The sequence below is a fragment of the Streptococcus sp. 27098_8_66 genome, assembly GCF_041431945.1.
Lineage (GTDB): Bacteria > Bacillota > Bacilli > Lactobacillales > Streptococcaceae > Streptococcus > Streptococcus dentalis.
In genome coordinates this window covers 115,344-173,014 of the sequence record NZ_JAPVYS010000003.1, presented here as the reverse complement: position 1 = coordinate 173,014, position 57,671 = coordinate 115,344, and the positions used below count along the sequence as shown (strand labels likewise).

The window sequence follows — 57,671 nt, the reverse complement described above, 5'->3', positions numbered from 1 at the left end:
AGACCGCTCGTCATACATCCCCTTGCTTTTATTTGCATTTTTGGGTTTGTTAATGACCCAATTGACTTATTTAGAAGCGATTGATGCGACTAATGCAGGTACTGCAACTGTTTTGCAATATCTCTGTCCTATTGGAGTTTTGGCCTATTCTTGTGTTAAGGACCGAGTAGCTCCGACAGTATCTGAAATCTTTTCGATGATCTTAGCCATTGCAGGGACCTTTCTCATTGCAACCCATGGTCAACTCAATCAATTGGCAATCACTCCTAAGGGGCTAGCTTGGGGACTTATTTCTGCCTTTGCCTATGCCCTCTACATCATTTTGCCTATTCAGTTAATTCAAAAATGGGGGAGTATGTTGGTGATTGGTATCGGTATGCTCATTCCAGGGCTTGTGATGATTCCCTTCACGGGAAGAAGACTTTTTCATGGCCAATATAGCATGGATAATCTAATGGGCTTAGTTGGCTTAGTGGTGATTGGGACCATATTTGCCTATACGGTCTTTTTGAAAGGGACAACTCTGATTGGACCGGTCAAAGGTAGCCTTCTTGCAGCTATTGAGCCTATTTCAGCTGTATTTTTTGCCTTTGCCATTATGAATGAGCATTTCTTTGCCATTGATTTTATAGGAATGGCTATGATCCTCTTTGCGGTCCTCTTGATTTCCCTTAAGGATCTCATGATTCAAAAAGAAAAAGGAATCTTGTAAAACCAAGATCAATTATTTTTCAGTTAAAAGGTTGAGACGAAAGTCTTGGCCTTTTTGTAATCCTCGCCTTTTGAGGGAAGAGTTATCACTATATAGCGTATACATAGCTAGAAAAAGATGTTAAAATAGAACAAAACTTTTTTAAGGAGATGAGGATGAAAAAGATTTTTAAATGGACCCTGTTTGCTGTGGCGACCTTGAGTTTAGTGGCTTGTGGTACTGGTGCTTAACAGACCAATTCGCAGCAAGCAAAGACAGAAAAAGCAGCGAAAAGCTCGGCATCTGACGGTCAAGTCGAGGTGAGTTTAAAAGGAGGACAATACATCAAACCACCTGTCCTCAATGACTCAGAAGACGGAACCTATTTAGCCCTTCAATTAGAATTTAAAAATGTTGCCAAAGAATCTATCAACGTGTCAGATTCAGATATCACCATTTACGATGCAGATAATAACAAGGTCAAATTGCAGTCAGGAATTTATGACCAAACGGAAGCCTTCCAATTGCTCAAGAGTGATCAGTTGGCCCAGGATAAAAAATTAACCGGCTATATCGTTTTCCCAGTCGAAAAAGGCAAAAAATACGAAGTGCAGTATGAACGAAAAATCTATAGCTCTGATAAAAAATCCAAGCCTTTAAAATTTGTGGTGGATTCTTCTCAATATGAGGACAAGGTGGAAGCTTCTACCCTTTTTGCAGATGAATACATCAATCAAGTTTACTTCAGTGGCCAACGAAAGGTCAAAAAGGATGACGCTTTTGTTTTGGGAACTGATTTGAAAAAGGAAGCCAGTGATTTCCGTGCGAAATTTGCGGCTGATTTTACTCGTCAATTGCATGATTACCAATTCCCTGAAGAAGAAGTGACCCAGTTTATCGATGCTTATGAAAAGGAAAATGCTAAGCGCGCGAAATTAACCTATAAGGTCAAACAATACTTCCCAGACAAGGTAGTCATTAGCTTGAATCCTGAGACAGTCAGCATGGAAAAGACGATCTTAAACCACATGCAGACCTTCTATCAAGAACATCGAAAAGACTATCCAGGTATTATCGAAGCGAATCAGGCTCAAAACAAAGCCTATAGAAAGGAAATGATGGCTTCTCTTGCAGATCGTCCCTTGACGACGCCGGATCGGTACGACTACCAGTTGACCTTTGTTAAGAAAGATGGCAAATGGGAAGTAGAAAAAGCCGATAATAGTGATAGCTTTATGGAAAAATTCGAGGGAAATCTTTCTTAATGCGGAAGTTGGCACTCCTAGGACATGAATCTAGGAGTGTTTTTTATGTATAGTTTGAAACTATATCAAAACCCAAGAAACAAGAATTAGACGGATACACCTATTAGTGATAAAATAATTTTAAGTTTGAAAGGAGATGAAGGCTTGTGGCTTTTTCTTATGAAGAGTTAGCAGAGATTCGCCACTATATCCACCAACACCCAGAACTGTCTGGTCAAGAATACCAGACAACCGCCTTTCTAAAAGAGCGTTTAGAAGAGTTGGGGATTCGTATTTTAGAGAGTGGATTAAAAACTGGTCTGATTGCAGAAATTGGGTCTGGCCAACCAGTGGTGGCACTTCGAGCAGATATCGATGCCCTTCCAATTTTGGAACAAACAAATCTGCCCTACCAAAGTCAGAATCCAGGAGTCATGCATGCTTGTGGTCATGATTTTCATCAAACCAGTCTTCTGGGAGCGGCAGCTCTTCTCAAGGAAAAAGAAGACCAGCTTGAAGGAACCGTACGCTTGATCTTTCAGCCAGCAGAAGAAATCTCAGAAGGTGCCTCTGATGTTTTGGCAACAGGACTGTTGGAGGATGTTCAAGGAATTATTGGTTTTCACAACATTCCCCAGCTAAAAGCAGGGCAACTTGCCTTGAATGCTGGAGCTATGATGGCAGGGGTTGAGAAATTCAAGGTTACCGTCACAGGGGTCAGTAGCCATGCTGCAAGACCAGACTTGGGAGTTGACACTGTAACGGCCGTCACAACCATGGTTCAGAACTTACAATTATTAATTTCACGGACCGTTTCTCCCTTTGAAACAGCTGTTTTGTCCATTACGCACCTGGATGTGGGCTCAACCTGGAATGTCCTCCCTAAATCAGGCTATTTTGAAGGAACCATTCGCTCCTTTAATCCGAGTGTGAAAAGAGACTTGAAGGCACATTTTATTTCCATCATTCGACACATTGCAGAAAGTTTGGAAGTAGATGTAGCTTTTGAGTGGGGTGTGACCCCTCCCGTTACCTTTAATGATGAAGAATTGACGCAAGTAGTTTGGGAAGCTTCACAAGGATTGGCTGAAGTGATTCCAGCAAATCCTTCTACAGCTGGAGAAGACTTCGCCTTTTACCAAGAGCGAATTCCTGGAGTCTTTGCCTTTATCGGTTCGAATGGAGAGCCGGATGCGCCAGACCTCCATCATGATCACATGACCATCGATGATGCAGCCTTTGAGGTATCGGTTCCCTATTATGTTGAAAATGCGCAAGCTTTATTGCGGTATTTTAAAGCCAAAGAAGTGTGATAAAGAAAAACTATCACCTCCATAAAAAATATATATTAGGCAAGCAAATGCTTTTTTGATAAAATAAAAAAATACTTTTAAAATAGCGTTTTATGTGCCTGAAACGAATAAGGAGATCCTATGAATCTAAAAAAAGTGATTAAGTATTCTGCTTTAGGATTAGTTGCAGTCCTTGCAACCAGTGCTTTAGTAGCATGTTCATCTGGTAAATCAGCCAGTGGTAAGAAAACCATTGAAGTTGGGACTGTTGGAACAACCAAACCATTCTCTTACGAAGAAAAAGACGGCAAGCTAACCGGTTATGAAATCGAAGTTTTGCGTGAAATCTTCAAAGGCTCAGACAAATATGAAGTAAACTTTAACAAAACAGAGTGGTCTTCCGTCTTTGCTGGCTTAGATAGTGACCGTTTCCAAATCGGTGCCAACAACATTAGTTACTCAAAAGAGCGGGAAGAAAAATACCTCTATCCAAATCCATATGCTCGCAATCCATTAGTGTTGGTCGTACCAAAAGATTCTTCTATTAAATCGTTGGATGACATTGGTGGCAAGAAAACAGAAGTTGTTCAAGGAACATCTACTGCTAAACAATTAGAAGATTTCAATAAAAAACATTCAGATAATCCAACTGACTTGCAATACACAGATGGAACCATTCAAACCATCATGGCTAATTTAGCGGATGGTCGTACAGATTACAAGATCTTCGAACGGATCTCAGTAGATACTATCATTCGTGATCAAGGCTATGACAACTTGAAGGTTATCGAGCTTCCAAGCGACCAACAACCTTATGTGTATCCAATTATTGCAAAAGAAGATAAAGACCTTCAAAAATTTGTCAACAAACGTATCAAGGAACTCTATGACAATGGAACCCTTGAAAAACTGTCTAAAAAATACTTTGGTGGAGTTTATCTACCAGAAGCAAAAGATATTAAAGAATAATATATAATTAAAGGAGACTTCAAAATGAAATTGAAAAAAATTCTTGGTTTAACAGCTCTTGCAGCTATTGCAACATTTGCTCTTGCAGCATGTGGTTCTTCAAAATCATCTAGCAAAGATGGTGAAACAACTGTAAAAGTGGGTGTTATGACTTTGAGCGACACTGAAAAAGCTCGTTGGGATCAAGTTCAAAAGAACTTGGATGACGCGAAAACAGGAATCAAATTGGAATTCACTCAATTTACAGACTACTCACAACCAAACGTGGCTGTAAAAGATGGTAGCGTGGATATCAATGCTTTCCAACACTACAACTTCCTTGATAACTGGAACTCTAAAAACGACAAGGCCCTTGTTGCAGTAGCAGATACCTACATCGCTCCAATCCGTCTTTACTCTGGTACAGAAAACGGTAAAAACAAATACACTTCAATTAAAGAAATTCCTAAAGGTGGAACAATCGCTGTACCAAATGACCCAACAAATGAAAGCCGTGCCTTGTATGTCTTGCAATCAGCAGGTTTGATTAAATTGGATACCAAAGATGGTCAATTGGCAAACGTGTCAAATATCAAAGAAAATCCAAAAGATTTGAAGATTTCTGAATTGGATGCTTCACAAACACCATCTGCTCTTCCATCAGTAGATGCTGCAGTCATCAACAATACCTTCGTTCGTGAAGCAGGCGTTGATTTCAAAAAAGCTATCTATGTTGAAAAGAAAGACAACAACTCAAAACAATGGTACAACGTGATCGCTGCTAAGAAAGATTGGGAAAAATCTGATAAAGCAAAAGCAATCAAAGAAATCATCAAAGCCTATCATAAAGACAATGTGAAGAAAGTGATCGAAGAATCTTCAGAAGGAATGGACCAACCAGTCTTCTAAGATTCGATCTCAAGTGTATGAAGGAGGTGGAGAAGCAATTCTCTACCTCTTATCGTGTATTAGGAGGAATGCATGCCTTTTGCAACAGAAGCGGAACAAATCCGTAAATTTGAAAATGATGAGGTCGCACAACATTATTTTGAAGTGTTGCGAACCTTGATTTCAAAAAAATCCATCTTTGCCCAACAAGTTGGTCTCAAGGAAGTAGCCAACTATTTGGGGGAAATTTTTACAGCTGCAGGAGCCAAAGTCGAAGTTGATGATAGCTATACAGCACCTTTTGTGATTGCCAAATTTTTCTCGCCAAATCCTGAAGCTAAAACCATCATTTTTTATAACCACTATGATACGGTACCAGCTGATGGAGACCAACCTTGGACGGGAGACCCTTTTACCTTATCAGTTCATTATGGGACCATGTACGGTCGAGGGGTTGATGATGACAAGGGGCATATCACGGCTCGTCTCACAGCTCTTCGTAAATACATTCGTGAAAGTGGCGATTTGCCAGTCAATATCACTTTTATCATCGAAGGGGCAGAGGAGTCTGCATCGACTGACTTGGATAAATACTTGGCCAAACACAAGAAACACTTGCGTGGGGCAGACCTCTTAGTCTGGGAACAAGGTACCCGAAATAATCAGGGTCAGTTGGAAATTTCCGGTGGTAGCAAGGGGATCGTCACCTTTGATATGGTGGTGAAGAGTGCAGAAGTGGATATTCATTCCAGCTATGGCGGTGTGGTGGACTCTGCTTCTTGGTATTTGTTAAATGCCATCGCCAGTCTTCGTGACAAAGAAGGCCAAATCTTGGTGGATGGGATTTATGATCAGATCCAAGAACCCAATGAACGCGAGCTAGCTTTGATCGAGCAATATGCCAACAAAGGACCAGAAGATGTAGCGGAAACCTATGGTCTAACCCTCCCAATTTTGAAGGAAGACCGAAAAGAATTCCTGCGCCGTTTCTATTTTGAACCAGCCCTGAATATTGAAGGTTTTGGCTCTGGTTACCAAGGACAAGGTGTTAAAACGATTCTTCCGGCAGAGGCACGTGCCAAGATGGAGGTTCGTTTGGTTCCAGGTCTAGATCCCAAAGATGTCTTAGAAAAGATCCAGCAACAATTGAAGAAGAACGGTTATGATCAGGTCGAATTGGTCTATACTCTCGGTGAAAAAAGTTACCGAAGTGATATGAGTGCCCCATCTATTTTAAATGTCATTCGGTTGGCCAAAGATTTCTATAGAGAAGGAGTCTCGGTTCTTCCAACAACAGCGGGGACAGGGCCAATGAATACGGTCTTTGAGGCTTTGCAGGTACCGATGGCAGCCTTTGGAATTGGCAATGCCAATAGCCGTGATCATGGGGGCGACGAAAATGTGAAAATCGCCGATTATTACACCCATATTGAATTGATAAAGGAGTTAATAGCAAGTTATGAGTAAAGCAATGATTCAGCTGGACCACATTGATGTGACCTTCCAGCAAAAGAAACGTCAGATCCAAGCCGTCAAAGATGTGACCATTCATATTAATGAAGGTGATATCTATGGGATTGTAGGGTATTCTGGAGCCGGGAAATCGACCTTGGTTCGGGTGATCAATCTCTTGCAAGTGCCTAGCGCCGGAACCATTACTGTGGATGGAGATGTGATTTATCAAGATCAGGTGACCCTAAAACCGGCTGCCCTTCGGGAGAAACGTCGGGATATCGGAATGATTTTCCAACACTTTAATTTGATGGCTCAAATGACTGTCGCAGAAAATGTAGCCTTTGCTCTTAAACATTCTAAATTAAACAAAGAACAAAAGAATGAGAAAGTAGCGAAATTGTTGGAATTGGTTGGTCTATCTGACCGTGCAGAAAATTACCCTGCACAATTGTCTGGTGGTCAAAAGCAACGGGTAGCGATTGCGCGTGCCCTTGCCAACGATCCAAAAATTTTGATCTCAGATGAGTCAACTTCAGCCTTGGATCCAAAGACGACCAAACAAATTCTAGCTTTGTTGCAAGAATTGAACAAAAAACTTGGTTTAACCATTGTCTTGATCACGCATGAGATGCAAATTGTCAAAGATATTGCCAACCGGGTAGCTGTCATGCAAAATGGCGAACTGATTGAAGAAGGGTCTGTTTTAGATATCTTCTCGAATCCGAAAAATGCTTTGACGCAAGACTTTATTTCTGTTGCAACAGGAATCGATGAAGCCATGGTGAAAATCAACCAACAGGCTATTGTGAAGAATTTGCCAGATGATTCGATTTTAGCGCATCTCAAATATGCGGGTTCTGTGACAGATACAGCCATCATCAATGATATTTACAAACAGTACCAAGTTTCTGCCAACATTTTATTTGGGAACATCGAAATCCTTGATAACACGCCTGTTGGAGAATTGGTGGTCATCTTATCAGGTGAAAATCAAAATCTGGAAACGGCCAAAGCTGAGTTAGAAAATGCAGGAGTTTCCGTGACTATTGTAAAAGATGGGAGAAAAGCATGATCCAGTTAATTCAAACATATTTACCAAATGTCTATAAATTAGGGTGGTCTGGCCAGTATGGATGGGGAACCGCTATTTACTTGACTCTTTATATGACCGTTATTTCCTTCATTATTGGTGGATTTTTAGGTTTGGTGACAGGGCTTTTATTAGTCTTGACCCGTCCAGGTGGTGTCATCGAAAATAGAATTGTCTTCCATATTTTGGATAAGATTACTTCCTTGTTCCGCGCCATTCCTTTCATTATCTTGTTGGCCTTTATTAATCCTTTGACCTACTTGCTCTTGAAAAATACCATCGGTCCTACAGCAGCCCTTGTTCCGCTATCTTTGGCTGTCTTTCCATTCTTTGCCCGCCAAGTCCAAGTAGTCTTGTCCGAGTTGGATGGAGGCGTGATTGAAGCAGCACAAGCCAGTGGGGCAACCTTCTGGGATATTGTTGGAGTCTACCTACGTGAAGGGCTTCCTGATTTGATCCGTGTGACAACAGTGACCATCATTTCCTTGATTGGAGAAACCGCCATGGCGGGTGCCGTTGGAGCTGGAGGATTAGGAACCTTGGCCATCAACTACGGGAAAAACATGTTTAACAATGATGTCATCTTTGTGGCGACCCTATTGATCCTGATTCTGATCGTTCTGGTCCAATTTATCGGGGACTTCCTTTCGAAGAAAATTAGCCATCGTTAGGATCAGTATCCAATGAATAGAATAAATGTGAATCAAATAAAACAAGTTGGGGCCTTCGTCTTCCTCTATTTTCTTGCGATTGGACTGGGGGTCTTAGTTGGAAATCTGGTCGATCATCAAGGAAATATGTTTTATGCTCCTGCCTTTTCAGCCTTGTTTGGCGGGACTATCTACCGCTATTATCTAGAAAAAATAAAAGGAGTTGGATCTATCTTTATAGTTGGCTGCGTGATCGGATCCTTCTTCCTCTTTTCGCGTCACGGGGCAGGAGCCTTTTTTCCATCCTTGATCGCCGGAAGTTTTGCGGAAATGGTCGCCTCAAGTGGTCGTTTTCGCTCGAATTTACGAAATGCTTTGTCTTTTGTCATTTTTGCCTTTGCGACGACAGGGCCCATTCTTATGATGTGGTTCTATCCAGCCAGTTACCGCATGTCTTTACTGGATCGTGGCAAATCGATAGACTATGTCAATCGGGTGATGGTATCACCAGATCTAGCGACCATCACTTGGTTTATCTTCACGGTCTTACTAGGTGCTGGTATAGGATGGGGATTATCTAACATCCTACAGCCATTACTAATAAAAAGAAGAGGAAACTAAGAAAACCTGGGAAACCAGGCTTTTTTTGTTTTGTAAAAAATATTTTTTACAAAATGAAAGATATATATTGCAAAATAGAAAATATAGTGTATAATAGAGCTATAAAAACAAGAAAGGAAAATCATGTGGCGAAAAATCTCAAATTAAAAATGGCCCGGGTCGAGCATGATATGACCCAGGGGGATCTTGCAGATGCCATTGGAGTGACGCGCCAGACCATCGGTCTGATTGAGGCGGGAAAGTATAACCCAACCCTCAGTCTCTGCCTTGCCATCTGTAAGACCTTGGATAAGACGCTAGATCAACTGTTCTGGGAGTAACAGTTTTAATAATAGAAAGAGGAAACATATGAAACAAAAGAAAGAACCAATTGTAAAAGATGAACGGACCATGCTACTTGATGGAAAAATTGCAGGAGAACTTGTCCTTGGGACGACCTTTTTTATAGCCGTATCCGCCTTTGTGAAAGCAAGTATCCTGGACTTAGACCTAGTAGCCTATCTACCTGAGATGTTCCTTCTGGTTGCCATGGGGACTTATGCTCTGCTAAGAAGAATCAGTTCAGGGATTGATATCCGAGATATGTTAGAGAAAGATAGCTGGTTGAGTCGCCTTGGGTCAGGCCTATTCTTTGCTGTGCTTGTGACAGCTATGGATGTGATTGGAAAGCGAGAAGCAACGAGCTTTATACTCAGTCCCAAGTATCTGGTCAAAATTTTATTAGAAATTCTCGTCTTTGCGATCCTGACAGACCTGCTTGAAAAACCACTTGCTTTTATCAATCGGAAAAAACAAGAGAAGATAGAGGCAGAGTTAGAGGATGAAGAATAAGGAGAAAGCAATGAGATTACAATTGCTGAACAAACAAATCATAGATGAACGAGAAGAAGGCTTAGCTCATAAGGCTGGTGCTGAAACAGCTGGTTTTCTTTTCCTTGCCTTAACTGTTTTTAGTGTAGGATCCATTTTTACATCTAAGGTAGGGCTCAGTCCAATCATGGTGGTAGCCTTACTCATCGTCTCAGGATTGTATTATTCGGTTCGTTGTCAACGATTGGGTGTGAAATTTATCAGTTATAGTTATCTAAATGTGACGGGAATTGTAGCAGTAACCTCTATTCTCTCCTTGTTCATCTGGGCTCAAAATTTTCAATTAAACCAAGCTGTTTATCAGTCCAATCCTTTTCATTCAAAATTCTTACTAGTACTTCCTATTACCTTCTTACTGAATCTTCCAATTGTATGGGGAGTGAATACCCTTGTGATGCTTCTTGCAAAAGTTGAGAAAAAACGCTATGAAGCCTATCTAGATCAGTTGGGAAAGGAAGAGTAGGAAGTTGGAATCCTGGTTTCGTCGTATAAAAGTCTGGGAAACCAGGCTTTTATTTTTCAGTCAAATAAATTGCATTCGTTTTCTTGGGAGAGTATACTGGTATAGTTGAATGAAAAATTCTGATAATTTAATCTTAGAAAAGAGAATGACATGGCAAAACCTATTCGTGTATTACTTTACTATAAATATGTTCCAATCGAAAACGCAGAACAATTTGCGGCAGATCACTTGGCTTTCTGTAAATCAATCGGTCTTAAAGGTCGTATCCTAGTCGCTGACGAAGGGATCAACGGAACTGTTTCTGGTGACTACGAAACAACGCAAAAATACATGGACTACGTTCACAGCCTTCCAGGTATGGAAGACCTCTGGTTCAAGATTGATGAAGAAAGTGAGCAAGCCTTCAAGAAGATGTTTGTTCGCTACAAAAAGGAAATTGTTCACCTTGGTTTAGAGGATGATAACTTTGATAACGACATCAATCCTCTTGAAACAACAGGTGCTTACTTGTCACCAAAAGAATTCAAAGAAGCTCTTCTAGACGAAGATACAGTTGTCCTTGATACTCGTAACGACTACGAGTATGACCTAGGTCATTTCCGTGGTGCTATCCGCCCAGACATCCGCAATTTCCGCGAGTTGCCACAATGGGTTCGTGATAACAAGGAAAAATTCATGGATAAACGTGTCGTTGTTTACTGTACAGGTGGAGTCCGTTGTGAGAAATTCTCTGGTTGGATGGTTCGTGAAGGCTACAAAGATGTTGGCCAATTGCATGGAGGAATCGCCACTTACGGAAAAGACCCAGAAGTTCAAGGCGAGCTGTGGGATGGGAAAATGTACGTCTTTGATGAGCGTATTGCAGTCGATGTCAATCATGTCAATCCAACCATCGTCGGAAAAGATTGGTTTGATGGCACACCGTGCGAACGCTATGTAAACTGTGGAAATCCTTTCTGTAACCGTCGTATCTTGACATCAGAAGAGAACGAAGACAAGTATCTTCGCGGATGTTCGCATGAGTGCCGGGTTCATCCTCGCAATCGTTATGTCGAAGAACACAACTTGTCACAAGCAGAAGTTCGTGAGCGTTTAGCGGTTATCGGTGAGACGCTTGATGGAGCACCTGCATAATGGAAACAAACAGTCTGAAAGCTCAGACTGTTTTTATATGGAAATTGATTGAAAATTGTGCTATACTTTAGGTAAGCGATTTCACAAAGGAGAAAACAAATGAGTATCGTGTTTTCAATCAAAAATAAAAAGAGCTTATTTGGCTATCAGAAAGTACTCGCAGCACAGGAAGTTCTTAAATTAGTGGAAGGGTTGACAACCTACAACTATGATTCTGCCACCCTTCATCGTCCCTTAAATGATTTTGAAGGCTTGAACTGTATCGTATTTGGTAAGAGCGGTCTTCCTCTGCAGTTACGCTATTTTGATGAGGAAGAGTCTTATCAGATTCAGGTGCCCTCTTTTGCGATAGAAGAAGATTGGCAGTTGGCCCTGCGATGGCTTAGTCGCCTCGCAGAAGTACTAGGAACGGAGATTGTGGCCAGCGACGGCGTGAGCTATACTCCAGATTCTATTTTCCATTTTGATTATGAAGTCGTTATCCTAGAAACGCTGGGTAATGTGACGAAAGAAAAAGATCTAAAAGAGTTTGAAGTACAAGGCTTCGCTCATCCAGTCTATTTGGATCGGGATACAGTGCAGGAAGTCTTGAACCATGTCCATCCACTAGAAGCTTACTCTGCCTTTATCAAGAAGATTCAATATAGTGCAGCTTATTTCAGTCAAGTCCGTTTTTATCAACAGGAGGAGACAGGAGCCTTTTTAGCCAGCTATAGCTTGACAGAAGATACGGATACGGTCTTGCCAAGCGTGCCACATGTTCCTGCAGAATATGTAGAAATTGTGGGCTTAGCGGGTATCAGTGATTGGCGAGTTCTATTGGTTGAGATCGATGGAGATCCGGATAAGCCAGAAAACTACCATCCAATTGGTTCTCTTGCACTGAAGAATCTACTGGCAGCGCTAGAGCCAGATGAATTCCAGTTGCTAGATGCTAGTCAAATTGAAATTAAAAAATTGTCCAAAGAACGGTTGCTAGAATTAGCGCAATTGGAAAACAAGTAACAATATCGAAGTGAACTGTCCCTCAGACATTTGATCCGAAAAATCTAACGTCTGGGAGCAGTTCTTTTTTTATGCTTCTTCCTTTGATCAAAAACCAATGACTAGGCTAATTGTGGTATAATAGGGGCCTAGAAGTAGAATGAAAGAGGTGCACGAAATGCTGTTAGAAGAATTTGATGCCAATCGACAGGCGATTATCAATCCACAAGACTTACACCAACCAATTGAAGGATTTCCTAAAGTAGTCATCTCTTGCTTTTCAAGAGTAACGTTTGCGCGCCTCCTTGAGAATTATGACCATGAGGTCATTGCAAGAACCTCCATGGCTAATTTTGAAGTCTTGGTCTATGGGATCACTATCGGAGATCAACAGATTGGTGCCTTTAATGCACCAGTTGGGGCTGCTTCTTGTGTGGGGATTATAGAGGACCTGATTCAATTTGGGATGGAAAAACTCGTTCTTTTTGGGACTTGTGGGGTTTTAGATCGAGATATCGAAGCAACATCCATCATCATTCCAACAGCTGCTCTTCGCGACGAGGGGACCAGTTACCACTATCTTCCAGCTAGTGATGAAGTGGAAGTAAACAAGAAAACCCTTCCTCTCTTCCAAGCCTTTCTGGAAAGCCACAAGGTTTCCTATCAGTCAGGAAAAGTGTGGACGACAGATGCACCCTACCGGGAAACCATCGACAAGATGAAGCGACGAAAGGAAGCGGGAGCCATCTGTGTGGATATGGAATGTTCGGCAGTGGCCGCCTTAGCAGCTTATAGGGGCTTTGAGCTCTGCCATTTCTTCTACGCAGCAGACCACCTCTCGGAAGAAAAATGGGATATCCGAACCTTATCTAGTCATGAGGATTTAGATAGCAAGGATCGAATCGCGGAGTTAGCCATCCAATTTGCGCTCTTTTGGGAAAAGGCAAACTAAATGAAAGAAGCAATGATTGAACTGAAGGATTTTTCCTTCCAATACAAGAAGTAATTTTGCAAGATAGGATTGTTTCATCTAGATTCTAAGTCGAGACAGAACCTGATGGTTCTTTCTCAATCAGGGACGTTTTTACAATCCATGGAGGTAATGACATGTCAGAAACGATTTTAGTAACAGGAGCTTCAGCTGGTTTTGGTCAAGCAATCTGCCGTCGCTTAGTAACAGATGGATACCGTGTGATCGGATCAGCTAGACGCATCGATAAATTACAGGCTCTTCACGAAGAGTTGGGAGAATCCTTTTATCCCCTGCAAATGGATGTGACGGATCTTTCTCAGGTAGATCATGCACTTGCCAGTTTGCCAAAAGCTTGGGAGAGAGTGGATGTTTTGGTCAATAATGCTGGCTTGGCCCTAGGCCTCGCCCCAGCTTATGAAGCAGAGGTCGCAGACTGGCTGACCATGATTCAGACCAATATTGTCGGCTTGACCTATCTGACAAGGAAAATCTTGCCCCAGATGGTGGAACGAAATGATGGCTATATTATCAATTTGGGCTCTACAGCAGGAACTGTACCTTATCCAGGGGCCAATGTTTACGGGGCATCCAAGGCTTTTGTCAAGCAATTCTCCCTCAATCTTCGGGCAGATCTAGCTGGTAAGAAAATTCGTGTCAGCAATATTGAACCCGGTCTTTGCGAAGGAACAGAGTTCTCTTCTGTTCGCTTTAAAGGGGATGAAAAACGGGTAGAAGCCCTCTATCGTGATGCCCATGCCATTCAGCCTGAAGACATTGCCAACACCGTAGCTTGGTTGATCCAACAGCCCAAGCATGTCAATGTCAATCGGATTGAAATCATGCCGGTTTCCCAAACCTTTGGTCCTCAACCCGTTTATCGTGATTAAAAAGAGAAGCAACCACTCCACAAGGGGTTGATTGTTTTTTATCTTTCCTCTGGTATAATAGAAGGCAAAGTAAGGAGAAAAAGATGACAGCTGCCTTAATTATTGGTTCTACAGTTTGTGATGTGATGATTTACTTGGATCGTTTGCCGAGTCGTGAAGGAGATGCCCATATTGATCACCAGCAATGGTCTGTGGGAGGTTGTGCCTTTAATGTCGTTAATATCCTTCATTTTTTGTCGCAACCCTACCAGTTTGTCTCGCCAGTCGGTTCTGGGATGTATGGTGATTTTATTCGGAGAGAGCTGAAACAATTAGGGATTTCCTCTAGCATCTCATTAGAAGGGGCCAATGGTTGCTGTTACTGCTTTGTAGAGTCTGATGGTGAGCGGACCTTCTTATCGGACCACGGAGTGGAGTATAGCTTCCAAGCAGAGTGGCTAAAAGAGATCGAGACAGATCGATTTGATTACATCTACTTGTGTGGCCTTGAAGTCGAGGAGCCAACCGGTCTTGCATTGGTTCAGTCTGTTTCGCAACTACAAGGCCAGGTGATTTTCGCACCAGGGCCACGCGGACTCTTGATTCCAAAGTATCGACTGGAAGCAATTTATGATCTGCATCCAATTCTCCATGTTAATGAGGCTGAAGCACTGGCTTTTTCAGGGTGTAGAGAGATCCAGCCAGCCATCGAACACTTGTACCAGAGAACGGGACAATTAGTCATTGTCACCTTGGGTGAAAACGGAGCGGTTGCCTATGATGGCAACTGGTATGAGGCAGACGGTTTTCCAACAGAAGTCGTCGACACAGTAGGTGCTGGAGATAGCCATGTGGGAGCTTTCATATCCGCTCGTTTAGAAGGTTTAGATATGACGCAAGCCTTAAGATTTGCCAACAAAGTCTCTAGTCAGATTGTTGCGAGTAAGGGCGTTCATCTGACAAAAGAGCAACAAGAAGCCCTACGAACAGAATTGAAACAAAAATAAAAAAGAGAGTGGGACAGAAATCGGTAATTCGTTAGAATTCGATTTCGTCGTCCCACCTCCGCACAGTTGAGTAGGGCTGTAAAAGCTGATGAAATCAGCGTAGTAGAGCCCACTCAACCACTGCGTCTTGCTTGACAATCCAAAAATAATTGAGAGGCTAGGACTTTTGTCCCAGCCTCTTATTTGACTTTATCCGCTTAGCCCTTTGTATCTTACTACAATGGGCGCTTATTTGGCATGCCTGCTTTTCTTGGGTATTTATTGGGGGTTTCTTTTTTCTTTTCGACAACAGTGATATAGCGTGGATCCCCATTTGGCAATTCATATTGTAGATTGTCTTCAACCTTGCTAAAGAGCAGATTGAGGGCATTTTTGGCTTCTTCCAACTCTTCTGGAGCATTGCTGGCCTTGAGAGCGAGTAGCCGTCCTCCTACTTTCAGGTAAGGGATGGTCAGTTCAGAGAGGACCTGCATGCGGGCAACCGCGCGGGCAGTTACGATATCAAATTGGGCACGAAATGCCTTGTCTTGCGCAAAGTCCTCCGCACGTCCATGGTAGAAATGAACTCCGCTCAAACCTAACTCTTCAGCCAGCAAGTGAAGGAAATTGATCCGCTTATTAAGGGAATCAATGATAGTCACATCCAGCTCAGGGAAAAGAATCTTCATTGGCAGACTCGGAAAGCCGGCGCCAGCTCCGATATCCAAGAGACGGATGGGTTGGTTTTCGATCAAACCCTGTAAAATGGGTGCGATAGAATCATAAAAATGCTTGAGATAGACTTCGTCTTTTTCGGTGATGGCAGTAAGATTAATCTTTTCATTCCATTCAACGAGGAGCTCAAAATACCGTTCGTATTGCTCTTTTTGGCGATCAGTTAATGGGAAGCCGAGATCGGCTAAACGGGCATAAAATTCTTCTGGTTTCATGCTATTATTTTACCACAAAATAAGGGAAATTTGATATACTGGTAGAAAGAAATGAAAGGAATTCAATAAAATGATTTGGATTATTCTTGGGATCATTGTGGTCCTTGTGTTGATTGTAGTAGGAGTTTACAACGGTTTGGTGAAAAGCCGGATGCAAACTCGCGAAGCTTGGAGTCAAATTGATGTGCAATTGAAACGTCGGAATGACTTGATTCCAAACTTGATCGAAACCGTTAAAGGCTATGCCAAGTACGAAGGAGATACACTAGCAAAAGTAACTCAACTTCGCCAACAAGTGGCTCAAGCTACTTCACCGGCAGAAGCGATGGCAGCCAGTGATGCTCTTTCACGTCAAGTAGCAGGCATCTTTGCGGTTGCCGAAAACTACCCAGACTTGAAAGCTAACACTAACTTCATGCAATTGCAAGAAGAATTGACTAACACAGAAAATAAAATTTCTTATGCTCGTCAATTGTACAACAGTGTCACAAGCAACTACAATGTGAAATTGGAAACTTTCCCAACAAATGTGATTGCTGGAATGTTTGGCTTCAAACAAGCCGAATTCCTTCAAGTGCCTGAAGAAGAAAAAGCAGTACCAAAGGTGGACTTTAGCGGATTAGGAGACTAATATGCTCTTTGACCAAATTGCAAGCAATAAAAGGAGAACCTGGATTCTCCTTATTGCTTTTTTCATACTCTTGGCTCTCATCGGAGCAGCCGTTGGCTACCTCTGGTTAGGTTCCTCCCTTGGTGGCATCATCCTTGCTTTGATTATTGGTGGGATTTATGCTTTTAGCATGATTTTCCAATCAACCGAAGTTGTCATGCGGATGAACGGAGCGCGTGAGGTGACGGAAGAGCAAGCCCCTCAACTCTACCATATTGTACAAGATATGGCTATGGTAGCTCAGATCCCCATGCCTCGGGTCTATATTGTGGATGATCCTTCGATGAATGCATTTGCGACAGGGTCTAATCCTCAAAATGCAGCTGTTGCAGCGACAACAGGCCTTCTAGCTGTGATGAACCGTGAGGAATTGGAGGGAGTTATCGGACACGAAGTCAGCCACATTCGCAATTACGATATTCGCATCTCGACGATTGCAGTTGCCCTTGCCAGTGCCATTACGATGCTTTCTAGCATTGGTGGCCGGATGATGTGGTGGGGCGGTGGTCGTAACCGGGACGATGATCGAGAAGGTAGCAGTGGTTTAGAGATTGTTATGTTGATTCTTTCCCTGCTTACCATCGTTTTAGCGCCATTAGCAGCGACCTTGGTCCAGTTAGCCATTTCTCGTCAACGGGAGTTCCTAGCAGACGCTTCAAGTGTTGAATTGACGCGGAATCCTCAAGGGATGATCAATGCTCTGTTAAAGCTAGACAATAGCGAACCAATGCAACGACATGTCGATGATGCGAGCAGTGCTCTCTTTATCAACGATCCAAAAAAAGAATCCGGCTTTCAAAAGCTCTTTTATACCCACCCACCCATAGCTGAGCGGGTTGAAAGATTAAGAAACATGTAAAGTAAATCCATCATTAGCAGGATTGAGAGTGTAGGAAAACTGTTTTTCTTTATAAATCTAATAAATTCTATACAAATAAAAGAAATTTATTCTTTAGAATTATTAACTCATCTATTGAAACTTTCCGCCGTGAGAAAAGTGCCTGAAGCTATTTAGTTTCAGGCACTCGGAATTATTGAGACCTTAGGCTCAATAATTAGTCATGGAACTTCTTCGAAGTTCGCTGACGTCCGTCCTCACCTAAGGAAAGTTTTTAAGATGACTTTGTCCTCAATCTCAATCCACCAAACGGTGGTTTTTTTATTTGGTTGTTAAGAGGAGGGTAGTGAAACCAAGGATGGCAAAGATTCCCCACGCTAGGGGAAGGCTCCAGATAGCTAGACTAGAAAAGAGAACTGTCCCAAGTGGCATAGCAAAGCTGACCATCAATCCCAAAAAGCTAGAGGTAGAAGCTAATTTTTCAGCGGGTAATTTGCTCATTAAAAGACTGGAAACTTTTGGGTTAATTTTTGCTACAAGATAACCAAGGAAAGTGATGAGTAGAAGAGAAAGAATGTCCCAGTGTACCAGAATATTTGTGAGCCCAAGCATGGTCAGCCCACCTGTGATCCACAGGAGGGTATAGTGGAGCGATTGCTTGGAAAAATAATCGTGGGGTGTCAGGCTAGCCCAGACCATGCTTAAAATAGTCACTGCCTCTAAGATCAAGAGGGATTGGCTAAAGCTCAACTGAAAGAAGGGGGAGTGAAGCAGTTGCAAATTGTAGATACCAGAGATGGATCCTCCTAGGGCATTGATGAGAACCAATGAGAAGAGCAACTTGCCAAAGTGGTGGACATCCTCATCTGCAAAAATACTTTTGGCGTTCTGGTACATCTCTTGGCATTCGTGTACCAAAGAATTCTTACTTTTGGGCTCAATGACGGGATCATGTATCAGCTGCTTTTTTCTCATCAGGAGACAAGTGGAAGACAGGAGAAAAGCCAGCGCATTGATTGAAGCGACCAGAGCAAAATGTTGATGGCTGATGGCTAGCAGCCAAACCCCTAGGGCTTGTCCAGAAATCGAGCAGACCATACTAAGTAGTTGGTTGAAGGAATAGGCCTCCATCAAATCCTCGTCGGGGATGTTCTTTTTCATGATAGGGAGTTGCAAGCCTCCGCGATAATCACTCAAACAATCTGAAACAATGTTTAAGAAGCAAACAATCGAAAAGGCTAGGTAACCCGGAATCTTGGTCATGAGAGCAATAAGGATGAAGAGGATGGCTTGAAGATAGCCAATGCGGATCAACCAGTTAGCTTTTTTCTTCGTGCGGTCAGCCTTCATCCCGACAAAAATGGTAAAGAGGCTAGGAATAAATACAATGAGATTGGCAATGCCAACTGCTAAGCTCGGTTGTGGCATACTGGCAGCAAAGACCACAAAGACCAGATTGTAGATGGCAGCGCCAAGGGTATTCAAAAAGCGAGAAAGACTAAGTATGGCAAAAATTTTATTACGAGCTAAGAGTTTCATGAGCCTTCCTCCTTCGCGTGATTAGTTTGTAGGACTTGTTTGATGGATCGAAAGATCTGTTTGAAGAGGTCCAACTTCTCCTTTTCAGAGAGAAGAAGTTTCTGATCTTTTAGGTAGACGCTGGTATGCTTAAGAAACAAATGAAGTAAGTATCTTTTTAGTTTGGTCATCATGGAAGGGACCTTCTTTCTTTGCTTGATGATCCTATTGTAGACCTCAAAAACAAGAAAAAATAAATGTTGCATATTTTCAACAAGAAAACTCACAGAATTGATCTGTGAGTTTTTCAGGATTTCTTGATGAGTTCTTGCATGCTTTGTTTGTAGTAGTTGGTGCTGTCCTTGCAATCAAGAATGGATAGGACCTGAATGGCCTGCTCCATCTTTTCAAGACCAATTTCTTTCTCTCCCTTTCGATAGAGAAATTCTCCTTTGGCGAAGAGATAAACCGTCCGAAGGTAGGCTTCGTTTTCAGAGTAAAAGTGGTCGTTAATTAGTTGGTCAAAATAAGATGCATCTTCAAATTCATTTGAACTAATGGCCAGAAAGAAACCATTGAGAAAAATAGAGTTAAGGGCAGGACGAGAAGAGTCTAGGAGAAGCTTAAAGTCCTCCCGTTGAACCAACTCCTCTGTGTATTGTCGATAGAGCTGACTAGAGAAAAGAGGAGAGGTTAGTGAAAATAGGCTTAACTCAAAATTTCCCCAGACCATGACAGAGAATAGGTAGTCATAGAGGAAATCTAGTTCCTCTTGGATAGCAGCCAACTCTACCTCAGGATATAAGCCAAGTATTTTGGCTTTGAGAATAATGCTGGCTAAGAAGTCTTCTTTTTTGTGATCTTTCTGGTAGGCTTGCTGGTAGCTTTGGTACAAGTCTTGGTCGTGTTCCAAGCTCATGTTTTCATAGTGCTCTTTCAACAATTTGGGGATAAAAGAGTGCTGATCGATCCCTGCTAGATGAGAGAACTCACTGAGACTTGTTTTGATCTGTTGAAGGGCCTGAAAAAACCGTTGCGTGGTTAGGTCATTTTCTCCTCTTTCAAATCGCGACAGCATAGAGCGCGAAAATTCTCCCCCTGTAGCCTCCTCTAAAGAGATGTGGCGACTTTCACGTATTTGTCGAAAAACAGCTCCGATTTCTTTCATGACTTCTCCTCTATCTAACATTGCTCAATGCCCTAGCAAGTTAACCTCTTTTGTCCAAGAGATGGTGGGACCTTGTGTACAACACCAATTAGCCTAGTCTCTGTATCTTTTTTCATGATTATAACAAATTTTTGAGGAGACTTCTTGGTTGAGGGGCAGCTTCATGATATACTAGTAGTATCTAGAAGATTTGAGGACAAAAAAATGAACCTATTTACACAAGAAATCCGTAAAAATCCTGAAGGACTAGCCTTTGATCAAGAGTTGGATTTGCTCAAAGAATTGCAAAAGCGTAATCCAGAAATTCTTGATTTAAAGAATGTGACAGCGACAGGACGAGTAGCCTATGATACAGGCCTCTATATCTTGGATTATCAGTTGAGCTACACCATCGTTTTGGCATCTAGCCGAAGTATGGAGCCTGTTGAGCTTCAAGAGAGATATCCTGTAACAGAGGTATTTGCGGAGGATGTACAGTCTGACGCAGATATCGAGGCCCTAGAGGAGGACTTGATCCTACCAATCGAAGGTGGGAAGATTGACCTGAGTGAGAGTGTAGCGGATAATATTCTGCTCAATATTCCTCTCAAGGTTCTCACTCCAGAAGAGGAGGCTGGACAAGGTTTTATCGAAGGCAATGATTGGAAAATCTTATCCGAAGAAGAATACCAAGCCGCTCAAGCGATCAAGAAAGAAGAAAACAGTCCTTTTGCAGGACTACAAGGTTTATTCGACAAAAAATAGCCTATGTGTTGATTTTATAACATTTAAACCAAGAATAGAGGTCTTTTCTTTGAGGAAAAGACTTCTTTTGATATACTAGGATTTATAAACAACAGAGGGGAGACCTCTAAAAAAGGAGAAAAAGTATGGATACTTTATTTATTCCAGGTTGGTTGATAACTAGCCTAATAGCTGCGGTTATTATTTTGATCTTGCTTGTTAAAGGCTATGTGAATGCAAAACCCAACGAAGTCGTGGTCATTACAGGTCTTCGGAAGCAACGCCACTTACGCGGGAAAGCTGGTTTTATGATTCCCTTTGTCGAACAACGCTCTTATCTTGATATTGAGCAATTCTCGACAGATGTTCGGACGTCAGAAGCAGTCCCAACATTGGACTTCATTAACGTCCGTGCCGATGCAGCTGTTAAATTAAAAATTGGTACAACCGATGAAATGATTGCCCGGGCTGCAGAAAACTTCTTGAACTGGAATACGACAGATATTTCCAACTCTGTCCAAGATGTCTTGGAAGGAAACCTGCGGGAAGTGATCGGTCAGATGGAACTACGTAAGATGGTCAATGACCGTCAAGAGTTTGCCTCAAAAGTGCAAGACAACGTAGCGCCAGACTTGGCCAAAATGGGTCTAGAAGTCATCGCCTTTACGGTTCAATCCTTCTCTGATGAAGGGGGAGTCATCGATAACCTCGGGATTGAAAATGTTGAAACCATTAAGAAAGATGCCTTGATTGCCAAAGCCAAAGCAGAACGCGAACGCAAGGAAGTCGAAGCAGAACAAGATAAATTGGCCAACGACAAACGTGTCGCAGCCGATCTTGAAATTGCGCAAAAACAAAACGAATTAAAACTCAAACAAGCAGCCCTCAAGCAAGAAGCAGATATTGCCCAAGCCAAGGCAGATGCTGCTAAAGGGATTGAGGCAGAAGTGCAACGTCGTGAACAAGAGCGCGTGGCAGCTGAAGCCAATATCATGAAACAAGAAAAAGAAGCGGAAGTCAAAGAGCGCGAAGTTAAGGTCCGTGAGCAAGAATTGGATGCCAACATCCGCAAACAAGCCGAAGCTGAAAAATATGCGCGTCAACAAGCTGCAGAAGCAGAATTGATCGAACGCCAACGCAAGGCAGAAGCAGAACTCTTCGAAACACAAAAAGAAGCCGAAGCTCGGAAAGCCCAAGCCGAAGCTGAGAAATTTGCTCAACTGCAAGAGGCTGAAGCTATCGAAGCCAAAGGTCGTGCAGAGGCAGAGGCGATTCGTTTGAAATTGGAAGCCGAAGCTAAAGGTTTGGACCAAAAGGCCGAAGCGATGAAGAAAATGCAAGAAGCAGCCATTACTGAAATGGTCGTTGATAAGTTGCCTGAAATTGCGCGTGCTGTCGCTGAACCATTAACCAAGGTGGATAAGATCACGATGTATGGCGAAGGCAATGCTTCTAAGATGGTGGGCGATATTATGCAAAGTATCGACCAAGTCTCTCAAGGAGCTGGATTTGATATTCGTCAATTGCTAGCAGGAGCTCTTGGGGTCAATATGACGGTCAACAAACTCAAAGAAGGAGAACAACCGGTCATTGAAGCGGAGGAGTTAGCTTCTAAAGAAGATTAATGCCATTCATCAAGAAGTGTCTGAGAACTGTTTCTCGGGCACTTTTGTTTTTAAGATCAAATGATTTGCATGATCTTCTCCCTCTTAGAGAAGGTGGGAAGCTATTTTCTGCTTTCTTTTGAGGAGGAAAAATGGTAGAATAAAGGCAAACTATAAAGAGGAGTGTCACATGACTAAAGCAAACTTTGGTGTTGTTGGTATGGCCGTAATGGGTCGTAACCTTGCCCTTAATATCGAATCTCGTGGCTACACAGTTGCCATTTATAACCGTAGTAAAGAAAAAACAGAAGATGTAATTGCTTGCCATCCTGATAAAAACTTTGTGCCAAGCTATGATATCGAAAGCTTCGTAAACTCAATCGAAAAACCACGTCGTATCATGCTCATGGTTCAAGCAGGACCTGGTACAGACGCAACTATCCAAGCCCTTCTTCCACACTTGGATAAAGGTGACATCTTGATCGACGGAGGAAACACTTTCTATAAAGATACCATCCGTCGTAACGAAGAGTTGGCGAACTCAGGGATTAACTTTATCGGTACAGGTGTATCTGGTGGTGAAAAAGGTGCCCTTGAAGGTCCTTCTATCATGCCTGGTGGACAAAAAGAAGCATATGACTTGGTAGCTGACGTTCTTGAAGAAATCTCTGCAAAAGCGCCTGAAGATGGAAAACCATGTGTGACATACATCGGTCCTGATGGAGCTGGTCACTACGTGAAAATGGTCCACAACGGGATCGAGTACGGTGATATGCAATTGATCGCAGAAAGCTATGATCTCATGCAACACTTGCTTGGACTTTCTGCAGAAGACATGGCTGAAATCTTCACTGAATGGAACAAGGGTGAATTGGACAGCTACTTGATCGAAATCACTGCGGATATCTTGAAACGTAAAGACGACGAAGGTCAAGATGGACCAATCGTAGACTACATCTTGGACGCTGCAGGAAACAAAGGAACTGGTAAATGGACTAGCCAATCAGCGCTTGACCTTGGTGTGCCATTGTCACTCATCACTGAGTCAGTATTTGCCCGTTACATCTCTGCCTACAAAGAAGAACGTGTACATGCTAGCAAGGTTCTTCCAAAACCAGCTGCATTCAAATTTGAAGGAGACAAGGCTGAGTTGATCGAAAAGATTCGTCAAGCCCTTTACTTCTCAAAAATCATCTCTTACGCACAAGGTTTTGCGCAATTGCGCGTTGCTTCTAAAGAAAACAACTGGAACTTGCCATTTGCGGACATCGCATCTATCTGGCGCGATGGATGTATCATCCGTTCTCGTTTCTTGCAAAAAATCACAGATGCTTACAACCGTGATGCAGATCTTGCTAACCTTCTATTGGATGAGTACTTCTTGGATGTCACTGCTAAGTACCAACAATCCGTTCGTGATATCGTAGCTCTTGCTGTTCAAGCTGGTGTACCAGTACCAACCTTCTCAGCAGCCATCACTTACTTTGATAGCTACCGTTCAGCTGATCTTCCAGCAAACTTGATCCAAGCACAACGTGACTACTTTGGTGCTCACACATACCAACGTAAAGACAAAGAAGGTACTTTCCACTATTCTTGGTATGACGAAAAATAATCTTGCTCTATGGTCAAACGAGTTCTACTAGTAGAAAATGAGAAGCAAATCGCTCGCTTCATTGATTTGGAACTTCAAAAAGAGGGGTATCAAGTTGATGTGGTCGAGGATGGAAAAGCGGGTCTGGCGTTGATTGCTGCGACTAAATATGATCTGATCTTGTTTAATTACGATCTGTCAGATATGTCTGGTGAAACATTCGCAGAGGAAATCAGTCGGATTCGCCCAGCTTCTGTTTTGATTGTTTTGGATAACCGCGAAAAAATTGCTGAGCACAAAGAGAGTATTCAGCGCTTTGCTGTTTCCTATATGGTCAAACCTTTTATTATCAGCGATTTGGTAGATAAGATCACAGCTATTTTTAGAGGACGTGATTATATTGATCAACATTGTAGCCAGATGAAAATTCCAACGTCATACCGCAATTTGCGCATTGATGTGGAACACCATACCGTCTATCGTGGAAAAGACATGATTAGTTTGACCCGCAGAGAGTATGATCTCCTAGCAACTCTGATGGGAAGCAAAGGAGTGGTGACACGAGATCAGTTGTTGGAAAGTGTCTGGAAGTATGAGAGTACAGGTGAGACTAATATCGTTGACGTTTATATCCGTTATCTCCGTGGGAAAATTGATCTACCCGGTCAAAAAAGCTATATTAAGACAGTTCGTGGGATTGGCTATGCCATGCAAGACGAGTTAGAATGAAACATTTGAATCCTTAAAGGATTCAAATGTTTTTTAGTTTTAAAGAAATCGTTTGCGTTGGGAATATGAGGATTTTTAAAAAACTAGAACGGAATATCGAGGAAAAGTTCAAAAAAAAGAAATTTTTTTAGAAAAATTCGATGAAAGGCTTTACATTTTTTAAAAATGTGGTATACTAGAAATAAATTAAGCGCAAACGTTTTCTTAAAAACAAAAGCCTTAAACAATATAAGGAGGTTGAATGATGAATAAAGGATCATTCAAAAGTTTATTTAGCTTTGAATTCTGGCAAAAGTTCGGTAAGGCCTTGATGGTCGTTATCGCTGTAATGCCAGCTGCTGGGTTGATGATTTCAATCGGGAAATCAATCCCTATGATCAACCCGAATTTATCTCCACTTGTTATTACAGGTGGGGTTCTCGAACAAATCGGTTGGGCGGTTATCGGTAACCTTCACATCCTGTTTGCACTCGCTATCGGTGGTAGCTGGGCCAAAGAGCGTGCTGGGGGTGCCTTTGCGGCTGGTCTCTCTTTCATCTTGATTAACCGTATTACAGGTGCAGTGTTTGGAGTGACATCTGCAATGTTGGCTGATAAGGATGCTACCGTTCACACGATCTTAGGTGGATCGATTAAAGTTGCGGACTACTTTATCAGTGTTCTTGAAGCACCAGCTCTGAATATGGGGGTATTTGTAGGGATTATCTCAGGTTTTGTTGGAGCAACAGCCTTCAATAAATACTACAACTACCGTAAACTCCCAGAAGCCCTTTCTTTCTTCAATGGGAAACGCTTTGTACCATTCGTTGTTATCGTCCGTTCAGCTCTTGCAGCCTTGGTTTTGGCAGCCTTGTGGCCAGTAGTTCAATCAGGAATTAATGGATTTGGTGTTTGGATCGCCAACTCACAATCCACTGCCCCAGTATTGGCACCATTCTTGTACGGTACCTTGGAACGTCTTCTCTTGCCGTTTGGTCTTCACCACATGTTGACCATTCCAATCAACTATACTCAATTGGGTGGTAGCTACCAAGTACTTACAGGTGCTGCCAAAGGAACAACAGTATTTGGACAAGATCCACTTTGGTTAGCTTGGGTAACAGACCTTGTTAACTTGAAGAAAGCAGATCCTAGTCAGTATCAACACTTGCTTCAAGCATACGTACCAGCTCGTTTCAAAGTTGGTCAAATGATCGGATCATTTGGTATCTTGATGGGGGTTGTGGTGGCTATCTACCGCAATGTGGACCCAGATAAAAAAGAAAAATACAAAGGGATGCTTGTTGCAACTGCTCTTGCAACCTTCTTGACAGGTGTTACAGAACCAATTGAATACATGTTCATGTTCATTGCAACACCATTGTACTTGATCTACGCCTTTGTTCAAGGTGCTGCCTTTGCAATGGCTGACGTGGTTCACCTTCGTGTTCACTCATTCGGTTCGATCGAATTCTTGACCCGTACCCCACTGGCCATCAACGCTGGTTTGGCACTAGATGTCTTTAACTTTGTATGGGTAACAGTTCTCTTTGCCTTAATCATGTACTTCATTGCCAACTTCATGATTAAGAAATTCAATTATGCGACTCCAGGACGTAATGGAAACTACGAACAAAATGATGATGCCTCTTCAGGAGATGGTGCAACAGCTGGAGCTGCTACAAGCTCAGCAAGCTCACAAGTTATCAACATTATCAACCTTCTTGGTGGACGTGCCAATATCGTAGATGTTGATGCATGTATGACTCGTCTTCGTGTAACCGTTAAGGATGCTGAAAAAGTCGGAACGGAAGAACAATGGAAAGCTGAAGGCGCAATGGGTCTTGTCATGAAAGGACAAGGAGTTCAAGCTATCTATGGACCAAAAGCTGACGTTTTGAAATCTGATATCCAAGACGTACTTGATTCAGGAGAAGTTATTCCTGAATCACTTCCTAGCCAAATGACAGCAGTTCAAAAGGCTGAGGCCTCATTTAAAGGTGTGACAGAGGAAGTGCACTCAGTTGCAGATGGTCAAGTGATCAATATTGAAGATGTGAAAGACCCAGTTTTCTCTCAAAAAATGATGGGAGACGGATTTGCAGTTGAGCCTGATAATGGACGCATTGTTTCACCAGTTGCTGGTAAAGTTACAAGCGTCTTCCCAACCAAACATGCCCTTGGTTTGGTAACAGATAATGGTTTGGAAGTCTTGGTTCATATTGGTTTAGATACAGTTAGTCTTGAAGGAAAACCATTTGAAGTTAAAGTTACTGAAGGTCAAACAGTGGCTGCTGGGGACCTCTTAGTAGAAGCAGACCTTGATGCAATTCGTGAAGCAGGGCGTGAAACATCAACCATTGTTGTTTTCACAAATGCAGATGCGATTAAATCAGTTAACGTCGAACATACTGGTAAATTGGCAGCAAATGCGCTAGTTGCAACAGTAGAATTATAAGAGACGACGGCAAAAAGAGGTTGGGGCAGTGTCCCCGACCTCTTGCCGTTTCTTGATTTAGAAAAAAGGAGAAATCAGGGGATGAAATTTTTAACATTAAATTCCCATAGCTGGATGGAAGAGAATGTCCAGCAAAAATTTGAAACCCTCAAGGAGCAAATTTTAGAGGCAAAATATGATGTGATCTGTTTCCAAGAGGTCAATCAAGAAATGTCCTCAGAAGCAGTCGAAACAGATGAGTTTTATCAAGCCTTGCCTTCTGCTGTAGCGATTCACAAGGATCATTTTGTTCGCGTATTGGTAGAAGAGTTGGCTGCTCAAGGACTTCACTATTATTGGACTTGGGCCTACAATCATATCGGCTATGATCACCTTAATGAGGGGGTGGCCATTCTTTCGCGTCAACCATTGAAGGCGGATGAGATTTTGGTATCCAATATGGATGATCCAACGGACTACCATACTCGTCGGGTGGCCGTTGCTCATACGAGTATCGATGGAAAAGAGATTGCTGTTGCTAGTGTCCATCTTTCTTGGTGGGACAAAGGTTTCCAATTTGAGTGGCCACGCATTGAGAAGTACTTCAGTCAAGTAGGTAAACCCTTTATTCTTGCTGGTGATTTCAACAATCCTGCTGGTCAAGAAGGGTATGAAACGATTCTATCCAGTCCACTAGAACTTCAAGATAGCTTTATCGAAGCCAAAGAAACAAAGGGGACTTATACAGTAGGTCCTGGAATCGATGGCTGGACGGACAATCAAGTTCCATTGCGGATCGATTACATCTTTGCAAGTCCAGAATGGGACATCCAGTGTCTACATGTCATTTTTGATGGTCAAAACAAACCCCATGTCAGTGATCACTATGGCTTAGAAGCTGAGTTGTCGCTTTAATATAAATGGAGAGTCGAAAGGAAAATGATTTTATTCAATCGTCCTTCGACTCTTTTTTATGTATCAAAGAGGAGCAGGCATAGGGGATTCTCCTGTTCTTCTGCTTTCTTTACGGTTCAATTTATGGTAAAATGAAGTGTTAAAACAGTTTAAGGAGATAGCAAATGCGTTGTCCAAAATGTGGTGGAAGTAAGTCTAGTGTGGTGGATAGTCGACAAGCTGAAGATGGGAATACCATCCGTCGTCGCAGGGAATGCGAAGAATGCCATTATCGCTTTACTACCTACGAACGTGTAGAAGAACGGACTCTAGTGGTTGTCAAAAAGGATGGAACACGCGAGCAATTTTCTCGTGATAAAATCTTTAATGGTATTATCCGATCGGCTCAAAAACGGCCGGTTTCTAGTGATGAAATCGAAGAAATTGTAAACCGAATTGAACAAAAGGTCCGCAGCCAAAGTGATAATGAAATCTACAGTGAGTATATTGGTTCGTTGGTTATGGATGAGTTAGCAGATCTGGATGAGATCACCTATGTTCGTTTTGCTAGTGTTTACCGGAGTTTCAAGGATGTCGGTGAATTAGAGACCCTCTTGAAGCAAATCACGAAGGGAACCAAGAAGAAAAAGGAAAAATAGATGAAGCCCAATACGCCTTTCGCATTTTTAAAAAATAATCTTCTTCCACCGGCAGGGGCTGCATTGGAGCAGTATTACCTGCCTATTTTGGAGACGGAAACAGTAACAGTTTATCGTTATCTGCTGGCCTCTTATGATCAGGGTGAAAAACAATATTTGCTTGCTCAAATCCTCAATCACTTGAATATAGGATTTCCACAGTTGCTTCTCGCCATTGATCGTTTAATTGCTATGGGGTTGATTGATCTCTATGAGGAAGAGGTTGGGATCACGATCCAGTTACATGCTCCTCTTACCTCAGAACAATTTTTTTCGAATGCTGTTTTTAAACGCTTGCTTGAAAAAAAGATTGGGGAAAAGGCCGTGGAGGATCTGCTCCCAGCACGCTCTTTAGGGACTAGACGGCAAGTTTCCTTCTCGCAAGTCTTTGGACTAGATGCTGGGGAGGCGACCGTTCTTCCAAGTAAGAAACAGCAGTTTGATATGGAGATGTTTAAGCGAATGATGGGGCGTGATGGACTTCGTTTTGCGGATGAAGGAGAAGCGACTCTATCTCTCTTTGCCATCGCAGAAGAGCAACAATGGACCTGGTATGAAACCTATCTTTTAGCCAAAGAAACAGCTGTAGACCGGATTGTCTCTCCAAAGAGAATGAAGCAAAAGTTGGCTCAGGCGAGCCAGGAGCAACCCCGCATGTCCTATAGCCGTCAGGAAGAAACCATTCTGAGAGAAGCTAAGGCAAAATCCAGCCTACAATTTCTAGCGGAGATTAAGAAGGCGCGCAATGCGACCATTACGCAGAGCGAACGCAAGACTTTATCTAAGTTAGCTGATCTAGGCTTACTAGATGAGGTGATCAATATCATCTTATTGTTGACCTTTAATAAGACCCAGTCTGCTAATCTCAATGAAAAGTATGCTTTGAAGGTAGGAAATGATTTTTCTTATCAAGGGGTCAACAGTGCAGAACTAGCGATTTTAAAAGTTCGAGAACGCCAGGAACAAGCTAAGGCTCAAGGAAACAAAGGGACGAGTCCTGCATCAGCCAAGGGCAAGCATAGCAATGTTCCCAAGTGGAGTCAACCAAACTATCAAAATCAAACCAGTCAAGCAGAAAAGGTGGATCTTGCTAAAGAGAAACAACGCCTGTTAGAAAAACTGAATCAAGGAGGTGAGTAGATGGAAAGTGTAGGTCAAACCATGTCTCACATGAACCGTGCGCGTCAATTTAACTATGAGGATTTGGTCGCACAGATCTTGGCAGACCAAGAAGTGGCTGCCTTTATCAAGGACCAGTCTTTGTCTGAACAAGAAATTCGACGTAGTATTTCAAAATTTAATCAATACATTAGTGAACGCAACCGTTTCTTATTGGGAGATCCGGATTATATTGCCAAAGGTTATAAGCCCATCCTCACCATGAATGAAGGCTATGCGGATGTCGCTTATGAGGAAACGCCAGAGTTAGTCGAAGCCCAAAAACGAGCTGCGATCAACCAACGTCTCAACTTGATCAATCTCCCTTCAACCTTGAAAGAAGCGAGTCTAGCTAAGGTAGAGCTCGATGATAAGGGACGATTTGTGGCCTTTGAGGAATTAGCTAATTTTGTGGCCAACTATCCTGAATATCAAAAGGGGATCTACCTCTATGGTGATTTTGGAGTAGGAAAGAGCTACATGATGGCAGCTTTGGCTCATGATCTATCAGAAAAACGCCAGGCCTCTACCACCTTACTACATTTCCCAAGTTTTGCTATCGATGTCAAAAATGCCATCAGTTCAGGCTTGGTCAAAGAAACCGTCGATCAGGTGAAAAAAGCCGAAATTTTAATTCTCGATGATATCGGTGCGGAACAGATGTCAGCCTGGGTACGAGATGAAATCTTACAGGTGATTTTGCAGCACCGGATGCAGGAAAATCTCCCAACCTTCTTTACTTCTAACTTTAATTTTGAAGAATTGGAACGTCATTTTGCGGCTTCGCGCAATGGAGATGAAACCTGGCAGGCCAAACGTGTCATGGAGCGCGTGAAATTTTTAGCCAAGGAAATCCATTTGGAAGGAGTCAATCGCCGATGAATGAAACCATCCGTTTAATGAAATCTCATTTTTCTGTTCGCCGTTTTAAGGAAGAAACCATCAAAGAAGCTGACCTCAAGGAAATTTTATCAGCTGGGCAGATGGCATCAAGTTGGAAAAACTTTCAGTCTTATTCTGTGATTGTGGTCAAAAGCAAAGAAAAGAAAGAAGCTCTCTACGATTTGCTTCCTCAAGAAGCGATTCGCCAATCAGATGTCTTTCTCCTCTTTGTTGGAGATTTAAACCGCGCTGAAAAAGCTGTCAAACTTCATGAGCAGGATTTCCATCCTGAAGGGGTGGACAACTTACTGATCACCTCAGTGGATGCGGCTCTAGCGGCTCAAAATACGCTATTGGCAGCTGAAAGTCTCGGCTATGGTGGAGTGATTATCGGCATGTTGCGCTACTGTTCAGAGGAAGTCGCAGAACTCTTCCGTCTGCCAGATTATACCTACCCTGTTTTTGGGATTGCTCTCGGAGTACCCAACCAGCAACATGCAGTGAAACCACGTTTACCATTGGAGCAGGTTGCTTTTGAAGAAGAATACCAAGAACAAGACCTATCAGTTGTGACTGCCTATGACAAGGTTCAGGCAGATTATGCTGGAGCGCGTGCAACAGATAGCTGGAGCGAGCGCCTTGCAGCTCAATTTGGTCAACCTGAACAAGAAGAGACCAAAAAACTACTAGAAAAACACAAACTATTATGAAATGAAGAGAGGCGTTCTTGAACCGAAGTCATGCCTTTCATTAGAAAAGAGGAAATCATGGCCCTACCAACTATTGCGATTGTAGGCCGTCCCAATGTCGGAAAATCTACACTCTTTAACCGGATTGCCGGTGAGCGGATTTCCATCGTTGAGGATGTAGAAGGAGTCACTCGTGACCGCATTTATGCAACAGCTGAGTGGTTGAATCGAAAATTTAGTATCATTGATACAGGGGGAATTGATGACGTAGATGCCCCATTTATGGAGCAAATCAAGCATCAGGCAGAAATTGCCATGGACGAAGCAGATGTGATCGTCTTTGTCGTTTCTGGGAAAGAAGGGATCACGGACGCGGATGAATATGTCACTCGTATCTTGTATAAGACCCATAAACCGGTCATTCTTGCAGTCAACAAGGTGGATAATCCAGAGATGCGCAATGATATCTATGATTTTTATGCCTTGGGACTGGGTGAGCCACTACCGGTATCCTCTGTCCACGGGATCGGAACTGGGGATGTGCTTGATGCCATCATTGAAAATCTCCCGAATGAAACAGAAGAAGAAAATCCAGATATCATTAAATTTAGCTTGATTGGTCGTCCAAATGTTGGAAAATCAAGCTTGATCAATGCGATCCTTGGAGAAGACCGAGTTATCGCAAGCCCTGTTGCTGGAACTACACGGGATGCCATCGATACCCATTTTACCGATGCAGATGGTCAAGAATTTACCATGATCGATACAGCTGGTATGCGTAAATCTGGTAAAATCTATGAAAACACTGAGAAATATTCTGTCATGCGTGCCATGCGTGCCATCGACCGTTCAGATGTGGTTTTGATGGTTATTAATGCCGAAGAAGGGATTCGGGAATATGACAAGCGGATCGCTGGCTTTGCTCATGAAGCTGGTAAAGGTATGATCATTGTTGTCAACAAATGGGATACCATTGAAAAAGACAACCATACCATGAAGCAGTGGGAAGATGACATTCGCGATCAATTCCAATACCTTTCTTATGCGCCGATTGTCTTTGTCTCTGCCTTAACTAAACAACGCTTGCACAAGTTGCCAGAGATGATCAAACAGATCAGTGAGAGTCAAAATACGCGGATTCCTTCAGCTGTCTTGAACGATGTGATTATGGATGCCATTGCCATTAATCCAACACCGACAGATAAAGGAAAACGTCTCAAGATCTTCTATGCGACACAAGTAGCAACCAAGCCGCCAACTTTTGTGATCTTTGTTAATGAAGAAGAACTGATGCACTTCTCTTACCTTCGTTTCTTGGAGAACCAAATTCGCAAGGCCTTTGTTTTTGAAGGAACCCCGATCCATTTGATTGCGCGAAAACGGAAGTAGGGAATACGAGACAAATGGATCAAAGTCGGGAAGGATATTTCAAATGATAAAATGCTCGTTCTTCCAACTATGAAAACAACTAAAAGTAGCGCATAAGCGTTACTTTTTTTAAGGATGAGTAGAGTAAACTCATGAACATCATGAGAGCTTTAGGTCTGTGTACTTATTATTTAAGATCTATCTGTATCTCTTGTTTATCGGTTCGATCGTAAACTTGGAGCTCTTGATCCTATTACTGGGGATTTTATTAAAAAATAAGGTCGTGTTTTTTGTGTTTTTCTGTGAGCTATCGGAATCTTTCTCCTCTCTATTTAGCTATTCTATCTATTGTTCGCTCAAACAGTCAAAAGAGAAGAAGCGTGGATAGCTGTTTGTGATGACTAAGTTACGAAATCATATAAAAAACTGGGACAATGCTGTCTCAGTTTTTCTATTTTAAAATGGGCTAAAAACCTTTCAAGATGATGACTATCTTTTCTAATTTTATCTTAAATATGGTATAATAAAGGGATTAATCTAAGGTGGTAAACATGGCAAAATTAATTCCTGGGAAGGTTCGTTCACAAGGGAGCCTTCTCTATGAAGCTGGGAAGGTTTCCCTTCAGGAAGTAAAAGAAAAATACCTATATTTTCGGGTGGAAGAAGAAAGCTTGCGGTACAGTTTGGACGACGATGCTGTTTTTTGTAGCTGTGCTTTCTTTCAAAAGAAAAAATTCTGTACGCATCTGGCAGCTGTGGAAGCTTTTTTGAAGAATGATGACAGTGGGAAAGCAGCTCTTGCAAGTCTTGAAGAAGACGCCACGGCGACTGAAGAAACGCAGGAGAAGGTCTCTTTTGGAAGTTTGTTTTTAGACCAGGTTCTTCCAAAAATCGAAAAGAAAGCAACACGTTATGTCTTATCAGCAGTCGGGCAGGAGGATGAATACTCTGGTCAATTCTTGTGGACCCTTCGCATTCGTCGCTTGCCAGACGAGCGTTCTTATGTGATCAGAGATGTGCTAGCTTTTTTGCAGACCCTTCAAAAAGAAGGCCACTTTGCAATTGGCAAAAGTTACTATGAACCCATTTCTTATTTAGAATTTGATGGGCCTAGTCAGGATGTGATCAATTTCCTACAAGGCTTGGTCACAGATAGTGGCTCGAAAGAGCAAGATTTCTTTCCCAATGCTGGGCGCCATCTTTATTTTCCACCGACTCTCTTTGAAGAAGCTGTAGAATTACTGATGAATTTGGATTCTTTCCTCTTGCAATACAGCTTGTATGATTTTTCTGAAGTCTATTTTCAGGATGTCCATGGGGAGGAAGATCTCTTTCATTTTCAGGTGGAAGACCATGGTGATTTTTACGAATTGATCATTACGGAGCCACAAGTGAAGGTTGTCGAGTCGGCTGTTTACCTGTTTCGAAATGGTGTCTTCTATCACCTGACGCCCCAACAGCGAACCCTATGGAAGGCCATCCAAGATCTTCCAATGGATCAGGATCGCAAAAAACGCCTGCATTTTGATCCAACGGATCAGACCAAACTTTCCTATAGTCTAAAAGAGTTCAAAAAACTGGGACAAATAACAGCCCCGACCAGCTTTTTAATCCACGATTTCACTCCGGAATTTCATTTTGATCTAGCACAGGATCAGACTGTATTACTGGATGTTGTCTTTCAATACCAGGATCGTGTGGTGACCACGCGTGAGGAACTTCTCAATCTTCCTTATTCTAGTGATTTCGATAAGGAGCAAGAAGTCTTTTCAACCATGCTAGCAGCAGGTTTTACGGATGATTTTTCTTCCCAAAGAAGTCCTTTATCAAGTGAGCAAATCTATCCATTCTTTCACCAACAGATCCCGACTTTTGAAGCCTTAGGAGAGGTTACCCTCTCTGATAGCCTTTTAGATCTTTATCAAGTGGAGCGTCCAAAAATTGATGTTAAAACCAATGGCAGTCTACTGGAGATCGGTTTTGACTTTGAAAGTGTGGATCCAGCCGAAGTGGACCAGGTCCTCAAAGCTCTAGTAGGGCAAAAAGACTATTTTGTCAGCCATACAGGGAAAGTTCTTGTCTTTGATGAAGAAACCAAGAAGATCAGTCGAGCCTTAGCAGATCTGCGGGCGAAAATGAGCAAGGGTGGGAAACTACAAGCCCGCCGGATTGCCGCTTATCAGCTATCTGATTTGTTGGTAGATCAAGACAATGTTCATTTTTCAGAAGACTTTCGAAATTTAGCTCATGATTTGACTCATCCAGAAGACTTCCAACTCCCTCAGATGACAATCCAAGCGACCCTAAGGGATTACCAAGAAACAGGGGTTAAATGGTTCTCCATGTTAAATCATTATGGTTTTGGTGGTATTTTAGCGGATGATATGGGGCTTGGGAAAACCCTGCAGACTATTTCCTTCTTGACCAGTGTCGCAAAAAAAGAAACTAAAATCTTGATTCTAGCTCCATCTAGTCTCATCTACAATTGGAAACAAGAATTTTCAAAATTCGCTCCTCAGATGGAAGTGGCAGTCGTCTATGGTCTCAAGCAGCACCGAGATGAACTCATCGCAACCAATCCACAGGTAGTTATCACTAGTTACGCGTCTTTTCGTCAAGATGTGGAGGAATACCAGAAGAATCAGTATGAGTACTTGATTCTAGATGAAGCCCAGGTCATGAAAAATGCCCAAACCAAGATTGCCCAACACTTACGTGGCTTTGAGGTTCCGCATGTGTTTGCCCTATCTGGGACACCGATTGAAAATCATGTGGGTGAACTCTGGTCCATTTTCCAAATTGTCCTTCCAGGGCTCTTCCCAGCTAAAAGAGAATTTCAAAAATTGAGTCCTGAGACCATTGCACGATTTGTCAAACCTTTTGTCATGAGACGGAAAAAAGATGAAGTGCTCCAAGAATTACCGGACTTGATTGAAACAACCTACCACAATGAGTTGGATGAAAGCCAAAAAACGATCTATTTGGCTCAATTAAAACAAATTCAAGATCGGGTTCGAAGCTCTAGCGAGGAAGAACTAAATCGGAGTAAGGTGGAAATTCTCTCGGGTCTCATGCGCCTTCGCCAAATCTGTGATACCCCCGCCCTCTTTATGGAAGACTATCAGGGAGATAGTGGGAAATTGGAGAGCCTTCGAGATCTTTTGGGTCAAATCAAGGATGGCGAACACCGGGTTTTGATCTTCTCTCAATTTAGAGGCATGCTGGATATCCTAGAGCAGGAGATTGACCAGCTTGGCATGACCTCCTTTAAAATCACAGGTTCTACTCCCGCTAAAGATCGACAAGAAATGACCAATGCTTTTAATGCAGGTGAGCGCCATGCTTTTCTCATTTCTCTGAAGGCTGGAGGGGTTGGATTGAACCTCACTGGTGCCGATACGGTCATCTTAGTCGATTTGTGGTGGAATCCTGCAGTGGAAGACCAGGCTATTGGACGTGCCCATCGAATGGGACAGGAACAAAATGTTGAAGTTTACCGCATGATTACTCGTGGTACGATCGAAGAAAAAATCCAAGAACTACAAGCTTCCAAAAGACACTTGGTCTCAACGATTTTAGACGGAACGGAAACACGATCTAGTTTATCGGTTGAGGAAATTCGTGAGATTCTTGGAATTCAGTCAGAATAGCTTGAAAAATTCTGTGAATAGTTTATAATTAATGGAGTGTCGAAAGGAAGAAAGCATGACAGAAAAATATTTTCCTCAAGTAGGGGATAATGAGTTGATGTTAACAGAGATGCCCCACATGAACCTGTACGATGAAACAGACTTGATTAGTAACATTACAGGCGACTATGTGGATAAAAATTATTTGGAATGGCAACCGATTGCTGAAAATACCAAACCTAAGCATCCTTACCACCAACCATTAGAAGAGCCCCTACCGAAAAGACGGCCAGTAAGAAAACCTGATTTTAAAGAGCCGATTGATAAAAAAAGCCCAGCCAATCGTTATGCAGAGGAAGCGAGAGAGCGCGCTCGTGAAGATCTGAAAAAGAAACGCACAGCTCCCTATCTGACAACGGATCCAGCAGCTACTACAAGTAAACGGAAAAAACCATTTATTTCTGAACGAAAACCTGGTCAGCCAACGGCTCCCTTCCAAAAGGAAAATCCGGGTGAATTATTGAAATATAGCAAACGATTACGACAAGATCAGTTGATCCTTGCAGAGTTCGAATCTGCAGGAGAACCAGAAGTGGCAGAACCGACTGAAAAGAAAAACAATTATGATTTCTTAAAGACTAGCCAAATATACAATAAAGATCAGCACAAGTTGAAACCACAGCCAATCAAACAAGAATTGGATTTAACCCATCTAGATCAAGAATAAGGAGAAAACATGTCTAATACATACCATTTTATTGGAATTAAAGGAGCAGGGATGAGTGCTTTAGCCCTCATGCTTCACCAAATGGGACATACGGTTCAAGGGTCAGATGTTGAGAAGTATTACTTTACGCAACGTGGCTTGGAACAAGTAGGAATTCAAATTTATCCATTTGATGTGAAAAATTTGGAAGGCGACAAGATCCTCATTGCCGGGAATGCTTTCCGTCCAGATAACAATGTGGAAATTGCTTATGCAGATGAGCATGGCCTAACTTATAAACGCTACCATGAATTCCTTGGTGAATTTATGCGTGACTTCGTCAGCATGGGGGTTGCCGGAGCACACGGAAAAACCTCGACAACAGGGATGCTTTCTCACGTCTTATCAAATATCACTGACACCAGTTATTTGATTGGTGACGGGACAGGTCGTGGCTCTGCAGCAGCCAAATACTTTGTCTTTGAATCAGATGAGTATGAACGCCACTTTATGCCTTACCATCCTGAATACAGCATCATCACCAATATTGACTTCGACCATCCAGACTATTTCACGAGCTTGGAAGATGTCTTTAATGCTTTTAACGATTATGCCAAACAAATCAGTAAGGGCCTCTTCATCTACGGAGAAGACAAAGAATTGCGTCGGATTACCTCATCAGCACCAATTTATTACTATGGTTTTGATAAGGAGACGAACGATTTTGTGGCAAGCAACTTGCTTCGCTCAACGACAGGTTCAACCTTCAACGTTCATTTCCGTGGAGAAGATTTGGGGCAATTCCATATCCCAACATTTGGTCGTCACAACATCATGAATGCTACAGCAGTCATTGGTTTGCTTTACATTGCAGGATTTGATTTAGATTTAGTCCGCGAGCATTTGAAGACCTTTGCTGGAGTGAAACGTCGCTTTACTGAAAAAGTAGTCAATGGAACAGTGATCATCGATGACTTTGCGCACCATCCAACGGAAATTATTGCAACCTTGGATGCGGCCCGTCAAAAATACCCAAGTAAAGAGATTGTGGCCATTTTCCAACCACATACCTTTACACGGACCATTGCCTTGTTAGATGAATTTGCAGAAGCCTTGAATCAAGCAGATGCTGTTTACTTGGCACAGATCTATGGCTCTGCGCGTGAAGTCGATCACGGCGATGTGAAAGTTGAAGATTTGGAAGCAAAAATTGTCAAACGCTCAGCGATTATTACAGCTGAGAATGTTTCTCCTCTTCTTGACCATGATAATGCAGTCTATGTCTTTATGGGAGCAGGAGATATTCAAACCTATGAATACTCATTTGAGCGTTTATTATCTAGTTTGACACATAGTGTACAATAAGAGATGATTGAGTCTGGAATCTTTTGGTTCCAGACTCAAATTTATCTGTCCACTGAAGGAGTATGAGATGAGGAAAGCAGGATGATGATTCGATCAATCACCCCAGCTGATCAAGAACAGCTGCTGTTACTAGAAGAAGAACTTCATGGCAATGAAGGAAAGGAGCACAGGGCCACTCTTGAGGAAGCGCTAGGTTCGAAGGAAGCCATTTCTTTGCTTGCAGAGCAGGCGGGGGATGCTGTGGCTTACTTGTTGGCGACAGAAGACCAGCCTTTAAAAAGAGACCTAATTGTATTGCGACTAGCAGTGAGACCAGCCTTTCAAGGTCAAGGCTATGGTTCTATTTTAATCGCTGCTTTAAAGGATCTAGCTGTTCAAAAGGAAAAGGAAGCCATTTGGATCGATTGCCCAGAAGACTTACTATCTTATTTTTCCCAGCAAGGATTTCGAGATGAAGCTGAGTCTGATCGAGGTGTCCATATGGTTTGGGAACGATAGAAGGAGTAAATGATGAAAGAAAAGATTCACATTAGACAGGCAGAGCTGCAGGATTTGGATGCCATCGAGCGCATTGAGCTTGAGAATTTCTCAGAAGAAGAAGCGATTGCGCGTGAGATTTTAAAAGATCACATCGAAAAGATTCAAACGACATTTCTTGTAGCAGAGTGCCAGGGTCAGATTTTAGGCTATTTAGAAGGACCTGTTAGACCGGAGCGCTATTTGATCGATTCCTCTTTTTCAGAGGTTGAAGATCTAAGTCAGTTAGAACAGGGCTTTATTTCCATTACGAGTCTATCCATTGCTAAAGAAGCTCAAGGACTTGGAGTGGGAACCCTTTTGCTTGAAGCGATGAAAGAGATTGCGTTGAAAGATAATCGCCAAGGGATCAATTTGACCTGTCATGATTATTTGATTCCTTATTATGAAAAGCAAGGATTTACCAATGAAGGCCGGTCAGAATCCCAATATGCGGGTGAAGTTTGGTACAATCTGGTCTGGGAAAATGAAAAACTTGATTAAATAGGTATTTTAAAGAAGAAAGGCGATTTGTATTGCTTTTCTAAATCTTTTAAGATATAATATTAAGGATTATGATGAGGGAGGTCAATTATTTGACTGATAAATCACAAGACAGTGAGAAGTTATTAAGCTTCAAAGAGCAGATCCTCAGAGACTTAGAAGAGGCCAATGAGCAACTTCTAAAAATCGAAAAAGAGTATGATCTACCTGATCGAAGTATTGAAACCCCTTCTTCACTGAAAGAGGAGGAAGAAGCAACACTACCTCCAAAAGTAGAAGAATCTGCGTTGGCTCCCAAAGAAGAACCAGTGGAGCCAGAAAAGGCGACTCCTGCTGTGGAAGAAAAGAGTGAGCTTCCAAAGCCTGCTCCAAAAGAACCAAGTCAGGAACCGGTAGAGGAAAGCTTATCGCGCTCTTCTCGTAACCAGCGCCAACAAAAACAAAAGAAACAAAATAAAATCGCTAAACGAATTGTGCGGACAGTGGTCAGCCTTTTGCTGATTGTGATCGTGGCTACAGGGATCTTTGCTGTGACCTATATCCATTCAGCTGTCAAGCCGATGGATAAAAATGCAACAGAATTCGTAACGGTTGAGATTCCAGCAGGTTCAAGTAATCGTGAGATTGGCGCGATCCTTGAGAAAAAAGGACTCGTGAAAAATGGTCAGTTCTTTAACTACTATACCAAGTTCAAGAACTATAGCAATTTCAAATCTGGTTATTTCAATTTGCAAAAGAGCATGGATCTAGAAACCATCATCCAAAAACTGCAAGAAGAGGGAACCAAAACTCCTCAGGCTCCAGTTCTTGGGAAGGTGACGATTCCAGAAGGTTATACGATCGATCAGATTGCGACGGCTATCACCACCGATGTCTCCACTAAGAAGGCAGGCAAGACTCCATTTAAGAAAGAAGATTTCTTGAAGGCTGTCCAAGACGATGCCTTTATTGAGAAGATGGTGGCCAAATATCCTAAGCTCTTGGCGAATCTGCCAAGTAAGGATTCTGGTGTTCGCTACCGTTTAGAAGGTTATCTCTTCCCAGCAACTTATAACTATGGCAAAGATACCACAGTGAAAGAGATGATCGATCAGATGCTTGCGGCAATGGATCAAAACTTAAGCCCATACTATGAAACACTTGAGAGCAAGAACATCAATGTAAACGAAGTATTGACTCTTGCTTCCTTGGTTGAAAAAGAAGGGGCGACGGATCAGGACCGCAAAGATATCGCGAGTGTCTTCTATAACCGTTTGAACCAAGACATGCCTTTGCAAAGTAATATTGCAATTCTTTATGCAGAAGGGAAACTTGGTCAAAAGACGACCTTAAAAGAAGATGCAACGATCAATACAGAGCTGGATTCACCTTATAATATTTATAAGAATACCGGCTTGATGCCTGGCCCAGTGGATAACCCTGGAGTATCAGCGATCGAAGCGGCAGTGAACCCAAGTAAGACCGATTACTTGTATTTTGTCGCAAATGTCGAAAATGGTGAAGTTTTCTTCGCTAAGACATACGAAGAACACAATAAAAATGTTGAAGAACATGTCAATAGTAAATTGACACAAGCAAGTTCAAACTAGAAAAAGCATGTGGCGCGTCCACAGCTTTTTCATTCAAATAATAGAAAGAGAAGAATAATGGCAGAAAAAACATACCCAATGACACTAGCAGAAAAAGAAAAGTTGGAACAAGAATTAGAAGAGTTGAAATTGGTCCGTCGTCCTGAAGTGGTAGAACGGATTAAGATCGCTCGTTCATATGGTGACCTCTCAGAAAACTCTGAGTATGAAGCAGCAAAAGATGAACAAGCTTTTGTGGAAGGTCAAATCTCTAGCTTGGAAACAAAAATCCGTTATGCAGAAATCGTCGATAGTGATGCTGTTGCAGTAGACGAAGTTGCGATCGGAAAAACCGTTACAGTCCAAGAAGTTGGCGAAACAGATGAAGAAGTATACAGCATCGTCGGTTCAGCAGGGGCAGATGCCTTTGCAGGGAAGATCTCGAACGAAAGCCCAATCGGTCACGCTTTGATTGGTAAAAAAACAGGTGATGTGGTCACTGTTGAAACACCAGCTGGAAGCTACCAAGTGAAAATTTTGAACGTAGAAAAAACAGCGTAACTATAAAATGCAGGCTCTCAAAGAGGGCTTGTTTTTTTGTGCTCTTAATCCCCTTGTGAGGGTGTAAATTTTTCGTTGATTGATTGAAAGGGATTAAAAAAGCACCTGAACTAGAGGGTTCAGGTGCTTCAGTAATTCCGCTAGAATTTAGAAGTTTGTACTACTTTCTATTGCGTTTTTCTATTGCGTTGTTTTCCTGCATTGCGGTTGTTTTTTGGTTTGTGTTGAATTTGTGTCGTTGCAGTTGGTGTAACGTCTTTTTTCACACGGTGACTAGTCGCTTTTGGAGGATTGTTTTTGTATTCCTCAGCGACCCGTTTGCGAAGATTTGGACGAATCAAGTAGTTGATGACAAATTGTTGGATAATTTGGATCACCCCACCGACTACCCAGTAAAGAGTCACTCCGGCTGAAGAGATCAATGAGAAGACACCGATCATAATCGGGCTCATCAGTGATGCTTTACGCATACTTTCCTTTTGGGTTTCATCTTCAATCCCATGAAGAGAGAGCATACTTTGGATATAGTAGAGAACCGCTACGATAGCTGTCAAGAGCAAGCTTGGTTTTCCAAGAGCAATACCAAGGAAACTACTTTCTGCTACCCCTTTGGTGTGCTGAGCCGCAAAGAAAAGGGCAGAGAAGAATGGCATTTGGATCAAGAGTGGTAAACATCCAACTCCACCAAACATGCTGACCCCATTTTCACGTTGAGCAGCCATTAATTCTTGTTGCGCCAATAGCTTTTCTTCTTGTGTGCTAGCGTTCTTCATGCGCTCTTGGATTGGTCCAAGGATAGGCTTCAAGTAGTTCATCTTTTCAGATTGGTAGGTTGCCTTCCATGATTGGTACAAACCAAGTGGCAAGATGATTAAACGCACGATCAAGGTGACGATAATAATCCCGATCCCAAAGCCCAAGCCAAGGTTATTAGCAAAGAATTTGATGGCTTCGCCCATTGGACGGCCAAGAAGATTCCAAATCAATCCAGTTGGATTTCCAGTTTTCCGATCGACACTCACGCATCCTGATAAGAAGACGAGCGAAGCTAGTCCCATCGATGCCAATAATGCAAGTTTATTTTTTTTCACAAATCGTTCCTTCTTTTTTAAAATGTTACCTTTCTATTCTACTGTTTTTTTTGAAAATACACAATAGTTCTCTAGTCTTAATTTGAAATTTTGAAGTCCTTATAGTTTTCAAAGTTTGCTAGCGTAACATCCAAATAAGTCACATGCGCAAACGGCGTAGGACCTTTGCGTATTTCTTGGATGAATTTGGCCATTTGACTGCTAGACTCTGCCTGAGCTAGAATACCAACCGTCCCATCGTCATTGTTCCAGACACGGCCAGTAATCCCACCGATCTCTAAAGCAAGACTGCAGACTCCCCAGCGAAAACCAACTCCTTGAACCCGTCCTTGGGCAATCATTTTTACCTTTTGCATGTTCATCCTCCTTGACTCGAAGAAATCTATCTGAGGTATGATTTCTTCTTTTTCTTTATGCTATAATAGGTCTATGAATATTATAACGTCTAAATCCAATAATGTAATCAAAAATGCTAAAAAATTACATCAAAAAAAATATCGGACAGATTCCTATCTCATTGAAGGTTGGCATCTCTTTGAAGAGGCAGTAGAAAATCAGGCGGAGATTCGGCAGGTCTTTGTTTTAGAAGCCTATTTAGACCGGGTAGAGAATATCCAAAACGTCACTGTCGTGACTTCGGAGATCTTGAGTCTCTTGGCTGATTCGAAGACCCCTCAAGGAATTGTCGCAGAGATTCTTCTAGAGCAACCCGTCCTTCCATATCAGTTACAAGGTCGTTACCTCTATTTGGAGGATGTCCAAGATCCAGGTAATGTGGGAACCATGATTCGAACAGCAGATGCAGCCGGCTTTGCTGGTGTCATGCTTTCGAAAGCATCCGCAGATCTATACAGTCTCAAGACTCTTCGATCCATGCAGGGCAGTCATTTCCATATTCCTATCTGGAAACTGGATCGAGAAGAACTGTTTGAACGAGCTAGTCAATCCAATCTAGCGGTCCTCGCAACGACGCTATCAGAAGCTTCCATCGATTACCGTCAGCTCCCTCAGATTGATCAATTTATTTTGGTGATGGGCAATGAAGGCAAGGGCATCAGTCCAGAAATGGCTACACGAGCCAACCAGCTTGTTCATATTACCATGCCGGGTCGGGCTGAGAGTTTGAATGTTGCAGTAGCTGCTGGAATTTTGATGTTTCATTTAAGGAATTTTTGAGAAAAAGCAGTATACTTAAGTTGAAAAAAGAAATTGGTGGAAATCTTATTGGGAGAGCCTATCAAGGAAAGGTGGTGATCTGATGCAATATCATCGTGACAAAGAATACATGACCTATGTGGGACAGTTGATCCAGCACCCTAAGGTTCAAAAATTAGCCGACATCCCCCATCATATTCATTCCAATCGTTTGGAGCATTCCATTCATGTTAGCTATACTAGTTATAAACTGGCTAAAAAATTTGGCTGGGATGCTAAAAGTACGGCTCGGGGTGGCCTCTTGCATGACCTCTTTTACTATGATTGGCGCGAGACCAAGTTTACCAAGAGTCACGCCTGGATCCATCCCCGCATTGCCGTGAGAAATGCACGAAAGATCACAGATCTCAATGCCAAGGAAGAAGACATCATTATTAAACATATGTGGGGTGCTACCCTTGCCCCGCCTCGCTACAAAGAATCCTTCGTAGTGACCATGGTGGATAAATACTGGGCTGTTAAAGAAGCTTCAGAACCATGGCGTAAAAAGATGGCTAAAAGGAGATTTTTTCATCGAAAAATGTTAAAATCGTAGTAAACAAATTTGAAAGGAACTTGTTTATATGTATAATGATTCAGTAATCCAAGAACAAAGTGGATTGAATGCTTTTTATAACAAAATCTATTCATTAGTTGGGATCGGTGTAGGGATTTCAGCTCTTGTGTCTGGCCTTATGATGACAGTCTTTCAAGATTTCTTCGTTCAAATCTTGACAACCGCACCAATGGTTTACTATGCAGCAGTGGTTGTAGAATTGATCTTGGTCTTTGTTGCAAGTGGGAAGGCTGTTAAAAATAGCCCGTCTGCTCTTCCGATCTTCTTGATCTACTCAGCTTTGAATGGCTTTACCTTGAGCTTTATCATTGCTCGCTACATGCAAGCAACTGTCTATAAGGCTTTCTTGGTCAGTGCCTTGATGTTTATTGTCATGGGAGCTATCGGACGCGTCGTGAAAAAGGACCTGTCTGGAATGGGACGTGCCTTGATGGGAGTCTTGATCGGTGTGATCATCGCTTCTGTTGTGAACATGTTCTTGAGAAGTTCTGGAATGGACTATATCTTGAGTATCATCTCTGTCTTCCTCTTTGCAGGATTGACAGCTTGGGATAACCAAAAGATTCGCTATGTCTATGATCAAACAAATGGTCAACCTGCTACAGGTTGGGCAGTAGCAATGGCTTTGGAACTGTATCTTGACTTTATCAACCTCTTTATCAGCCTTCTTCGTATCTTCGGAAGAAACGACTAATCAAAGAGAGCTTGAGCTGGGGCAGTTGCCTCGGCTTTTTTTGTCTTCCGACTTGTGCTATACTAATAGTGACTAAAGAATAGAAATGAGCGCTTATGAAAACACCTTTTGTAACCCGTGAACAATTAGAAAGTCTGACCCAAGAATTTCCTACCCCTTTCCATCTCTATGATGAAGCAGGAATTCGTGAAACGGCTCGTGCCCTCCATCAAGCTTTTGCTTGGAATGAAGGATTTAAGGAATACTTTGCCATCAAGGCGACTCCTAACCCATCGATCCTAAAAATTTTGCAAGAAGAGGGCTGTGGAGTCGACACGGCCAGCTACGTGGAATTGTTAATGGCGGATAAACTGGGCTTTAGTGGGAAAGAAATCATGTTTTCTTCTAACAACACGCCAGCTGATGAATTTGTCTATGCGAGAGAATTAGGGGCAACTATCAATCTGGACGCCTATGAAGACATTGCTTTCTTGAAGTCTGTGACCAGCATCCCCAAGGTTATTTCTTGCCGCTATAATCCTGGTGGAGTTTTTGAACTGGGAACCGATATTATGGACAATCCTGAAGAAGCCAAGTTTGGAATGACCAAGGAGCAATTGATCCAAGCCTTTATCGAGTTGAAAGAACTAGGTGTGGAAGAGTTTGGTATTCACGCTTTATTGGCTTCTAATACTGTATCCAACGACTACTATCCAGAGTTAGCGCGTCAACTTTTTGAATTGGCAGTAGAAGTCGTCGTGAAAACAGGTGTCCACTTGGGCTTCATCAACCTCTCTGGTGGAGTTGGGGTCAATTACAAGCCAGAACAAGAACCAAATGATATTAACATTATTGGGGAAGGTGTGCATCGCGTTTTTGATGAGATTCTCAAACCAGCAGGACTTGGTCATGTGAAAATCTATACCGAGCTTGGTCGCTTTATGCTGGCTTCACACGGCCTCTTGGTAACCAGAGTGACGCATAAAAAGAAAACCTACCGGACCTATGTGGGTGTCGATGCTTCAGCTGTGAATCTTCTTAGACCGGCTATGTACGGTGCTTATCACCATATTACCAATATGGATCGTTCAGATGAACCAACTGAAGTGGTCGATGTCGTGGGAAGTCTCTGTGAAAACAACGATAAATTTGCCAAACAAAGAGAATTACCCGTGACGGAGATTGGAGATTTACTCGTGATCCATGACACTGGAGCCCATGGATTTTCAATGGGCTATCAGTACAATGCCAAGTTGCGTTCGGCAGAAGTTTTGCTTCAAGAAGATGGGCAGGCCCGTTTGATTCGTCGAGCAGAAAAACCAGAAGATTATCTTGCGACACTCTACGGCTTTGACATTGAAAAATAAGCGATTGTCTGATATAATGATAGTTATGTAAAAATAATGGATCGGAGAAAATTGTATGAATCTCTTTTTAGGAATTTTGTTGATTATTTTAGCTTTCTTTGGTGGGATGGTTGCAGGAATGTTCTTGCTTCGTCGTCAATTTGAAAAAGAATTTGCATCAAATCCACGTTTGAATGTTGAAGCAGTCCGCACACTTTTAGGTGCGAGTGGCCAACGTCCAAGCGAAGCAAAAGTTCAACAAGTCTATCGCCAAATTGTGACCCAACAAAAATCAGCAATGGCGAAAAACAAGAAAAAATAAGAGTGGGGCAATCTCACGATAATAAATGAGAGGGGCTTGGAGGAATTTCTTAGTCCCTCCTTTTGGAAGGAAGAGATATGGATAACCGACCGATTGGTTTTTTAGATTCTGGAGTAGGGGGCTTGACTGTTGTCCGCGAATTGCTCCGTCAGCTTCCTCACGAAGATGTCGTCTATATTGGAGATTCAGCACGTGCACCTTATGGTCCTAGACCAGCAGACCAAATTCGCGAGTATACTTGGCAGATGGTGAACTTCCTTCTGACCAAAAATGTCAAGATGATTGTTTTAGCTTGTAATACAGCGACGGCAGTGGTTTGGGAAGAAGTAAAGGAAAAACTTGATATTCCTGTTTTGGGAGTGATCTTGCCCGGAGCTTCTGCAGCCATTAAATCAACGACCCATCAAAAAATTGGGGTCATTGGGACACCGATGACAGTTTCTTCTGGAATTTATAAAGAGAAGATTCAAAGTCTGGCACCAGATATGAAAGTCACCAGTTTAGCTTGTCCCAAGTTTGTTCCTTTAGTGGAATCCAACGAGTTGGCATCCAGTGTGACCAAAAAGGTGGTTTACGAAACTCTAAAACCACTAGTTGGAAAGGTTGATACCTTGGTCTTGGGATGTACCCATTATCCCCTGTTAAAACCGATTATTCAAAATGTGATGGGACCGGATGTCAAATTGATTGATAGTGGAGCGGAGTGTGTTCGGGATATTTCCGTCTTATTAAACTATTTTGAGCTCAATAAGAGCCGCGAACTCTTAGAGCAGACCCACCGCTTTTATACCACTGCAAATGCCAATAGCTTTGCAGCAATTGCCGAAAAATGGCTAGAACGTTCAGTGAATGTGGAGCATGTAAATTTATGAGTGACAAACTATTTGAATACAAAGATTCCCAAGATTGGTATATTGCCCAATGGGGAGAAGATGCAGACTACAATCAATTTAGTCAAGTTCCTGCGGAAGCTTCCACTCTGTTAGACCAGCTGGAACTTCTCTTTGCCAAGGATCCTGAAGGATTTCCGCTTAATCTATCGGTGATGCGCTATGGTTCAGCCTTTCGTTTCCTAACCTTTTTGACGGAAATCTTGAATGAAGTCAAGGGAAGAGCTTTTGAGATCGTACAGCGTCAAGGAGCCTTGCTCTTGGTTGAAAAAGGGAAATTGCTCTATTTGCATTTGCCAAGTGATGGGCTGGATTTGGAAGCCTTCTTGGGTCAAGACAAGGTCAAAGATACGATTCTCATTGCGACTCGAAATGAGGGAAAAACCAAAGAATTCCGCAATATGTTTGAAAAGCTAGGCTTTGAAGTGGAAAACCTCAATCAGTATCCAGAGCTTCCAGAAGTCGAAGAAACAGGGATGACCTTTGAGGAGAATGCCCGCCTAAAAGCTGAAACCATCGCAGAGCTAACTGGGAAAACAGTCTTAGCGGATGATTCAGGTTTGAAGGTAGATATCTTGGGAGGCTTACCAGGAGTTTGGTCCGCTCGCTTTGCGGGAGTTGGTGCGACAGATGCAGAGAATAATGCGAAATTGTTGCACGAATTGGCTATGGTTTTTGACTTGAAAGACCGTTCAGCCCAGTTCCATACGACCTTGGTGGTTGCAAGACCAGGCAAGGAAAGCCTAGTGGTGGAAGCTGATTGGCCAGGGTATATTAATTTTGAGCCTAAAGGAGAAAATGGGTTTGGCTATGATCCACTCTTCTTAGTTGGGGAAACGGGCCGTGCTGCCGCTGAATTAACACTTGAAGAAAAAAATACACAATCGCATCGTGCTTTAGCTGTTAAAAAGTTATTGGAGGTATTTCCATCATGGCAAAGCAAACAATCATCGTGATGAGTGACTCGCATGGAGACCGCTCCATTGTTGAAGCAATTAAAGAAAAATATCTAGGCAAGGTCGATGGAATCTTTCACAATGGGGATTCTGAACTAAAAAGTGATGATCCTGTCTGGGAAGGGATCCACGTTGTCCAAGGAAATATGGATTTTTATGATGGCTATCCGGAACGCTTGGTGACCCAACTAGGGCCAACACGGATCATCCAGACCCATGGGCATCTCTTCCAGATCAATTTTAGTTTTCAAAAATTGGATCTGTGGGCCCAAGAGGAGGAAGCAGATATCTGTCTATACGGCCACCTTCATATCCCAGATGCTTGGAAGGAAGGAAGAACCCTCTTTGTGAATCCTGGATCCGTTAGCCAACCTCGTGGTCTGATTCGGGAGTGTTTGTATGCCAAGATAGAGATTACGGATTCGAACTTTAGGGTAGAGTATTATACGCGAGAGCATGAATTGTATCCTGAACTGACAAAGGAGTTTAGCAGATGATAGCAAAGGAATTTGAACGTTTCTTGCTGACGCAGGAAGAGACGTTCTTAACTCCTGCCAAAAATTTAGCGGTCTTGATTGATACCCACAATGTAGACCATGCGGTCTTGCTGTTGAGCCAGATTAGCTATAGTCGCATTCCGGTAGTGACGGATGAACGCAAGTTTGTGGGGACGATCTCCCTAACGGATATTCTATCTTATCAATTGAAACACGAGATTCCTGAGGAGACTTTTGCTTCGATGGATATCGTAGACGTTGCAAAGAAGGAGGTCGGGGTCATCGGCTTAGACTTCAATTTGACAGAAGTCCTTCACAAGTTGGTGGATGACTCCTTCTTATCAGTGGTGGATGAAGAAGGGTATTTCCAAGGGATTATTACGCGGAAATCGATCCTCAAAGCCATCAATTCGCTGATGCATAATTTTTCAAATGAATACGAGATGATTCCAAAATGAAAGAATTTATTGCAAGTTTTATTGATCAAAAAGAACTAAGTGAAAATTCTCAGTCAGCCTATTTCTATGATTTGGACCAATTTATTGAATCAATTCATGGAAAAGTAACACCGACTAATTTGAGAATTTACCAAGCTTCGATTAAAGATTTTAAACCGGCGGTTCAAAAACGAAAATTATCCGCCGTTAACCAATTTTTATATTATTTGTATCAAGAACGCTTTATTTCTGAATATCATCGTTTGGTCTTGCCTAAAATTCAACCGGCCAAAACCCATGATCGTGAATTGTTGGATCTGACCCATTTTTGGGAAGAATCAACCAATCCACAGGGACGCTTGATGGCCTTATTGATTCTGGAGATGGGCTTATTGCCAAGTGAGATCCTCCAAGTCAAGGTCGAAGATATTCAGCTGGACTTTCATGTGATTCGAGTGGGCAAAGATGGCCAAAAACGAGTTTTAAAAGTTCCAGAGCCTTTACTGGATGAGTTGCAGCTCTTCCTCGATGGTGTCTATCTCTTTGATAATAAGGGAAAATCATACTCCCGTCAGTGGGGATTCCGGCAATTAGAAGCTTTCTTGATTGAAAAAGGCAACCAAGACCTTTCGGCACAATCGATTCGTGAGCAGTATATTTTGAAACAACGTGAACTCGGTGTGGATCTCTTTAGTATTGCGCGTGAATTGGGCCTAAAAACTATGGTGACATTAGAAAAATATAAATAATGGATATTAAATTTAAAGATTTTGAAGGGCCTTTGGATCTCTTGCTCCACTTGGTCTCTAAATACCAGATGGATATCTATGAGGTCCCCTTGATTGAGGTGATTGAACAGTATCTGGCTTATCTGGCGACTCTCCAGGCAATGAAACTAGAGGTGGCAGGGGAATACATGCTGATGGCTAGTCAACTAACCCTGATCAAGAGTCGAAGACTTCTTCCTAAGGTCGCAGAGGAGATGGATGAAGCAGAGGATCTAGAGCAGGACCTCCTTTCTCAATTGGAAGAGTACCGTACTTACAAGCAATTAGGAGAGTTGATGGCCTCGCAGCACGAGGAGCGCGCCCTCTATTATTCGAAACCGAAGATGGAATTGGTCTATGACGATACTGAATTACTTCATGATCGCACCACGGTGGATCTCTTCTTGGCTTTCTCAAAACTATTGACCAAGAAAAAAGAAGAATTCCGCCAGAACCATACAACCATTGTCAAGGATGAATACAAGATTGAGGATCTGATGGACCAGCTGCGTCACCGATTCCACGATCGTTCACAAGTTCTCTTGCAGGACTTGTTTCTAGAAGCAGCGGATCTCCAAGAGGTCATTACCCTATTTCTTGCAACCCTTGAATTAATCAAAATTCAAGAGGTCACAGTGGTACAGGATACGGCTTTTGGAGAAATTTACTTAAATAGGATTGAACATGAGCAAATTAGCTGAAATTGAAGCACTCTTATTTGTAGCGGGTGAAGAAGGAATTACTGCCAGACAAATCGCAGATCTTCTCTCTTTACCCCCAACAGGTGTGGTGCAAAGTTTAGAAAAATTGGTCCAAAAATACCAGGAGGATACAGATACCAGTCTGTGTTTGATGGAGACAGCTTCCCGTTATAAATTGGTGACAAAGGCAGACTACGCTTCGGTTTTACGAGACTATTCTAGAACGCCTATGAACCAAAGTTTGTCTCGGGCTGCCCTTGAAACCTTGTCAATCATTGCTTATAAGCAACCGATCACCCGTGTGGAGGTCGATGATATTCGGGGTGTCAATTCCAGTGGGGCCATTACCAAACTACTGTCATTTGATCTGATCCGTGAAGATGGGAAAAAAGAAGTCCTCGGGCGTCCTAATTTGTATGTCACGACGGAGTATTTTTTGGATTACATGGGGATCAATCATTTGGAGGAATTGCCAAAGGTTGAGGAAGTGGACCTCAATCCAGAGGAAGGTCAATTATTTTCAGAGAGAACAGAGGAATTAGATGAGAATTAACAAATATATCGCCCATGCAGGCGTGGCTAGTCGTCGCAAGGCCGAAGAACTGGTCAAGCAAGGCTTGGTGACGGTCAATGGCCAAGTCGTGCGTGAATTAGCGACCATCATTAAAACCGGTGATCAGGTTGAAGTAGAAGGGACTCCAATCTATAACGAAGAAAAGGTCTACTATCTTTTAAATAAGCCACGTGGCGTCATCTCTAGTGTATCGGATGATAAAGGGCGGACAACAGTCGTTGACCTTTTATCTCAAGTGCCAGAGCGCATCTATCCAGTAGGACGTTTGGACTGGGATACATCTGGTGTCTTGATTTTGACCAATGATGGTGATTTTACAGATGAGATGATTCACCCACGTAATGAGATTGATAAGGTCTATGTGGCGCGTGTCAAAGGGATTGCCAATAAGGAAAATTTGCGTCCCTTAACACGAGGGGTGACCATTGATGGCAAGAAAACCAAGCCAGCGACTTATGAGATCTTAAAAGTGGATGTTGAAAAGAACCGTTCAGTGGTTCAGTTGACCATTCATGAAGGGCGCAACCACCAGGTCAAAAAGATGTTTGAAGCTGTAGGACTTTTAGTGGACAAACTCTCCCGAACCCAGTTTGGAAACCTAGATGTCTCAGGACTTCGTCCGGGTGAATACCGTCGCTTGAACAAAAAAGAAATTAGCCAGTTGCACAATTTAGCAGTGACGAAATCTAAAAAAGCATGAAAAAAATCCTGATTGCTATGGTCAGAGGCTATCAAAAATGGATCTCTCCCCTATTTCCGCCTTCTTGTCGCTTTCAACCGACCTGTTCCAATTATATGATCCAAGCGATTGAACGCTTTGGTGTGAAAGGTGTCTTGATGGGGATTGCAAGGATTCTACGTTGCCATCCTGGAACCAAAGTAGGACCAGACCCCTTGCCAGACCATTTTAGTCTGAAGCGAAATGAAGAATCAAAATAGGACGATCGCAAATAAACAGAAACACCCTTAGAAATTATTTTTCTAAGGGTGTTGATTTTGTAAAAGAGTTGTCTATCAGCGTTTAGACCATGTTTTAGGGAGGAAGAGTAGAATCATTGGATAGATTTCAAGCCGTCCGGCAATCATGGCTAAGGAAAGTAACAGTTTTGAAATCGGACTAAAGATGGAGAAGGTTTGACCTGTTCCAATCATAGGTCCAATGTTGTTGAAACAACTAAAGACAGCGCTGACAACCGTCATGAAGTTATTATTGTCTAGACTGACTACAAAGAGTAGGCCGATCGTGATAAAACTGTATATTGTAAAGTACTTGAGGATCTGATGCTGTGTATCCTTATCCAATACCGTATCATTGACATGCAAGGTCAGAACGCGATTCGGAGACAAGGTCGAAAGAACCTGATTTTTTGCGATTCGCCATAAGGTCAAGCACCGAATGACTTTTAGCCCCCCGGCGGTCGATCCAGCAGAACCACCGACAACCATCAGCATCAAGAGGATGAACTGAGAAAAGAGAGGCCATTTTTCCGTCGTTCCATAACCAAAACCGGTAGTGGTGATGATATTGGAAACTTGGAAGAAGGAAATCTCAAAACTCTTAGCGACATTGGCATAGAGATGAAGGACATTGTACGCGATCAAGACACTGGACACGAGGACGATGGTGATATAGGTCCGCAATTCCTCATCTTTAAAGAAGGCCTTGAATTTTCGGATCATGAGGAAGTAGTAGAGGTTAAAGTTAACCCCGAAGACTAAAACCCCGATACTGACCAAATAGGTGATTAAACTACTATTGTAGTGGGCAATTCCGTCGTTAAAAACGGTAAAGCCCCCGGTTCCAGCCGTCCCCATGGCGATGACAAAACTATCATAAAGGGGCATGCCAGCAAGGAAATAAAGAACCACAAAAAGGAAGAACAAGCCCAAGTACAAGAAGTAGAGGATTTGAGCTGTGTTTTTTAATTTGGAAACGACCTTGCCAAACACTGGACCAGGAACCTCCGCCTTCATGACTTCAAGGTGGCTGTTCTTATTATTGTCCATAATGGCAAGGGCGAAGACCAATACTCCCATCCCTCCAATTAAGTGGGTGAAACTGCGCCAAAAGAGGAGAGAATGGCTGAGGGCACCTACATCATCTAAAATCGTTGCCCCTGTTGTTGTAAAGCCAGAGCTGACTTCAAAAAAGGCGTCGATAATGTTGGGGATTTGCCCCGAAAAGACAAAGGGAAGGGCACCAAAGAAGGACCAGAGGATCCAACAGAGTGCTACAATCAGGACTCCTTCTTTAGCATAGATGTGAAAGTCCTTTGGTTTGTGAAAACTACCAAGGAGCCCCAGCCCAAGTAAGATGGCCATGGTTGCCCCAATTGAGACAAAAACCTTGGCAGGTTCCTGATAGATTGCAGCGACCACTAAGGGAACGATCAGGAGCGCTGCCTCGATTAAGAGGAGCTTGGACAAGAGGTAACGAATCATGCTTCTATTCATCAGGTTTACCTCTCAACTAAATCGTAGATTTTAGTGACATTTTGAATCAAGGTGGTTACGATAATCCGATCTCCTACCATCAAACGGTCATCTCCATTTGGGAAAATAGCCTTGCCGTCTCGAATAATGGCAGCGATCAAGACGCCTTTTTTCAATTTCAATTCAGAGAGGGGATATTGGGTTAGTTTATTGTCTTCCTTAATTTGGAACTGCAAGGTTTCAATCCGGCCGTTTGCGACATGGTGCAAGGCTTCTAGGTTTGAGAACTGTGCATTGTAGCGTCCACGAATAAAGTGCATAATGGTATCTACAGCGATGCGTTTTGGCGTAACGATACTGGTCATATCTTGATCGCCAATGATCTCCAACAGACTAGTTCGGTTGACCTTGGTAATGTTCTTTTTGACTCCGACAGAATTTAAGAACATGGAGGTGATGATGTTTTCTTCATCGACCCCTGTCAAAGTAGCCACAGCATCGAAGTTATTGGCACTCTCTTCTAAAAGAATGTCTTTAGCAGTTCCGTCTCCATGGACGACATAGAGATCAGGAAATTCCTTGCTAAAGAATTCCGCTCGTTCACGATTGACTTCTAAAACCTTGAGATCGATCTTGCGGCGCACATCTTGAAGAATATTGAGTAGGTAGTAGGCAATTTTCCCAGCACCAATGATCATCATGCTCTTAATGACTTGAGGACGAACATTGTTGTGGAAAAGAACGACCTCGATCCGGTTACCTGTTACGAAAATCTTGTCTTGAGGTTGCAAGACAAAATCTCCGTTTGGAATGGTGAGTTCGTTGCCACGCTCGATTGCGCAAACAATGACATTTCCGTATTTCTTCCGGAATTGGGAGAGGCTCATATTGCAGAGATTGCTATCTGGCTTGATCTTAAATTCCATCAAGGCTACCCGACCATTGGCAAAATGCTCCACAGAAAGGGCATTTGGGAAGTCAATGATATTGGCAATATAACGTGCTGTCAGCAATTCCGGATTGACAACTAGGGAGAAGCCCAAGATATTTTTTTCCTTGAAGTAGGAATTGGAATATTCCGGATTCCGCACTCGAACGATGGTCTCTTTGGCTCCCATTTTTTTAGCCAAAACAGCAGAGACCATGTTCACTTCGTCGTACTCGGTCATGGAAATGAAGATGTCGCAGTCTTCAACATCTGCTTGTTCCAAGATCTTGAAGTTCGCCCCATTTCCTAAAATTCCAATGATATCAAACCGTTTGGTAATATGGTTAAGAACGGATTCGTCTTTTTCGATCAATATAACATCGTGGTTTTCAGCAACGAGAGAACGACAAAGGGCCGTTCCGACCTTTCCTCCACCAACAACAATAATTTTCATAGAATACCTCCAGAGTATGCTTCTATCATACTCTATTTTCAAGAAAAATTCATCTTTTTAAGGATTTTCTGGTGGAATTTTGAGAAGCTAAGAACAAGTAGGAAAAATCGTCAAAAGAGTAGAACGAGGAGGGATCGAAAACTTTGATAAAGTTTCTTAAAAAAATCTAAAAAAACTATTGACAGGAGCTTCAAAAGTGATATACTTAGAAAGTACCTTCGTTGATTTACCTCAAACCTGTTGTGAGTTAAGTTAATGAAGCTGTAACCACGCTGTTTGCTGAGCTTGACTCCGGGCAGTGTGGCTATTTTTTTATCAGAAAGAGATCGAGTATGAATATTGAAGAACTGGACTACCAAGAGTCAGCAGCTCAAAACCACATCGTCTTGTTCCAACCTCAGATTCCACAAAATACGGGAAATATTGCACGGACTTGTGCGGCGACCAATTCTCCCTTGCATATCATTCGCCCCATGGCTTTTCCGATCGATGATCGCAAAATGAAGCGAGCAGGACTCGATTATTGGGACAAGCTGGATGTCCGTTTTTATGATAGCCTGGAAGAGTTTATGGAAGCAGCGAGCGACGGTCAGGTGCACCTAGTGTCCAAGTTTGCCAATCAGACCTATTCGGACGTTTCTTATCAGGATGGGAAGTCCCATTATTTCTTGTTTGGACGCGAGGATAAAGGTTTGCCGGAAGATTTTATGCGCCAGCACGAGGAGAAGGCCATTCGCATTCCGATGAATGATGAGCATGTCCGTAGTTTAAATGTCTCTAATACCGTCTGCATGATTGTCTATGAGGCACTCCGCCAGCAAGGTTTTAAGGGGCTGGAGTTGAGCCATCGTTATGAGCATGACAAGCTCAAATAAAAACGAAAAATTAAAACACGAACGATGTAATCCATGACGTTACAAAAACTTGCCTAGGCAAGTTTTTTTTGTTATCATAAAAGAGTCTTCAGGGCAGGGTGTAATTCCCGACCGGCGGTGACTTTTATTAGGAAATGTTCTTTTCCATACTCTAAAAGAAGTCCGCGAGCGCAAGCTGATGTGGTGTGACTCCACAACCGACAGTATAGTCTGGATGGGAGAAGACGAGAGACGAATAGACTGACAGCTATTCTGATCTGTTTAGAGCTGCTGCATGGGAATAGTACGTTGGAGTCTAAGACTGATTAACGGCATGTTTCGATGGAGACCAGCTAAAGTAACTAGAATATTTTCTGGTTTAAGCTTTGTTTAAATAGTTTAGAGTAGAATGATGGAGTAGACGTCTTTCCAGCTTCTCTAATTTTTAAAAAATTGGAGGAACCTGTTATGACAAATACACGTAAACTGACCCTAGTGGCTGTTTTATCCGCTTTATCTTTTATTTTGATGTTCTATCAATTTTCTTTCTTGATAGATTTCTTCAAAATTGATTTGAGTATCATCGCCATTTTGTTGGCCTTGGTCCTATTGGATTTTAAAAGTGCCGTTTGGGTGACCTTGATCCGATCTGTCCTTAAGTTAGCCCTTAATAATAAGGGACTTGAAACCTTGATCGGATTACCAATCAATATCATTGGAGTTCTTGTTTTTGTTCTTGCTTTTGCATGGATTTGGAACAAGGAACGGACCCATGGTCGATTTATCCTGGCAACGATTGTTGGAACGATCAGCTTGAGTATCACGATGGTATTAGTGAACTATGTCTATGCAATCCCTTTATATGCTCGCTTTATGAACTATGATATTTCGAAAACACTAGGGCTTGTCCACTATTTAGCCGCAATGGTTGCACCGTTTAACCTGATCGAAGGGGTGATTTGGGCCATCGCATTTGGGTTGATCTATACCTTATTGCAACCGATTTTGAAAAAATATGAAAAATAAACAACAACATTGGGCGAAGGCAAGCTTCGCCCTTCTCATTTTTGTCAT

Annotated in this window: 61 protein-coding genes and 1 riboswitch (2 of these 62 cut by a window edge); of the genes, 54 read left to right on the top strand and 7 right to left on the bottom strand. The window is 42.4% G+C overall.

The window, feature by feature from the left end; translation table 11 throughout:
• The 17 genes from O3642_RS04140 to O3642_RS04060 all read left to right on the top strand — a co-directional run.
• Positions 1-712: the 3' portion of a DMT family transporter gene (locus O3642_RS04140; RefSeq protein ID WP_371605459.1), read on the top strand. It extends 200 nt beyond the left edge of the window; 712 of the gene's 912 nt are visible here — the last part of the coding sequence; its start codon lies off the left edge, out of view; it ends in the stop codon at positions 710-712.
• 299 nt (positions 713-1,011) lie between these two features.
• The gene (locus tag O3642_RS04135) at positions 1,012-1,956 is read left to right on the top strand and encodes a DUF4352 domain-containing protein (protein ID WP_371605458.1); all 945 of its coding nucleotides are present in this window, start codon (positions 1,012-1,014) and stop codon (positions 1,954-1,956) included.
• Positions 1,957-2,102: 146 nt separating this feature from the next.
• A complete protein-coding gene (locus O3642_RS04130; RefSeq protein WP_003005295.1) occupies positions 2,103-3,248 on the top strand; it encodes an amidohydrolase in 1,146 nt (381 codons plus the stop codon).
• A gap of 120 nt (positions 3,249-3,368) precedes the next feature.
• On the top strand, positions 3,369-4,196 hold the full coding sequence (locus O3642_RS04125; protein WP_118095487.1) for an amino acid ABC transporter substrate-binding protein: 828 nt from the start codon (positions 3,369-3,371) through the stop codon (positions 4,194-4,196).
• A 24-nt stretch (positions 4,197-4,220) separates the two neighbouring features.
• Positions 4,221-5,084, top strand: coding sequence for a MetQ/NlpA family ABC transporter substrate-binding protein (locus tag O3642_RS04120; protein ID WP_151378699.1), 864 nt, complete (start codon positions 4,221-4,223; stop codon positions 5,082-5,084).
• A 72-nt stretch (positions 5,085-5,156) separates the two neighbouring features.
• Positions 5,157-6,530, top strand: a complete 1,374-nt coding sequence (locus tag O3642_RS04115) for a M20/M25/M40 family metallo-hydrolase (RefSeq protein WP_371605457.1) — start codon at positions 5,157-5,159, stop codon at positions 6,528-6,530.
• Positions 6,523-7,590, top strand: a complete 1,068-nt coding sequence (locus O3642_RS04110; protein WP_037606946.1) for a methionine ABC transporter ATP-binding protein — start codon at positions 6,523-6,525, stop codon at positions 7,588-7,590. Before O3642_RS04115 ends, O3642_RS04110 begins: the two co-directional genes overlap by 8 nt.
• Positions 7,587-8,279, top strand: a complete 693-nt coding sequence (locus tag O3642_RS04105; protein ID WP_003005708.1) for a methionine ABC transporter permease — start codon at positions 7,587-7,589, stop codon at positions 8,277-8,279. The genes O3642_RS04110 and O3642_RS04105 overlap by 4 nt, the downstream gene beginning before the upstream one ends.
• Before the next feature lie 12 nt (positions 8,280-8,291).
• On the top strand, positions 8,292-8,879 hold the full coding sequence (locus tag O3642_RS04100) for an MptD family putative ECF transporter S component (protein WP_320911224.1): 588 nt from the start codon (positions 8,292-8,294) through the stop codon (positions 8,877-8,879).
• A gap of 125 nt (positions 8,880-9,004) precedes the next feature.
• Positions 9,005-9,199 (top strand): helix-turn-helix transcriptional regulator, encoded by a 195-nt coding sequence (locus O3642_RS04095; protein WP_003005328.1) that lies wholly within the window; start codon positions 9,005-9,007, stop codon positions 9,197-9,199.
• Positions 9,200-9,227: 28 nt separating this feature from the next.
• The gene (locus O3642_RS04090; RefSeq protein ID WP_320911225.1) at positions 9,228-9,710 is read left to right on the top strand and encodes a DUF6773 family protein; all 483 of its coding nucleotides are present in this window, start codon (positions 9,228-9,230) and stop codon (positions 9,708-9,710) included.
• A gap of 10 nt (positions 9,711-9,720) precedes the next feature.
• On the top strand, positions 9,721-10,212 hold the full coding sequence (locus O3642_RS04085; protein ID WP_371605456.1) for a DUF6773 family protein: 492 nt from the start codon (positions 9,721-9,723) through the stop codon (positions 10,210-10,212).
• Positions 10,213-10,362: 150 nt separating this feature from the next.
• A complete protein-coding gene (locus O3642_RS04080) occupies positions 10,363-11,346 on the top strand; it encodes a rhodanese-related sulfurtransferase (protein ID WP_342986414.1) in 984 nt (327 codons plus the stop codon).
• 99 nt (positions 11,347-11,445) lie between these two features.
• Complete coding sequence (locus O3642_RS04075) at positions 11,446-12,351, top strand: DUF4299 family protein (RefSeq protein WP_371605455.1); 906 nt, start codon at positions 11,446-11,448, stop codon at positions 12,349-12,351.
• A gap of 157 nt (positions 12,352-12,508) precedes the next feature.
• Positions 12,509-13,282, top strand: coding sequence for a nucleoside phosphorylase (locus O3642_RS04070; RefSeq protein WP_003005471.1), 774 nt, complete (start codon positions 12,509-12,511; stop codon positions 13,280-13,282).
• A 155-nt stretch (positions 13,283-13,437) separates the two neighbouring features.
• A complete protein-coding gene (locus tag O3642_RS04065; RefSeq protein WP_003005723.1) occupies positions 13,438-14,190 on the top strand; it encodes an SDR family oxidoreductase in 753 nt (250 codons plus the stop codon).
• 83 nt (positions 14,191-14,273) lie between these two features.
• Positions 14,274-15,176 carry a carbohydrate kinase family protein gene (locus O3642_RS04060; RefSeq protein ID WP_371605454.1) on the top strand — a complete coding sequence of 301 codons (903 nt, stop codon included), beginning with the start codon at positions 14,274-14,276 and terminating at the stop codon, positions 15,174-15,176.
• A 215-nt stretch (positions 15,177-15,391) separates the two neighbouring features.
• On the opposite strand, the gene rsmG is transcribed toward O3642_RS04060, so the two are convergent.
• A complete protein-coding gene (gene rsmG, locus O3642_RS04055) occupies positions 15,392-16,105 on the bottom strand; it encodes a 16S rRNA (guanine(527)-N(7))-methyltransferase RsmG (protein WP_371605453.1) in 714 nt (237 codons plus the stop codon).
• 70 nt (positions 16,106-16,175) lie between these two features.
• Here rsmG and O3642_RS04050 point away from each other — a divergent pair, with 70 nt between their 5' ends.
• Positions 16,176-16,736: a LemA family protein gene (locus O3642_RS04050; RefSeq protein WP_233331231.1), complete on the top strand. Its 561-nt coding sequence runs from the start codon at positions 16,176-16,178 to the stop codon at positions 16,734-16,736.
• 1 nt (position 16,737) lies between these two features.
• Positions 16,738-17,634 (top strand): zinc metalloprotease HtpX, encoded by an 897-nt coding sequence (gene htpX / locus O3642_RS04045; RefSeq protein ID WP_342986409.1) that lies wholly within the window; start codon positions 16,738-16,740, stop codon positions 17,632-17,634.
• Between the two features lie 300 nt (positions 17,635-17,934).
• Here the strand turns inward: htpX and O3642_RS04040 are convergent, their stop codons facing one another.
• Positions 17,935-19,152 carry an MFS transporter gene (locus O3642_RS04040; RefSeq protein ID WP_342986408.1) on the bottom strand — a complete coding sequence of 406 codons (1,218 nt, stop codon included), beginning with the start codon at positions 19,150-19,152 and terminating at the stop codon, positions 17,935-17,937.
• A 286-nt stretch (positions 19,153-19,438) separates the two neighbouring features.
• The gene (locus tag O3642_RS04035; protein WP_371605452.1) at positions 19,439-20,299 is read right to left on the bottom strand and encodes a transcriptional regulator; all 861 of its coding nucleotides are present in this window, start codon (positions 20,297-20,299) and stop codon (positions 19,439-19,441) included.
• Positions 20,300-20,503: 204 nt separating this feature from the next.
• On the opposite strand from O3642_RS04035, the gene O3642_RS04030 reads away from it, so the two are divergent.
• From O3642_RS04030 to greA, 18 genes are all read left to right on the top strand, one after another.
• A complete protein-coding gene (locus tag O3642_RS04030) occupies positions 20,504-21,043 on the top strand; it encodes a DUF177 domain-containing protein (RefSeq protein WP_371605451.1) in 540 nt (179 codons plus the stop codon).
• Positions 21,044-21,168: 125 nt separating this feature from the next.
• Positions 21,169-22,647 carry a flotillin family protein gene (locus O3642_RS04025; RefSeq protein ID WP_003013389.1) on the top strand — a complete coding sequence of 493 codons (1,479 nt, stop codon included), beginning with the start codon at positions 21,169-21,171 and terminating at the stop codon, positions 22,645-22,647.
• A gap of 169 nt (positions 22,648-22,816) precedes the next feature.
• On the top strand, positions 22,817-24,241 hold the full coding sequence (gene gndA, locus O3642_RS04020; protein WP_003004949.1) for an NADP-dependent phosphogluconate dehydrogenase: 1,425 nt from the start codon (positions 22,817-22,819) through the stop codon (positions 24,239-24,241).
• Between the two features lie 9 nt (positions 24,242-24,250).
• The gene (locus O3642_RS04015; RefSeq protein WP_151378696.1) at positions 24,251-24,949 is read left to right on the top strand and encodes a response regulator transcription factor; all 699 of its coding nucleotides are present in this window, start codon (positions 24,251-24,253) and stop codon (positions 24,947-24,949) included.
• Between the two features lie 241 nt (positions 24,950-25,190).
• Positions 25,191-27,386, top strand: a complete 2,196-nt coding sequence (locus O3642_RS04010; RefSeq protein WP_371605450.1) for a PTS transporter subunit IIBC — start codon at positions 25,191-25,193, stop codon at positions 27,384-27,386.
• Positions 27,387-27,467: 81 nt separating this feature from the next.
• Complete coding sequence (locus O3642_RS04005; RefSeq protein ID WP_371605449.1) at positions 27,468-28,280, top strand: endonuclease/exonuclease/phosphatase family protein; 813 nt, start codon at positions 27,468-27,470, stop codon at positions 28,278-28,280.
• 164 nt (positions 28,281-28,444) lie between these two features.
• Positions 28,445-28,918: a transcriptional regulator NrdR gene (nrdR, locus tag O3642_RS04000; RefSeq protein WP_151378694.1), complete on the top strand. Its 474-nt coding sequence runs from the start codon at positions 28,445-28,447 to the stop codon at positions 28,916-28,918.
• The gene (locus tag O3642_RS03995) at positions 28,919-30,097 is read left to right on the top strand and encodes a DNA helicase (RefSeq protein WP_371605448.1); all 1,179 of its coding nucleotides are present in this window, start codon (positions 28,919-28,921) and stop codon (positions 30,095-30,097) included.
• The gene (dnaI, locus tag O3642_RS03990) at positions 30,098-30,997 is read left to right on the top strand and encodes a primosomal protein DnaI (protein WP_003005027.1); all 900 of its coding nucleotides are present in this window, start codon (positions 30,098-30,100) and stop codon (positions 30,995-30,997) included.
• Positions 30,994-31,707: a nitroreductase family protein gene (locus O3642_RS03985; RefSeq protein WP_003013196.1), complete on the top strand. Its 714-nt coding sequence runs from the start codon at positions 30,994-30,996 to the stop codon at positions 31,705-31,707. The genes dnaI and O3642_RS03985 overlap by 4 nt, the downstream gene beginning before the upstream one ends.
• Positions 31,708-31,764: 57 nt before the next feature.
• Positions 31,765-33,075, top strand: a complete 1,311-nt coding sequence (gene der, locus O3642_RS03980; protein ID WP_155126611.1) for a ribosome biogenesis GTPase Der — start codon at positions 31,765-31,767, stop codon at positions 33,073-33,075.
• A 530-nt stretch (positions 33,076-33,605) separates the two neighbouring features.
• The gene (locus tag O3642_RS03975) at positions 33,606-36,704 is read left to right on the top strand and encodes an SNF2-related protein (protein WP_371605447.1); all 3,099 of its coding nucleotides are present in this window, start codon (positions 33,606-33,608) and stop codon (positions 36,702-36,704) included.
• A gap of 55 nt (positions 36,705-36,759) precedes the next feature.
• The gene (locus tag O3642_RS03970; protein WP_003017389.1) at positions 36,760-37,410 is read left to right on the top strand and encodes a hypothetical protein; all 651 of its coding nucleotides are present in this window, start codon (positions 36,760-36,762) and stop codon (positions 37,408-37,410) included.
• A 9-nt stretch (positions 37,411-37,419) separates the two neighbouring features.
• Positions 37,420-38,754, top strand: coding sequence for a UDP-N-acetylmuramate--L-alanine ligase (gene murC / locus O3642_RS03965; RefSeq protein ID WP_024054775.1), 1,335 nt, complete (start codon positions 37,420-37,422; stop codon positions 38,752-38,754).
• An 81-nt stretch (positions 38,755-38,835) separates the two neighbouring features.
• Positions 38,836-39,252 carry a GNAT family N-acetyltransferase gene (locus O3642_RS03960; RefSeq protein ID WP_024054776.1) on the top strand — a complete coding sequence of 139 codons (417 nt, stop codon included), beginning with the start codon at positions 38,836-38,838 and terminating at the stop codon, positions 39,250-39,252.
• Between the two features lie 12 nt (positions 39,253-39,264).
• Positions 39,265-39,774, top strand: coding sequence for a GNAT family N-acetyltransferase (locus tag O3642_RS03955; RefSeq protein ID WP_176745539.1), 510 nt, complete (start codon positions 39,265-39,267; stop codon positions 39,772-39,774).
• A 71-nt stretch (positions 39,775-39,845) separates the two neighbouring features.
• A complete protein-coding gene (gene mltG / locus O3642_RS03950) occupies positions 39,846-41,363 on the top strand; it encodes an endolytic transglycosylase MltG (RefSeq protein ID WP_371605446.1) in 1,518 nt (505 codons plus the stop codon).
• 57 nt (positions 41,364-41,420) lie between these two features.
• Positions 41,421-41,903, top strand: coding sequence for a transcription elongation factor GreA (gene greA, locus O3642_RS03945; protein WP_003005389.1), 483 nt, complete (start codon positions 41,421-41,423; stop codon positions 41,901-41,903).
• A gap of 167 nt (positions 41,904-42,070) precedes the next feature.
• Here the strand turns inward: greA and yidC are convergent, their stop codons facing one another.
• Together yidC and O3642_RS03935 are read right to left on the bottom strand one after the other, a co-directional pair.
• Complete coding sequence (gene yidC / locus O3642_RS03940) at positions 42,071-42,994, bottom strand: membrane protein insertase YidC (protein WP_118095470.1); 924 nt, start codon at positions 42,992-42,994, stop codon at positions 42,071-42,073.
• Between the two features lie 77 nt (positions 42,995-43,071).
• Complete coding sequence (locus O3642_RS03935) at positions 43,072-43,350, bottom strand: acylphosphatase (RefSeq protein WP_041818353.1); 279 nt, start codon at positions 43,348-43,350, stop codon at positions 43,072-43,074.
• A gap of 73 nt (positions 43,351-43,423) precedes the next feature.
• On the opposite strand from O3642_RS03935, the gene O3642_RS03930 reads away from it, so the two are divergent.
• The 14 genes from O3642_RS03930 to yidD all read left to right on the top strand — a co-directional run bounded on the left by O3642_RS03930 (position 43,424) and on the right by yidD (position 52,867).
• Positions 43,424-44,170 (top strand): RNA methyltransferase, encoded by a 747-nt coding sequence (locus O3642_RS03930; protein ID WP_118095469.1) that lies wholly within the window; start codon positions 43,424-43,426, stop codon positions 44,168-44,170.
• Between the two features lie 82 nt (positions 44,171-44,252).
• The gene (locus O3642_RS03925) at positions 44,253-44,744 is read left to right on the top strand and encodes an HD domain-containing protein (protein WP_013904023.1); all 492 of its coding nucleotides are present in this window, start codon (positions 44,253-44,255) and stop codon (positions 44,742-44,744) included.
• A 28-nt stretch (positions 44,745-44,772) separates the two neighbouring features.
• Positions 44,773-45,459, top strand: a complete 687-nt coding sequence (locus O3642_RS03920) for a Bax inhibitor-1/YccA family protein (protein ID WP_003008369.1) — start codon at positions 44,773-44,775, stop codon at positions 45,457-45,459.
• A gap of 95 nt (positions 45,460-45,554) precedes the next feature.
• Entirely contained in the window at positions 45,555-46,805 is a 1,251-nt protein-coding gene (locus O3642_RS03915) for a diaminopimelate decarboxylase (protein WP_371605445.1), read from the top strand.
• Between the two features lie 55 nt (positions 46,806-46,860).
• Positions 46,861-47,106, top strand: a complete 246-nt coding sequence (locus tag O3642_RS03910) for a YneF family protein (protein WP_013904022.1) — start codon at positions 46,861-46,863, stop codon at positions 47,104-47,106.
• Positions 47,107-47,183: 77 nt separating this feature from the next.
• Positions 47,184-47,978 (top strand): glutamate racemase, encoded by a 795-nt coding sequence (racE, locus tag O3642_RS03905; protein WP_013904021.1) that lies wholly within the window; start codon positions 47,184-47,186, stop codon positions 47,976-47,978.
• Complete coding sequence (locus tag O3642_RS03900) at positions 47,975-48,952, top strand: nucleoside-triphosphate diphosphatase (protein ID WP_371605444.1); 978 nt, start codon at positions 47,975-47,977, stop codon at positions 48,950-48,952. Before racE ends, O3642_RS03900 begins: the two co-directional genes overlap by 4 nt.
• Positions 48,928-49,449, top strand: coding sequence for a metallophosphoesterase (locus O3642_RS03895; protein ID WP_371605443.1), 522 nt, complete (start codon positions 48,928-48,930; stop codon positions 49,447-49,449). The genes O3642_RS03900 and O3642_RS03895 overlap by 25 nt, the downstream gene beginning before the upstream one ends.
• Positions 49,446-49,907: a cyclic-di-AMP-binding protein CbpB gene (gene cbpB / locus O3642_RS03890; RefSeq protein ID WP_003005120.1), complete on the top strand. Its 462-nt coding sequence runs from the start codon at positions 49,446-49,448 to the stop codon at positions 49,905-49,907. Before O3642_RS03895 ends, cbpB begins: the two co-directional genes overlap by 4 nt.
• On the top strand, positions 49,904-50,635 hold the full coding sequence (xerD, locus tag O3642_RS03885) for a site-specific tyrosine recombinase XerD (protein ID WP_003005319.1): 732 nt from the start codon (positions 49,904-49,906) through the stop codon (positions 50,633-50,635). The genes cbpB and xerD overlap by 4 nt, the downstream gene beginning before the upstream one ends.
• Positions 50,635-51,354: a segregation/condensation protein A gene (locus O3642_RS03880; protein ID WP_003013218.1), complete on the top strand. Its 720-nt coding sequence runs from the start codon at positions 50,635-50,637 to the stop codon at positions 51,352-51,354. The genes xerD and O3642_RS03880 overlap by 1 nt, the downstream gene beginning before the upstream one ends.
• Complete coding sequence (scpB, locus tag O3642_RS03875; RefSeq protein WP_061454990.1) at positions 51,338-51,907, top strand: SMC-Scp complex subunit ScpB; 570 nt, start codon at positions 51,338-51,340, stop codon at positions 51,905-51,907. Before O3642_RS03880 ends, scpB begins: the two co-directional genes overlap by 17 nt.
• Positions 51,897-52,628, top strand: a complete 732-nt coding sequence (locus O3642_RS03870) for a pseudouridine synthase (protein ID WP_155172394.1) — start codon at positions 51,897-51,899, stop codon at positions 52,626-52,628. Before scpB ends, O3642_RS03870 begins: the two co-directional genes overlap by 11 nt.
• Complete coding sequence (gene yidD, locus O3642_RS03865) at positions 52,625-52,867, top strand: membrane protein insertion efficiency factor YidD (RefSeq protein WP_371605442.1); 243 nt, start codon at positions 52,625-52,627, stop codon at positions 52,865-52,867. The genes O3642_RS03870 and yidD overlap by 4 nt, the downstream gene beginning before the upstream one ends.
• 75 nt (positions 52,868-52,942) lie before the next feature.
• Here yidD and O3642_RS03860 read toward each other — a convergent pair whose 3' ends face one another.
• Together O3642_RS03860 and trkA are read right to left on the bottom strand one after the other, a co-directional pair.
• Complete coding sequence (locus tag O3642_RS03860) at positions 52,943-54,382, bottom strand: TrkH family potassium uptake protein (protein WP_031577101.1); 1,440 nt, start codon at positions 54,380-54,382, stop codon at positions 52,943-52,945.
• A 5-nt stretch (positions 54,383-54,387) separates the two neighbouring features.
• Positions 54,388-55,743 (bottom strand): Trk system potassium transporter TrkA, encoded by a 1,356-nt coding sequence (trkA, locus tag O3642_RS03855; RefSeq protein ID WP_031577099.1) that lies wholly within the window; start codon positions 55,741-55,743, stop codon positions 54,388-54,390.
• A gap of 332 nt (positions 55,744-56,075) precedes the next feature.
• Between trkA and O3642_RS03850 the strand changes: the two genes are divergently transcribed.
• From O3642_RS03850 to O3642_RS03840, 3 genes are all read left to right on the top strand, one after another.
• Positions 56,076-56,618, top strand: a complete 543-nt coding sequence (locus O3642_RS03850) for a tRNA (cytidine(34)-2'-O)-methyltransferase (protein WP_003005113.1) — start codon at positions 56,076-56,078, stop codon at positions 56,616-56,618.
• An 80-nt stretch (positions 56,619-56,698) separates the two neighbouring features.
• A riboswitch (FMN riboswitch) is annotated at positions 56,699-56,848 on the top strand.
• 202 nt (positions 56,849-57,050) lie between these two features.
• Positions 57,051-57,623: an ECF transporter S component gene (locus O3642_RS03845; protein ID WP_371605441.1), complete on the top strand. Its 573-nt coding sequence runs from the start codon at positions 57,051-57,053 to the stop codon at positions 57,621-57,623.
• Positions 57,613-57,671, top strand: the start of a protein-coding gene (locus O3642_RS03840; protein WP_003013200.1) for a phosphatase PAP2 family protein. 592 nt of this gene lie beyond the right edge of the window; only the first 59 of its 651 coding nucleotides appear in the window; its start codon is at positions 57,613-57,615; the stop codon falls past the right edge of the window. The genes O3642_RS03845 and O3642_RS03840 overlap by 11 nt, the downstream gene beginning before the upstream one ends.

Coding starts and splice junctions, on each gene's coding strand:
- O3642_RS04125 (WP_118095487.1), top strand. CDS start 3,369: ATGAATCTAAAAAAAGTGATTAAGTATTCTGCTTTAGGATTAGTTGCA.
- O3642_RS04120 (WP_151378699.1), top strand. CDS start 4,221: ATGAAATTGAAAAAAATTCTTGGTTTAACAGCTCTTGCAGCTATTGCA.
- O3642_RS04115 (WP_371605457.1), top strand. CDS start 5,157: ATGCCTTTTGCAACAGAAGCGGAACAAATCCGTAAATTTGAAAATGAT.
- O3642_RS04110 (WP_037606946.1), top strand. CDS start 6,523: ATGAGTAAAGCAATGATTCAGCTGGACCACATTGATGTGACCTTCCAG.
- O3642_RS04105 (WP_003005708.1), top strand. CDS start 7,587: ATGATCCAGTTAATTCAAACATATTTACCAAATGTCTATAAATTAGGG.
- O3642_RS04100 (WP_320911224.1), top strand. CDS start 8,292: ATGAATAGAATAAATGTGAATCAAATAAAACAAGTTGGGGCCTTCGTC.
- O3642_RS04090 (WP_320911225.1), top strand. CDS start 9,228: ATGAAACAAAAGAAAGAACCAATTGTAAAAGATGAACGGACCATGCTA.
- O3642_RS04085 (WP_371605456.1), top strand. CDS start 9,721: ATGAGATTACAATTGCTGAACAAACAAATCATAGATGAACGAGAAGAA.
- O3642_RS04080 (WP_342986414.1), top strand. CDS start 10,363: ATGGCAAAACCTATTCGTGTATTACTTTACTATAAATATGTTCCAATC.
- O3642_RS04075 (WP_371605455.1), top strand. CDS start 11,446: ATGAGTATCGTGTTTTCAATCAAAAATAAAAAGAGCTTATTTGGCTAT.
- O3642_RS04070 (WP_003005471.1), top strand. CDS start 12,509: ATGCTGTTAGAAGAATTTGATGCCAATCGACAGGCGATTATCAATCCA.
- O3642_RS04065 (WP_003005723.1), top strand. CDS start 13,438: ATGTCAGAAACGATTTTAGTAACAGGAGCTTCAGCTGGTTTTGGTCAA.
- O3642_RS04060 (WP_371605454.1), top strand. CDS start 14,274: ATGACAGCTGCCTTAATTATTGGTTCTACAGTTTGTGATGTGATGATT.
- rsmG (WP_371605453.1), bottom strand. CDS start 16,105: ATGAAACCAGAAGAATTTTATGCCCGTTTAGCCGATCTCGGCTTCCCA.
- O3642_RS04050 (WP_233331231.1), top strand. CDS start 16,176: ATGATTTGGATTATTCTTGGGATCATTGTGGTCCTTGTGTTGATTGTA.
- htpX (WP_342986409.1), top strand. CDS start 16,738: ATGCTCTTTGACCAAATTGCAAGCAATAAAAGGAGAACCTGGATTCTC.
- O3642_RS04040 (WP_342986408.1), bottom strand. CDS start 19,152: ATGAAACTCTTAGCTCGTAATAAAATTTTTGCCATACTTAGTCTTTCT.
- O3642_RS04035 (WP_371605452.1), bottom strand. CDS start 20,299: ATGAAAGAAATCGGAGCTGTTTTTCGACAAATACGTGAAAGTCGCCAC.
- O3642_RS04030 (WP_371605451.1), top strand. CDS start 20,504: ATGAACCTATTTACACAAGAAATCCGTAAAAATCCTGAAGGACTAGCC.
- O3642_RS04025 (WP_003013389.1), top strand. CDS start 21,169: ATGGATACTTTATTTATTCCAGGTTGGTTGATAACTAGCCTAATAGCT.
- gndA (WP_003004949.1), top strand. CDS start 22,817: ATGACTAAAGCAAACTTTGGTGTTGTTGGTATGGCCGTAATGGGTCGT.
- O3642_RS04015 (WP_151378696.1), top strand. CDS start 24,251: ATGGTCAAACGAGTTCTACTAGTAGAAAATGAGAAGCAAATCGCTCGC.
- O3642_RS04010 (WP_371605450.1), top strand. CDS start 25,191: ATGATGAATAAAGGATCATTCAAAAGTTTATTTAGCTTTGAATTCTGG.
- O3642_RS04005 (WP_371605449.1), top strand. CDS start 27,468: ATGAAATTTTTAACATTAAATTCCCATAGCTGGATGGAAGAGAATGTC.
- nrdR (WP_151378694.1), top strand. CDS start 28,445: ATGCGTTGTCCAAAATGTGGTGGAAGTAAGTCTAGTGTGGTGGATAGT.
- O3642_RS03995 (WP_371605448.1), top strand. CDS start 28,919: ATGAAGCCCAATACGCCTTTCGCATTTTTAAAAAATAATCTTCTTCCA.
- dnaI (WP_003005027.1), top strand. CDS start 30,098: ATGGAAAGTGTAGGTCAAACCATGTCTCACATGAACCGTGCGCGTCAA.
- O3642_RS03985 (WP_003013196.1), top strand. CDS start 30,994: ATGAATGAAACCATCCGTTTAATGAAATCTCATTTTTCTGTTCGCCGT.
- der (WP_155126611.1), top strand. CDS start 31,765: ATGGCCCTACCAACTATTGCGATTGTAGGCCGTCCCAATGTCGGAAAA.
- O3642_RS03975 (WP_371605447.1), top strand. CDS start 33,606: ATGGCAAAATTAATTCCTGGGAAGGTTCGTTCACAAGGGAGCCTTCTC.
- O3642_RS03970 (WP_003017389.1), top strand. CDS start 36,760: ATGACAGAAAAATATTTTCCTCAAGTAGGGGATAATGAGTTGATGTTA.
- murC (WP_024054775.1), top strand. CDS start 37,420: ATGTCTAATACATACCATTTTATTGGAATTAAAGGAGCAGGGATGAGT.
- O3642_RS03960 (WP_024054776.1), top strand. CDS start 38,836: ATGATGATTCGATCAATCACCCCAGCTGATCAAGAACAGCTGCTGTTA.
- O3642_RS03955 (WP_176745539.1), top strand. CDS start 39,265: ATGAAAGAAAAGATTCACATTAGACAGGCAGAGCTGCAGGATTTGGAT.
- mltG (WP_371605446.1), top strand. CDS start 39,846: ATGATGAGGGAGGTCAATTATTTGACTGATAAATCACAAGACAGTGAG.
- greA (WP_003005389.1), top strand. CDS start 41,421: ATGGCAGAAAAAACATACCCAATGACACTAGCAGAAAAAGAAAAGTTG.
- O3642_RS03935 (WP_041818353.1), bottom strand. CDS start 43,350: ATGCAAAAGGTAAAAATGATTGCCCAAGGACGGGTTCAAGGAGTTGGT.
- O3642_RS03930 (WP_118095469.1), top strand. CDS start 43,424: ATGAATATTATAACGTCTAAATCCAATAATGTAATCAAAAATGCTAAA.
- O3642_RS03925 (WP_013904023.1), top strand. CDS start 44,253: ATGCAATATCATCGTGACAAAGAATACATGACCTATGTGGGACAGTTG.
- O3642_RS03920 (WP_003008369.1), top strand. CDS start 44,773: ATGTATAATGATTCAGTAATCCAAGAACAAAGTGGATTGAATGCTTTT.
- O3642_RS03915 (WP_371605445.1), top strand. CDS start 45,555: ATGAAAACACCTTTTGTAACCCGTGAACAATTAGAAAGTCTGACCCAA.
- O3642_RS03910 (WP_013904022.1), top strand. CDS start 46,861: ATGAATCTCTTTTTAGGAATTTTGTTGATTATTTTAGCTTTCTTTGGT.
- racE (WP_013904021.1), top strand. CDS start 47,184: ATGGATAACCGACCGATTGGTTTTTTAGATTCTGGAGTAGGGGGCTTG.
- O3642_RS03900 (WP_371605444.1), top strand. CDS start 47,975: ATGAGTGACAAACTATTTGAATACAAAGATTCCCAAGATTGGTATATT.
- O3642_RS03895 (WP_371605443.1), top strand. CDS start 48,928: ATGGCAAAGCAAACAATCATCGTGATGAGTGACTCGCATGGAGACCGC.
- cbpB (WP_003005120.1), top strand. CDS start 49,446: ATGATAGCAAAGGAATTTGAACGTTTCTTGCTGACGCAGGAAGAGACG.
- xerD (WP_003005319.1), top strand. CDS start 49,904: ATGAAAGAATTTATTGCAAGTTTTATTGATCAAAAAGAACTAAGTGAA.
- O3642_RS03880 (WP_003013218.1), top strand. CDS start 50,635: ATGGATATTAAATTTAAAGATTTTGAAGGGCCTTTGGATCTCTTGCTC.
- scpB (WP_061454990.1), top strand. CDS start 51,338: ATGAGCAAATTAGCTGAAATTGAAGCACTCTTATTTGTAGCGGGTGAA.
- O3642_RS03870 (WP_155172394.1), top strand. CDS start 51,897: ATGAGAATTAACAAATATATCGCCCATGCAGGCGTGGCTAGTCGTCGC.
- yidD (WP_371605442.1), top strand. CDS start 52,625: ATGAAAAAAATCCTGATTGCTATGGTCAGAGGCTATCAAAAATGGATC.
- O3642_RS03860 (WP_031577101.1), bottom strand. CDS start 54,382: ATGAATAGAAGCATGATTCGTTACCTCTTGTCCAAGCTCCTCTTAATC.
- trkA (WP_031577099.1), bottom strand. CDS start 55,743: ATGAAAATTATTGTTGTTGGTGGAGGAAAGGTCGGAACGGCCCTTTGT.
- O3642_RS03850 (WP_003005113.1), top strand. CDS start 56,076: ATGAATATTGAAGAACTGGACTACCAAGAGTCAGCAGCTCAAAACCAC.